Below are 57671 nucleotides of genomic sequence, written 5' to 3'. Positions count from 1 at the left end.
ATGAACCCTTACAGACTTGAGACGCTCGTAGCAGATATTTTTAAAGCTAACCATAGTCATGCAGAAGTAATTCATGTAGGGAAGCCTCATGATGGTGGAGTTGATGTTTTCTTTGTTGATGCTGACCAAAAACAGTGGCTCATTCAAGTCAAAAGGAGAGAAAAAGCTAACAGTACAGAGCCAGTAGAAACTATTCGCAATCTTCTCGGCACAATGCTACTTGAAGGAGCTTGTCACGGAATTGTAGTGTCTACTGCCGATCGTTTTAGCTATCAAGCTTATCAAGCAGTTAATCGGGCGGAGGAGGTTGGAATGACTGTGAAACTGATTGACAGAGGCATTTTAAATCGAATGTTAGAGGCTGTTTTACCTAATGTATTCCCTTGGTTAATGAGTCTGGTAAATTCCTATGCTGAATTCCCAGCAGATTCTTTTAGAAAAATACCAGATCCGAATTATCAGCAACTTACACTATGGTAATTCCTTGACAGAGTGAGTATCGATAGAAGTTCTAATCGCCGAAGGTTCGGAGCTACGCATAATCGGCGGGTCGTCGCAAAATTTTAAACGGATTCGCAGACTTCATCTCATAACCCGCATAATTCCCTTCCGCCGCTGCTACTGCCGCTTCCCACTCGGGATGCTCGTCAGTCCACAACGGATGCCGCACGATTAAAACCCGTTGCAGATTTCGACTGCGGCGAATATACCCCCGCAAACTGCCAAATTGCTCGGAGGCACGATACCCCAAATTTGTCAAGATAGTATGTACGGCAGTTTCATCGCCTTCTAAAAGATTAGCCCAAGGATTATTCGTGCCATTCCAAGACGAATGCAAATCTACCGTAGCTGCCGACGAGAGCGCTATTCTCGCCATATCTAACGCCAAGCGCCAATCGAGCAAACCGTGATAGGGCAAGTTACTGAAGTCCCGCAGGCACAAGTTACAGGAAGTATCGCATTTGCTGCCGTGAGGTTGCGAATCTTGGGGATCGAGCTTGGAGTGCATCCATTCCCAGGCGATGCTATTTTGATTGGTGGGTTCTGCCAAGCTCATTAATTCAGCAAATTCTTGGGGCTGGGCGAGCAATCGACAGTATCCGGCTCCATTTTCTAGGCGATCGCACAAAAAAGCTTGACCCAGTACCCGATTATCCTCGCCCCCAAGGGAACGAAACCCCGCCTGGAGTTCCAACGCATCGACATCTAAACGATAACCCGCCGCAATCTGCAACCAAAAGGCAAAGGAGTACCAAGCCGCTCGCCCTTCAACTGTGGTGGGATCGGCAAAAACTCCGGCAGGCCAGCGATCGATGTTGACGAGCAAAATATCGGTCTTCCGCCGCGAAACGAGGGCAATGCGATGAGAGTTTCCCGATGTCGTGACGGCTCCACCCGTTTCTTCAGGCGCTACTGCGTAGGCTCCGGCTTTCGGCTGGCCATAAACTTTGACTTCGGCGTAAAAGTCAAATCCACCTTTACCCCCATCATCGTTGACTGAGAGGATGCGATCGCTCAAATTCACAACCGTACAATTCCCCACCTGCAACGCATCCGCCTCTTCAGTTGAAATGCTCAAAGAGGGACGAGTCGATCGCGGTTGCCATTCAAATCGCCCATCAAAATCCTCGGGTTCCAAATCGGTAAAAAATCCCTTCGGTTCGCGTACATCCAAGCATTTGAGGGAAGGTTCAGAATAACGGCAAACCGGACAAGTTTGCTTCTCTGGCTCTCTGCCGCCCGGTAACGGCTCCGATAGAGAGGGCAGCGGGACGACGGCTTGACAGTGTTCGCACAATCCAATCGGGTTGGGATTGCCCCCACAGAGGGGTGGATAGAGTCCGGGTTCGGAGCGCGCCCCGGGTTTGAGCGAAACAACTCCCACGGCGGTGTGAACGGCTTTATCCTTGACGGTTTGAGAGCCGGGGGCAAACTGACTCAGGGCGATGTCTAAGTTGCGATCGATAACTCCGTCGGCAGGCGGCCACGGAGACGAACGTGAGGGAAAGCGAGTATACAAGGCTCGGACGCGAGTGGGGAAGCCAAACATGGGCAATAAGCCTGCGTTCGCCAAGCGCTCGCTCGAGGCAGTCTGGATATAGGATTCGTCATCGATAATTTGCCGAATTTCCGGAATCAGGCGATCGCGCAAATACCCCAGCATTTCATCCTCAAACGCTTCATTCCCCGCCCAAGGAGTTTCCAAACTCAGAGCTTGCATAATCGAGCGAATCTCGGGTTCGTTGGTCGGATTATTCAACCATTCGGCAAGATCGGCTTCGTAATCCTGCCACTGGTCAATCGTGCCAAATTCCCCGTGGACATTATCGCCCTTGCTTTCTTCGGCCAAACTCGTCGCCCCGGCAAAAGCTTGGCGCAGCACTTCCTTAATCAAAACCCGCTTAAAAATGGCTTCTCGGCGCAAATCCACGTAAGGCGGTGGCGGCGAATCTCCCGTCATGCTTTCCGGGCGCTGGTAATAAAAATCGTCGTGACTCCTGCCCCGACAGAAGGTAATCGCGAGGGAAACCCCACTCGCTCGTCTCCCCGCTCGTCCGACTCGCTGCTGATAGTTAAACCGTCGCGGCGGCATATTCGCCATCATCACGGCATTGAGCGCGCCAATATCAACCCCCGCCTCCATTGTAGTGGTAACGCTCAAGAGGTCAACACCGTAGACTTTTCGCTTGGGTAATTCGTCGGAAATAAACACTTCTTGGAACCAACGCTGCCGCTTCGGACGCTCTTCGCTATTCGTTTGACCTGTTAATTCTTCACAGTTCATCCGGAAACAGGCGGCATCAGCGCGGTCTGTTAGTTCCGTATAGTAGTCAAAATCGGTCGTAATTCGATCTGGAACGACAGTAATAGCCCGCTCGCCTTCCTTGTACTTGCTGTTACACTCCGGACAGTTGCGAACATCGTGCAGAAAGAAAGCATTGCACTGCGGACAACGGTAGCCTCTTAATCCCTCACCCTCATTAATTTGAGGTGGAGGTACAAGAGTTAACTGGTCAGGAGCTAAAACGATTCCATTGGCAGATGCTATTCCTGCACCTGATTGCAAGAGTTGTCGTTGTACATCAAGGTCTGTTACTCCAAGGTTCCTGACGCTTTTAATATAGTTGAGGATGTAACGACGCAAGCTATCATCGTCTCCTGCGGTAAACTTTCTACGTGGAGGTTGTTTACGGGAAGTCTGCTTACTTTTACGAGGTACGTGGCGGTTATGCAAACCTCTAACACCGAGTTGGCGAATCACAGCTTCAGTAATGCCGATCAGAATAGGTGAAGGATTGTTATAAGGTCGATAGCTCGCCCAACCTTGTCCAAGAGCTTCAAAAGTCCTAGCCATATGGGGAAACAGTGCATAGATCGACTCTTCTACAAGAAGGTTGTTCATGCGGGTGATGTGGTTCAGTTGGTCTTGGCTAGCGTTAATTAGTGGGACTGGTACAGGATTCTCCCAGTCATAGCAGTTAAACCAAAAATCCCAATCCCCTTCAGAGGATCTATATCTCTTAGCCGTGAACTCAGAACCACCTGGAGCAATTCCCGTTTCCAAGAGCTTATCCCTAATGGTGCCTTGCAAATTGGCTAAAGGAACCCGTTCTGGATACATAGCCAACAACTCTTCCCAAGCTCGTCGCGCCTGTCGATCATTGTGTGGCATTCCCATGCACCATGCCATTGCTTCACTATTAAGTTGAGCATTAGTTGCTGCAAATCTCATTCGAGCCAACACATCCTCTGGCTGAAGAGGTTTTGTAACTTCAGTATATAAGCGCTGATTCAGCCGTTGTAATGTTGACAAGTTAGGGCTAGAGGGATTGAAGAGAAACATTTGCCGTAGATATCCCTCTAGATCGCTCCAATACTGCCGAAAAGCTTGAATCATCGCCAGACGAGTCATATCGCGGTAATGATCTCGCTCCATTCCAGCGGCGAGTTTCGCTGCATCCTGGCGACTGTCGGCGAAAATGACCAGTTTTCGAGATGAAGCCCCCGCACCGCTGCCACCCATTTCTCGCAACGTCGCACTGGCTAAAACCTGGCAGGCTTTTTGGAATCCCGTCCGATGGCTTCTTAGGGGCGTTTTGAAGGTTTTGCGGCGGCCGTAGTCGGCATCGCAGCGAGGACATTTGCTCGGCATGGGGGATTGGTACGCTGCTTTTGCCCCCAAAACTTGGTAAAGCCAACCGGGGATTTCATTGGCTTTTCGAGGGGTTTTATCGAACTTCAGCAAACCCGTAGCGCGATCGAGTTTGGCTTTAACCCATTTGCGTTTTATTTTGTCTGCCGTCCACTCTAGGTCTTGGGGGGCTAAAGTTTCATCGTGAGGCAGGGGCCAGAATAGGGCGTATTCTTCGTATCGCTGTCCGAGGTTGGCGCGATCTGGCATACTTTCGAGATCGGGTTGGTCTGCTGTGAGAATTAACAATGTTTCCCCCTTCGGCGTTTCAACTTGCCGCTTGTAACCTCCTAAGAAGGCATCGCCGCAGACTTCACAGACAATTAAATCGAGAACGCGAGAACCGCAGCTACAGGAGATTCGATGGGTATCGTGGATGGCTCCAACGGTGGGTTTTTGGGCGAGCGGCGCATCGCGACGAGCTTGAAGCGCCTCATCGGTTAAATGGGTGCATTCGGGATTGCAGCAGGCCCAAAGATTTTGTAAGTTGTGGAAGAATAAGTGTCCTCGCACGGGTTGAGGAGAACGCCCCGTTGTCCGTTGAGACATTCCCAAAGCTAGCAGCAAGCCTCTCATCGCGTTGGAAGCGATCGCCTGTTCCAGGGAGCCAGCCCCCGGAAATAACTGCCCGTCTAATTGCTGAATTTGGGTCGGTCGAACTGTCTCATTGACTGCTCTACAAGCATCGCGTAACGCATCCGGTGCTTGAATGCTGGCTAGGGCTTCTCCCAATCGTTGCTTGGGACTCATTCCTCCCTGCTGAGGTTGCCCTAACTGAGTTGCTAGCTGGCTCATCTGAGCGTCACAATTCTCTATATCGGGCGAACCCGCTAGCGGCTCGGGTTGGACGCTTTGGGCAAATTCTTCAAAGGCGCGGCGATAGGGTAAAAGAAATGTCCGCGCACCGGCTACAGGCTCTATTTGTTGCCCGCTAATAAATTCAAATCGATCTCTGCCAAAAAACTCTCGCAGGAATCTTCTCCCTTCTGGGTTATCTTCTAAACTGGCTGTCGTCGTCAGGATTTGTAGCTTGGGCGAGTCGGGGGTTAAACCGAGGCGATGGAGGAGCAAGCGCAGAATATAAGCGACTTCAGTTCCCGGCGTACCGCGATAGGCATGAAGTTCGTCAATAATCAGGAAAAATTCTCGTTCTGGATGTCCCGGTTCTGCCAACCACGCTTTGGTTTGTTCAAAAATATTGTCTTCAATGCTCCGCATCATCATGATGTTTAGCATGGAGTAGTTGGTAATCAGGATATCCGGGGGCGTTTCTTGCATATCCCAGCGCGATCGCATTTCGCCGCCATCTAGCCTGGGGAAGTAGTATTGCAGTTCGCGATCGCGCTCTGGATCGTTTTGCAGTATGCTCAGCACATCTTGGCGCTGTTCCTGCATCTGTTGCAGAATTTTACGCAACCGTTCCCGACTCGAATCGGTTTCAATTCCCGAAACCGGAGTCAGCCCCGTATAGCGTCCAAAGGTAATCCGGTTTCCGCCTCGGTTTCGATCCAGCCATTGATGAACTGAATCGTCGTCAAGGACGGTTCTCAGTCTTCGCAGTTGATCTTCAACAAGGGCGTTGAGTGGATAAAGAATAACGGCTCTAAGGGCGTGAGGGCGGCGCGTATGCGAGCATTGGGGAATGCGGCGATCGGGTTGCTCGCAATCCCACCAATTCCCCGTTGAGTCCGAGCTTCCGACTGCCTCCCAGGTTGCCGATTCTCTCACCAGTTGCGCCAAAAGCGGCAGCAGAAAGCATTCCGTTTTTCCAGAACCCGTCCCCGTTGTCACAACAATATCTTGATGCTCGAGGATAGCTCGCTCGAGGCTCTGCCACTGATGCTGATAAAGTTCGATGTTCGGAGGAAAAAGATTTCTCGCTAACTCTGCTAAGTCTCCATATTCAGCAACTTCTGAAGACAAGCGCCGTGCGGCAGCAGCGAGATTCAGCCCCGAGGAAGGGTAAATCGGAACGGTTTCAACCAACGGGGGCTGGCTCAGTACGCCCCGACGATTCAGAATGTTATCGCGCTCTTGACTGAGGACGCGCGATCGCAAAGGAAACGCACTCTTGATATACAACCGATAAAGGCGATCGAGTCGTTGATAAGCCCCCATTAGATCGTGCATTCTGTCGTTCCCCCTTCGCAGGTTACATAAAGTTTTTGGGTCAGTTGATGGGCTAAATTTTGCCCGACATTCTCATAAATCAGCCACAAATTTTGCTCTGTTTTTTGATAGCTGGGAAGGAGTCCGGATGCCAGCACCAATGCTCGCTCGTAGAGTTCTGGCCATCGTTGAGAGTAGGGAACTGCCAAACGCGCGTTAGTAGCATCATAACGGGCAATGCAGGGGCAATTATTGTAATGTAACGCCAGAAATCGGAGACCGTACCAATCTCCTTGTCGCCAAGTATCGGTTTCTGAATCGTAGAAAAGTATTTGGACGGGGCGTGCGTCTTTTTTAAAGTCCCACATCTCATACATCCCTGTTTGCTGAGGGAAACTAGATTCAACAAACTCGCGACCCTCAAAGCGCTTCCATTCGTAAAGACTCGGTACAATTCCAGGTAAGCATCTGAGTCCTTGTTTCCAAGCGATGAGATCGGGCAAGATTTCAGCGAGTTTTAAGGAAGACTCGCCCGCATCAATGATAGGGATATTTAATTGATTCTTAATCGAAGTAATTAGAGGAGGAAATTCTTCTAAGCTATCTAGCTGAAGGCGAACGCAAAGCGGGGCATCTCCTTGAGCTTGGTTAAGGTAAACAACTTTGCTTTCGTGTTCTAATTTGTGCAACAATTCCTGACTGCGTTGACCGCAAAGCAAAAAATCAAGAGTATCTGGCGCTGAATTCACTCGAACTAAAGCTGCTGGCGTACTCGACCAGCGCGAACCATTGCTAGATGATTCGATATGCCCCAATAACTTTAGCCGACGAAGAATGCGCCTTGGCTCGCTCAGTTCTAGGGTCTGACAAGCTTTCTTAAAGGACTCCAAAGTTCCGCTTCCAGAAGCTGATAACCAGTATAAAAGGCGATCGTAGTTCTCGGAAAGAGCAGCTAGCTCTGAATTATATTTCTCAGTAAGAAGCGCCGCCGTACAGTCAAAGGGGTTATCGTTGGATAGTATTTCTTCGGGATGATATGGGATTTTATAAGTGAAATCATAAATATCAACACCAAGTTTTGCCATTGATTTTATTTGTTCGTATTTAAAAGCTCTTCGTTCCTCTTTATCAACAAAACTTGTATGTTTTTTAAATGGCTCTAATAAATTCGATTGAACGGAGAGCGGAATTTGACCCATATCGTCACTTTCTATAGCAATGAAAAGGTAAAATTCTTTTGTCCCCCTACTTGTCTTTTTTCTCTGCAACTTTTCCGCTCGTATGACTGGCACAAATTCGGTGAGGTCGTGCTGATGAACTTTGTCTGCAATGAATTTGACAATTTTCTGCGGATTGCCTTTGCATCGGAAACCCTTATACCAGGATGACATAATAATTGCTCCCTGAATCAATGAGGTGCAGAAATTTTAATTATACTGCCGCAAATGCGAAACGAATCGAACACTGAATATTCTCGCTCTTGAGGAGGGTTTAAAGAAAGTTGATTACAATTAATTATTTTAGCTAGTAGTTCTGTGGATTCGCCAGAGCAAGATGCTTCAATTAAGTAATCTCCCGTTTCGATAAATTCAATCGTAAGAGAAACATTAGTGTTTATAGATTTGCTGACTAAAGGATGTCCGTCAGATAATCGAGTCACTTTTAATTTCGCATTGGGATAGAATCCAAAAACCGTTACTTTTGGCCCGTATTCCGCCAACCATGCTCCTCGATTGGGTTCGCGTAAACCTCCTGAAAGACTAATCGATAAGGATGCAGCCGGTTTCAGAGCTTCATAAAGTTCCTGATTCTGAATAAAAACTCCCGACCAAGCTTTTGAAATAACCATGCACTGATTAATTTCAATCCAATCTGAATTGCCGAATGGATTGTCCGGCTCGCCATTCCACTGAAGCAATCCTTCCGTTCGCAATAGTTCGAGTTGGGGCAAAAGTTCGGCTTTGCACAAGAGAATAAAGCGATCGCCTAAAGTGGGTCTTCCCCAAGAAGCATAAATTCCCGAATCGGGGTTTTCGGGGTCGGGAGTTAAAACCCAAAAGTCTCGCTGGGGTAGGATTAGGAAGCTAAAAAGATCGGGGGAGGGAATGGGATATGTAACACCACTTTCTAATTCAGCTTCACCCACTGCTATTTCAGGTAGATACCATCCTGGTCGTTCTTCTCGCAAGGTTAAAAGATTATCTTTTGCCCAAACTTCCACTTGTTCTAATCGCAATCCTCGCGGCTGTTTTGGGTAAAGGTAATATTCCACCTCTCCTAAAAATGGCTCTTCGGCACGATATAAACCGGCAAAGAGGTTGCGAGTTGAAATAGATGAAGCTTTCTTTCCTTCAGCGAATCCATTATCTCGCCACTGTTCGTACAGTTCGTGAATGGATTCCGCGATCGCTTCGTAACGTTGTGCGGAGCGCGCGCCCGCTAGTAAGTCTTTTAAGTGCCTGGTTAATCGAGACGCTTCCTGACGAATACGAGTTATAAGGATTTGAGCATCCAGAGGAATATGCCACTGCTTTTCTTTAAAAAGTTGGCACAGTCGTTCCTTATCGCTGCGACGCAAAAGCGACTGAGAAATTGGGTAACTAATATATTTTGTTGGGCCTTCACCCTGTTGGGCTGAGGTTAGGAAACCTTGCTCCATCAACCAACGCTTCCATTCCTGCCACAGAGGTTCTTCGTCTCCAGGTTTCATTCCTCGCGGGCGGCATGACTGTACCGGCGAGATAAATAAGACTTCTTGCAATCTACGGAAATAATTGTTTTGGTCGATTTTTTCCTCTTCCGCCATTCGATAAGCTGCGAGAACTGTAGCACCTAAAAAAGCAATTCCTTGAGGCAAACCTTGAGGTGTATGCCCTTGTACGCTTTTTAAGTTAACTTGACCTTCAAAAATTACTTTATCCCTAACGGCACGGCGAAAATCATGGCTCCATTTTCCGTCTATTGGAGAATTATCAAAATTGTTCCCAATACGCTCTAGGACATCCTCGTCAACGCTTAGATAGACATAAGTCCCACGCGCCACGCCCCTGACAAAGTAATCTGCTAATGCCTGGTTCCAATCCGTGTAACTCACCATTGAGATTTTTCCTGTTTAGTTCTGTACTCTCTGAGGTTTACAGCAGAATCATTGACGCTCTGCTTCCATTAATTTGTTAGGGATAACTAGCACAGAGCTATTTAGTGGTTTGAGTCAATAGCCTTGCTAGCTCGGTATCGCCAACTTAGTGTTCCCCCTGTTGTTCCCATAACGCACAAATGTATAAATATTGCTTTCCCTAGGATGTGACGAGCAATGCAACAATTTCGTCCGAATCTGCATAAAACCTAGGCGTATAAGCACTTTCAGGAAATCTAAGGGCTAGGAAGCCCTCAAGCCGCAGAATTTACTCAGTTGCCTCTGGTGACACGAACCCTATATTTAGTCCCTTTACCCTCTTTTGGAGCTATATTGCACTTCTTACACCGAGTTCGACTCATCTTTATGTCTTGACATAAAGATGTCTTGACGCAAAGATATATAAAAGTCTTGTTGCCAACAAGTGCTATGCGAACCATGACTATTGCTTCCCTGTCCGGCGGTCAGGGAAAAACCACCACTGCATTTTTTTTGAGCCGTCTACTCTCCGCTTCGAGTAAAGTGCTAGTTGTCGATGCCGACCCTCAAGCTAACCTCACTTTCTTCTTAGGTCACGAGGTAGAAGCGAACGCTCCCACGCTTCTGGAGATGATTACCGGAACGGTCGAACCTCTCGATAGTATTTACAAGCTCTCTGTCTCGAATCTCTTCTTGGTTCCTGCTGATGACGGTCTGACGAAAGCTCAGGATTACTTAGCCGCCAGCGGAATGGGGGCTGTCGTTCTCCGCAATCGACTCCAGCAGGTGGCACAGCACTTTGACTACTGCATTATCGACGCGCCGCCGACGCGCTCTCAAATTGTGATGTCCGCTGTCGGTGCAGCAGATTGGCTCCTCATTCCCGCTGAGGCTTTGACCAAAGGAGTCAATTCTCTGGTGCGAACCTTGGAACTGGCGAGTCATTTAGACGCTCTTGGAGCCTTTGCGGGTCGAGTGCTTGGGATCGTTCCGTTTCGAGATCGCTGGTTCGGTAACTCTCAATCGACTAAGAGTGCTGCTGCTATCAAGGCTATTAAGGAAATCGCTGCTGAAAGCCAGACGGAGGTGTTTCCCTCAATTTTGGAGAGCGAGCGATACAAGCAAGCTCTCGATGAAGGAATTTTGTTGAGCGATTTTGGTTATCCCAATTTAGAACTTCCCTTTAAACGGGTAATCGAGCGACTTTGACATCCTTACCGAGTTATCAACTCCGAATTGAAGCAAAGCGACTTGGCATTCTCACCGTCCTTTCTGGATGGTGCATTCACTTAACATACCCGATGATGACTGACAAACCTAACGCCCTCGACCGAATCATGAACAAGCGATCGCGCCCTGCGGTTCCCCCACGAGCCGATATTGTCAATGAGTCAGTAAGTCAAGACGTAAAGACATCTTTGAGTCAAGACATCAAGACAAATAGGCAACAAGACATAAACGTAGATAGACCCCAAGACGTAAATACAAACAGACTGCAAGATATAAATATAGAAATACCCAAAGTCGTCCGCTCAACTACTCGCATTGAGGAATCTATCGATACCGCGATGCGCCACCTCTGCGCCGACGAAAAGCTGACTAAAGAGGTGTGGTTTGAAGCCGCCTACCTTTATCTGGTCGAACATCCAGAAGCGATGGGAGAAGTCAACGCGATCGCGCGAGAGCGGTTAAAGCAGCGCAAAGAAGCCGCCGATCTGCGCCGCGCTCAGACAATGAAGGAAAAGTTAGAAACCCGATTCTCGTTGTAGCTCGCAAAAGAAAAATCAGTCTCGCTGTCCCGATAATATCCAAACGCTTCATAATATCCAAACGCTTCGCCTCTCCCCAACTCCGAGGCAAGTTTGAACAAATCGAGACGATTGAGAAGGGATGCAGTAATCGGTCGCTTGGCATCCCAAAAAATGAAAGCTCCGAAAAACTGCTGGGCAGTCTGTGAATTGAGCAAAAAGCTGAGAAAACGGGCTTCCCCTTCGCTGTTACAGGGAATAAAATAGCACGTATCGTCCAGCATCACGGGCTTTCCCTCTCTAGGCGCGATCGCGCGGAACAACAATTGTTTGTAGAGACCCGAAATGGCAACTTTCCAAGGAGCAAAAGCATAATCTCCTACACCAAAGATTGAAAAGCAAGGCTTTCCCTTGTAAATCGAGCTTTTCCGCTTCTCAAACAGCGTCTGGTGTTGCATCAGGTAAGCCCAGGTTTTCGGAGCTTCCTCCCGAATCGGTTGCGTGTCCTTCCCAACTCGGCTTTGGGTCACAATGACAGAACGAGGGCGAAATTGGCGACGGGCGTTCGCTAGATCGGAACTTTTGAGGAGGGGGAAAACGTGAAGACTTTCAATTTCAACGGTTTCTCCCAAGCCATTGGTGAGATGTGGAAATTGACCGTGCAGTTCCATCACCTTGGAACAATCGTGTTTGATACCCGATCGCCATTGATAATGCTTTCCTCCTTCGAGATGCTGCCACCGCTTGAAAAGGTCTAGATTCGCGATCGATTGCCCTTCTCGAGTGCCGAAGGTCGAGAGACAGACCGAGTTATCAAGCCCTTCGTAGACCGAGCAATCGTAGTTCCTTTGACCTTCCCCCAACTCGCACACCAACAGCCCCGCATCCACCGAAGCCTCAAAATACTCCCGAGCATCAATCGGGTATAGACGCGATCGCACGACGGGCAAACTCTTTTGGCAAGCATACTGAAGAACCTTGCGCGCTACCGCCGTTTTGCACAACAGAGCAACACAACCCGACGCGATCGCAAACCAATCTAGGATTCGGAGCGCCATCCATTCCGAAATATCGAAGTTGCTTTTTCCCGTCAGCGCATCAAGACCGTTAAGCTTCTGAAAATTGGTCTTTTGGGGAAGATTCTGACTGCCCAAAATGCCAAGGGTTGAATTTGTGACCCAAGGCGGATTGCCGATAACGAGTATTGGTTCAGGTAGCTCGCAAGTAATGCTCTTCCAATCGAGCTTAAAAAAATCCCCATGAATGACGTTGATGCGGTCTGCATAGGGTTTGCCGTAGAGTTTGTCGTTCGTTCGCTCGATGTATTCAGCATTGAGTTCCAAACCAATCCCCCTTTCAACATGGGGAAAACACTCCATCGCCGAAAGTAGGAAATTGCCTTCCCCGCAGGTTGGCTCGATGATAGAGCGAGGCTCAATTCCGCTCTGACGAAGAAGCCTACAGATTTTATCAGTCAGGTCGGTCGGTGTTTGGAAATCGCCATATTCAATTTTCTTTTTCCGCTCCTGACGCATTTTAAAGCACCCGAATGATTCCCGATACGTTACCCGCTTCAGCAATGATGCGGCGATACTGAAGTCTCCACTGCAAGGCATTGGAAATTGTTAAATAGCCGCTCTCTGGTGGATTGACCAAAATTTCTTCGGCAAGTTGTTCGGCTTGAATATCATCAAGAAAAAGCATCCGCTCTTCAAAAAATGCCAGCAGGTCATCTATGTTAGCATCGTTCTCCAAGAGTCGCCGGATTCCTTGCGTTGTCTGATAGTCTGCCGTTCGTTCTGCGGTTACGAAGATGACGCGCAGAATGTCGAGTTTGCTCGTATTCGTTAGGGAATCGTCGGTTTTGTCGTAGACAAAGATTAATAAGGAGTATCCCAGACCGTAAACTTTCTGTCGTGCCGATTTAAAGGGAGAAGACGATTGAGGCTGCCGGTTGCTTGTCACTTTCAAATCGACATTCAACCCTGGAAAATCAATGCCCTTCGCAGAATTCCCGCTCTCAAAAGTGTAGCGGGTTCGCAAATACGCTTGAAACTTATGCTCGACGTAGGTTCCCACGGCTTTCCCGTCAGTAATGCCATAAAGGAACGGTTCGCGATGGCTGGACTCGACTCGAGCGAAAAGTTGAGCTTCTTGACAGAGAAGATCGACGGTTAATAAAGGCATCATTCCCGATTATGTTTTGAGTTCGCTTGCCATTTGTAGACTGTATAACGATTTTCCCACTCGCGCCTATGACGGTTTTCCTCTACACCTGCCGCCTCTACACCTTGACTTTTTTAAGGGTTCATATGTCTTTGAGTCAAGACGTAATTGAGTCAAGACATTAAGACGCTAAAGAAAGTGGGCGACAGGACGTATAAATGTAACACCTGACGAAGAGAGCCAAGCAGCAACTTTCTCTTGAGAAAAGATTTGTCATGAACAGCTAAGTTGCGTCTGGTGACACGAACCCTATATTCATGCAGACTTGCTGGCCTCAGAAGAACAAATCCCACTCTTGCGGGGTGAGATCGGGGGAGGTTTGCAGCCACTGCCGGACTTGGGCAACCAGGGCCGATTCGCCGGATTCCCAGTAAAGGAACATTTTGGCAAGCTTCTGCTGGTGCTGGCGCTCTTGGGACGTAGCGTTCTTGCCGGGATAAAAGTCGCCGCCACAAGCAATTTGGCGCTGCACCTGGTTGGCGAGTTTGAGTGTGAGTTTGAGCAGCCGCCATTCTTCGCAATTGATGTCGAAGCAGCCGGAGGAATCGGGAGTTTCAGAAGTTTTGGAGAACCGCCCCCGGGACGTTGCTGGCGAGGGAGCTTCTTTTTCCGGATTAAAACTCATCGCGCCCCCCGCCTTTTGAGGGGCGGGAGCGCCTGATGGAAACATAAAACCTTCATAGGGAGTTGGGTCTGAACTTTCTGGTTCTGGTGCGGCTTCTGGCGTTTCGGCTGGGGTTTCGGGGCTGGGAGGCGATTGGGTGGAAGTGGCGCAGTTCTGGGGTTGTTCGGGCTTGCTCGGCTGGGGGGGCTGGTGGTCTGGATGCCACAGGGGGAGGTTTTCTTTTTTGTAGAGGGTTTGTTTGCTGATGCCGATCTCGAACTGGGTTTTTGCGGTTTGCTGGAGGGCTAAGGCGCGTTCGCTTGCGGTCTGGGGGAGGGCGTTTTGCTTTTCGAGTTGGCGCAGGGCTTCCATGATGCGATCGCGTGCTTCCTGCTGGCGGCGCTGGTTGCTGTTGGGCTGGGGGTTGTCCAGGGTTTGTTTGTATGTGCCGCCTCGCGCGGGATGGGAGCAGTAGGGGCTGTAATAGCCGAAGATGCTGTTGGCCCAGTCGCGGGCCCGGTTGGGCAGGTCTTTAATATGGTGACAGTGTTGTTTGAAGCCGGGGAGTTTTTGGGCTTGTTTTTGAATGTATTGGCCGAGGTCTTGGAGGCGGGTTATGCCTTGGAAGACGCGCCCGAAGATGCCGATGGTTTTGAGCAGTTGGTTGGTCTGGCCGCTATCGGTCCAGCCTTGGTTCATTTGTTCTTCCAGGTCTTTGCACCATTGTTGGGCGCGGTTGGATTGCTCTGGGTGGTATTTACTTTTTTTGTGTGCTTCGAGGGCGGCGGTCATGACCTGCTGGAGGCGCTCGATGTCTTGGCAGGTGCTTTGGGTGTCGGCGAGATGGAGCAGGGTTTTGATGTCGCCTGGGAGGGGGCCTAAGTCGTCGTCGAGGAGAACCGAGCCGCTTTGCAGGGGCAGCCGGTGGGCTTTGTAGTTGCTGGGCTGACCTGGGGTGTAGCTTTTGACGTTGGGAAAGATTTCTAAGCGGCCGTCTTCGACCCAGTAGCCTTCGTCGGAAAGTCTTTGCTGGAGGGCGCAGGCGAGGGCGAAGCTGGGGACTGCTTCGGGGAGGAAGAAGTAGACGTGCAGGCCTCCGGAGGGGCTGGATTGGACGGTGAGGGTGCGGACGATGCCGATGTCTTCGAGGATGTGCAGGATTTTTTGGTAGTTTCCGGGACAGCGTTTGGGATGGTTGGGGCTGCCTTGGTCGATGTCGAGGAGGCCGTAGCGGGTGGTGGGGCCGAAGCGCAGTCCGACGAGGCGTTCGGGGTCGTTGTATTGCTGCCAGAGGTTGCGCGGTTGGAGGGGGTAGCGGGTTTCGGTGAGCCAGCAGGGTTTACCGTGCTGGGGAACGGGGGCGTAGATGAAGTTCCAGGGGTGCGGGAAGTATTGGCAGAATTTCGCGCCGATGGGGTCTGCGGGGAGAAGGGGGGATTTTTTCGGTTTGGACGACATGGATGATACCTCTCGTGCTGGTTGTAGGGAATAAGCAGCGGAACGAGAGAGACACCAGATCTTGTGAAAATGTGGATGTTCGAGATAGAATAGTAAAACTTGTCTCAACCCCGAGGGTCTATCGAGGTGTCTCTCAATGAGTCTCTTGATGTCTCTTGACAAGTCTCTTGATGTCTCTCGATGTCTCTCTCAATGAGCCTATCGATGTGTCTTTCAAGGCTGTTGAGATAATTTGGACATCCATAGTCCGATGTTTTGGTCTCATGGCGTAACAACAAGTTTCCTAGGCTCGGTACGTCATGAGGGGTGGTAATCCTACCCGTTCCTTTTATTTAGTTGTAAAAACTAGCGATGTTAAAAATCGCCAGAAGGCAGCTTAGAAGTTCTCAGTTCTAAGCTGTTTTTTGGTTGCACCTCCTGTTGGGCATTGGACAAACCTCGCGAGCGATATATGCAATTGTACACCTATGAGGGATACAAGGCTCTTCTTTTTAACAGACAGCGAAAAGCTGTTCCAAATGCTGTCTAACTCATTTATTATCTATCTGGTGTAAGCGTTGCGGACTTATTGGCAGCTTTCACGTTCTAGCACAAGTAGCCGCGACCGAAACGTCTACTCCCTGAAGCTAGTACAAAAAAATTAAAGAATGAGCGAGATATTTAGAAGGTGGCGAGATGGAATCTTCAGCGAAAGAGAACTTATTTCCAAAACTCATTAAAGAGATCCGAGACGAGATAGGGATAACCCAAAAGGAACTCGGTGAGTTGCTGGAGCCACCGATTCGCGCTCAATCAGTCGGACAGTGGGAGCGGGGAGAGAATGAACCCGATCGCAAGTATTGGCAACAGCTAGCTGCGCTACTTCAGATGGATGTGGAAGAGTTTTATATATACATTGGAACTGGAGTGCGGCACAAATCTTCACCAACCGAGAAGCTCATCGAGAAAATTCATAGCTTGCCCCTCTGGCAATTCAAGGAAGTGGCTCGCTTCATCAACGAGCGATTGATGAAGGTTGATGAAGACAAGTCGGCAATCAACTCCAAACACCTAGCTTTACTAAAGAAAGGAACGAAGGCTTGGAATCGGTGGCGGGAGAATAACCCCGATGTTCGCCCGGAACTATATGGCGTAGACATTAGCAGTCTTGGCAATATAGACCTTGAAGGAGTAGACCTCAGTAGTGCCGATCTCAGAGAGGCGAAACTTGAATGTGCGAATTTGATAGGTGCTGACCTGATCGGATGCAATCTGGAGAATGCCCAGCTTGAAAGTGCGAACCTCAGCCGTGCCGATTTGAGGAGTGCCAAACTCAAGAATGCCAACCTGAGTAACGCCTACTTAGTGTCTGCCGACCTTCAGGGAGCCAACCTTCAGGGGGCCAACCTCGAGTGGACTAGCCTTCAGAGGGCCAATCTCAAAAAAACCAACTCGAGCCAAGCCAACCTGAACGGGGCAGATCTCAGATGGGCAATACTCGATAATACCAACCTAGAAGGCGCGATTCTCAAACGATGCTCTGTTTATGGGGCTTCTGTTTGGGAAGTCAAACTCGATGGTGCCAAGCAGGAGCGGTTGAACACTTCCGATGAAGGAGATCGGGTTCGCTCTCAGAATACCATCTGCGTGGATAATCTCAAGCTCGCATCCATCCTTCATGCAATCAATCACGAACCGCTGCTGTATCAACTCTTGAAGCAACATATTGAAGTTGATGTAGTTGATGTAGCTGCCGAAGTTATTAAGGCGTTAGTTCGAGGAAAACAACCCTCTTCAGAAGAGATTGCCGAACTCGCTCGTTCTCTCGAGCTATCGGAAGAAGAGTTGCTGGAAATGTGCGATCGCCTATTTTCCGAAAAAACGTCGTAGAAAAGTGCATCCCTCTCGCTCTTTTTGTATTAATAATAATATCTCCCGAACAGACCAAAATTTAGCTTGATAGACCAGTAGGTTACACTCATTCTTTGAGGCGATTTTCAATTCTTTGGCGCGTCCGCTCTAATTCATCTGCCAACAACTTTTCATCGGGCAACGCCATCTGGTATTCGGCAGCCATCACCTTATTGGGCAAGCCTTCGAGAGCGTAGTGGGCTACAGCCTCGTCTTTTCTGTTGCACAGAATCAGCCCGACGGGGGGATTTTCGTCGGGATACGTCCAGTGTTCTCGCGCGTAGTTCAGATACAGGTGCATTTGACCGACATCGGCATGGGTAAACTCTCCCAGCTTCAAGTCGATAATAACTAGACAGCGCAGGCGGCGGTGAAAAAACAACAAATCGACGCGAAACCATTGGTCGCCAATCCGCAAGCGACGCTGACGACCGAGAAAGGCAAAGTCTCGTCCCAATTCCAGAAGAAAGCTCTCGATGTGCCGAATCAGTGCCTCTTCCAGGTCGTTTTCCGAATACTCGTCTTTAAGATCGAGAAATTCTAAAACGAACGGCTCTTTGATTTCTTCTTCGGGGGAAACGACTTCCGTAGGAAGAGACTGACTTCCTTGCTGCAACATCGCCGCCTTATTGCGAGACAGCAAAGTTCGTTCGTAGAATTGAGTCGAGATTTGCCGCCGCAGTTGTCGAACCGACCATCCCCCTTGCAAGGCTTCGGTGGCGTAGAAGGAGCGAGCTTCGTTGGATTTGACCGATAGTAACTGGACGTAGTGCGACCAAGGCAAAGGGAATTTTGGCTCGATGTCAGTTCGTCCAGATTCCGCAGACAGTGTTTGCGGAATTGACCAAAGTTGGTAAAAACGCCTCATCTGTTCGAGATTGCGCTGAGAGAAACCTCGCCCGAACCGCGCTGTGAGGTCATTAGCCAGTCGCTCGATTAGCTTTTTGCCGTATTCAGCCCGATTTTCCCCTTTCTGCTCGGATTCGACAATGCGCCTCCCGATTTCCCAATAGGTGATTGTCATGATGGAGTTGAGGTCGCGGGCTGCCTTGCGACGCGATGCTTCCATTAACTCCGTAACTTGGTCAAGCATGGCTCGGTAGGCTTCTTCAGGTTCGGTTCTTTCGGGAAGGTTCTCTGGGGACTCTTGAGTCACGCGCTGCTCCAAATGTTGGTACTTCATTGCGCCGTACTATAGCGCAGCGGGGAGATGGAGGTTTGACGATTCTTCTGCCCCCAGAAGGTTATTAGAGCGATCGCGTTGCGAGTTGTACGCTCAAAGTTAGAAAAGTTGCGCGATCGCGTCGCGGCTCAATGGCCAGGGCGCGATCGCAGCAAATCGTAAAAAAATGTCTCTCTCGCCGCTACGCGCCAGATTGCTAGACCTCTTAGGCTTCACGGTTCCCAGGGTCGAGTCCGTAGACTTCGATAGGGTTTACCCTTAGCTGCTCCTGATCCAGCGGGCGACGGATTGTCTGTTGACGGGGAGTGGGAGAGGGGGTGAGTGGGTGAGGGGGGGAGGGGGAGGGCGATTTCTGATGGGAGTAAGAAGTCAGTAATCAGCAAAATGCTTGCTCTTTCTAGCTTTTAGCTTTGGGCAGCATCCTAACTTTGATGCGTAGTGCCATAATTTAGGTCAAGGCTTCTCCCCTTCCCCTCGTCTCCCCCTCTCCCACTCCCCCAAGTCCTCCCCTCACTTCCTCTCCCTCAAAGGGAAGCTACTTGAGAAACTCCTCAACAGCTTTGCGCGTTTCGGGGTCAAGTCCTTGCAATCCCGAAGCTCCCTTCGCCGTGCTGGTGTTCGTCGAAGTCGAACCAGCAGCGGTCATCACCAAACGCTCGTTGCCGACGCTAACAGTCGGGGGTTGTGCTGGGGGTCGCGCGACGCGGGACTGGACGTAAGCACTGGCAAGGGCGGGTTTTGCGGTTTCCCAAGTGGTATGGGTTAGCCGCCCTACTGCATTCCCCGCACGGTTTTGCCAGGGTTCGTCCGCTGCAATCCGCACGGGGAAGAAATGGGCGCTCAACGCCGAAAAGAGGAAGCCTAGGGCGAGGATGGGGGTTGCGATTAAGCCCACTAGAAAAATCGTTCCTTTGCCTTTATTACGCGACCAGGACTTGCGGGTGATGGTCAGCCCGTCGATTACGCCTTCGGGAGAGCCGGAAAGGATTTCGGTCGCCTGATGGACGGCTTCGCGATGAAAGCGGTGCATCATCTCCCAATTGACCAGGGCATTGGGATTATAGGGTTGCGCCCCAGGATCGCGGGGGGGCTGTTCTTGGGGCGAGGCATATCGGTTAGCCATAAGTCAGTTGCTCCTGATTGAAGTTACGTTTGGCATCGGTAAGGGGACGGATTGCCGCCGCAACGGAGGGTGTTAGCGGCGCTCTGTTTTGGGGTTGCCCCCAGGACATCGGATCGGTGCTGCCCCGATCGCATACCGCTTGGAACGGGTACGATGCCGGATGAATGGTGCGGACGATGGCAAAACCAGGGATTGAGCGCGAGAACGGATCGGGCTGTCCGAGACGAATCCGCCTTCGCTGTCCCAGGTGCGTCCGAACGTTGAAGTCCAAAACGAGCGGACAAGGGTTTGAGCCGTCCAAAACCGCAAAAATCTTCATTCTTCTCGCCCCGGGACAAACAACAAACTGCTTCCTTCTTCCTGGCAATGCCCTTTGCCCAAAGCCGCCAGTTCTTGAAAAGCACTTTGGATGACATCGGCTTTTAAAGACCGCAGGAGGCGGATGGTTTCGGCATCTAAATCCGGGTGGGCTGTCGCCGAAGCGCGTTGAATGTCCCGCGCTTTGACGGGTTCGCCTTGCACCAGAGCGAATTTGAGAATGGCTGCCAGATGCGGGGCAATGGTTTCGGAATCCATTAGGTTGTCGAGGTGTTGGGCGAGATTGGCATAGCTGGGGGTAGCAGAGGAAGCGGCGCTTGGGGAGGGGAAGGGGCGATCCCGAAGGGAGCCGCTTTGCGGGGCGCGTTCTGGAAGCGTTGAGAGGGCGGGATTATTGATTTCAGGGAAGTATTGGTACAAAGCGGCAGCCCTCAGCCAGGAAGGAAGCGCGATCGCGATTTGCTCGGGTTTGCCGTTGGCATCCTTAGTCAGTCCTTTCAGGAACCCGCGACCCGAAGGCATCGCCCGTCCGGTGGCGTTCCGCTGGGCCAGCAGGTGAATTTGAATAAATCCGTTCTCGAACATCTCGTCGGTTCCCGTCGTGCCGCCTTTAGCTGTCTGAGTGCGTCCGTGGGAGATAGCGATGGGGAATTCGTCCTTTTTCTGGCTTTCGGCAATGATGGACTTGATAAAGTCGAATTCTTTGGTCTTTTGACAGGTACAGTTTTCGGCGTATTGGGTGAACTCGTCCCAAATCGTGGTGATGGGCTGTTTGGCGTGGGGACTGGATTTGAGGCGCTCCCGGTAGGCGACCAGGCGAGCGTCGATCGCGTCGTAGTCAAATTCGCTCCCAAACACCGGAAAGCAAGGCAACCATTCATTGATATGCCCGTGGGGGTCGGCCACTTCGACCGCATGGAAGAGGAAAACCATTCTCAGCAGGGCAATAATTTGCGCCAGTTCGGTTTTGCCCGACTGCTGTTCGCCCCAAATCAGAACGGGTGTGGCTTCCAACAATTGCAGAATCCAAGCCTGCGGGGAATTGGCGAGGGATTGAAACAGGTGCGCTCGGCGCTGCTCGAAGTCCCCGTATTTAGTGGGAGTGGGGGTGATGGGGTGATGGGGTGAGGGGGAGACGGGGGGAGTGGGAGACGAGGAGAGGGGATAGGGGAGCGAGGGTGCGGAATTGCTAGCAGCGGGAGGGAGGAGGAAGGGCGGTGTGGGTTGGTGCTGTTCCGCTTTGCCAAAAAGAGTCCAGACTGTGCCGCCCGTCCCAAGCAGGGCAAACCCTACGGAAGCTCGCACCAGAAATCCAGCTAGGGGATATCGGGCGGGGGAGGCAGCGATCGCGATTTCGGCGGGCGCGTTCGGGTCATTGAGAGCGCGGTCTACAGAATCTAGGGTTTGAGAAATGGTTTCTTCGGTCTGCGCTTTATAGCTGGGAAAAGCCAGGAGGCAGCAGAGGAGCGCCAGTCCGTAGCCGCCGCCGATGCTGAGTTTTTTGAGGAGTGTGGTGTTCATCTTCGTCCTGGAGGTGGGGGGATGGGTTGGGGAGTGGGAGAGGGTGACTGGGAGAGGGGGCGAGGAGGGGACGGGGGGACTGGAAGAGGGGGTGAGGGGGAGATGGCGCTTCGACTGCGCTCAGTGACCGGGGGGGTAGGGGGTGAGGGTTTCGGTGTAGGCAGGTCGCTGTTGTATTCGTAGAATTCGCCCAGGTTGTCTAGGGCAGTGTTACTGGTGGGGTCAGTCCCTAAGTAGAGTGCGATGTCGCTTTCGGCTTTCTCAAAAATTCGCAGGATAATGCCTCGGCTGGGTGCGGGGGCGGTTTTCGGGGAACCGAGGCGCGCGTCAACTAGGGCTTGGTACTGGCTAATCGCGCCGATGATGGCGGCGTTGCGATCGCTCTCGGGCAAGGTATAAGCCTTTTCCAAGTCGCGGTTAATATTTCGAGCAAAACTCCCCAGGCACACCAGTTGCGGCTTTTGGAAGCAGGCTCGAGCCGTTCCGAGGCTCATGAATTGGGACGCTTTGGCGCGATATCGCAAGGCTTCTTCGCCAGCGACAATTTCTCGGGCGTAGTCGAGCCAGAGGCGAATTTGAGTCAGGCAATCTTGCATCGTGCGGCCGCTTTCCGGGGCGCAGTAATTGAGGTCGGCGAGCCAGGTGAGGTCGCGTTCTGGGGTTTTCGGGCGGGAGATGGGAACCGTAACGCGATCGGTTGTCGGAGCGCGGGTGACAATTAGCGTGGCAACAATAGTTCCGCCGAGGGTTACTGCACCCAAACTAATGCTGGCAGCGAGTTTCCACGTCCAGGGATGAGTGCAGCAATAGTCCCAGGCTTGTAATTGCCAAGAACGTCGCGCCTTAGCGGATTCTGATACAGGAGTCATAGGGAGAGGGGGAGATGGGGAGAGGGGGAGAGGGGGAGAGGGGGGGATGGCTTACTCTTGAGGGAAGAGAGCTAAGTTGAGTCGTTGAGGGATGGTGGAGAAGAAGAGGGTCAGAACTCACGAAGATTTGGAGGTTTATCAGAGAGCTTTCGAGGCGGCTATGGCAATTTTTGAGTTGTCAAAGCGGTTTCCCCTCGAAGAGCGATATTCCTTAACAGACCAAATTCGCCGTTGTTCCCGTTCTGTCTGCGCCAATCTCGCCGAAGCTTGGCGAAAGCGCCGATATAAAGCAGCATTCGTCGCTAAATTGAGCGATTCTGAGGCTGAAGCCGCAGAGGTTCAGGTGTGGCTGAAGTTTGCGGTTAAATGCGGGTATTTAGAACTCAATACCGGCAGGGAGCTTTATGGAACCTACAATCACATCCTGGGAAGCTTGGTCAAAATGATTAACCAACCCGAGCAATGGCTGCTTTGATTTTTGGGAGACTTGGGAGACTTGGGGAGGGGGAGACTTGGGAGACGGGGAGAGGGGGAGACTTGGGGACTGGGAGAGTGGGAGACGGGGAGACTGGGAGACGGGGAGACTGGGAGACGGGGAGACTGAGAAAAAATCGCCCCCTCACCCTCTCACCCTCTCGCCCCCTCACCCTCTCGCCCCCTCACCCTCTCACCCTCTCACCCCCTCGCCCCCTCGCCCCCTCGCCCTCTCACCCCCTCGCCGCTCGTTTTGTGGCATAGTTAGCGAAGAAGTTTTTTTAAGTTGGAGCAGTGCTAAGCGGCAAACTTAGTCTGCTTTTTTTGTTAGGCGACTCGCACCAACAGCGTTACCACTTCGGGGTCGAATTCAGATTCGAGGCTCGGTGCGGCACTGTTTCGGAAGGCATTCAAGGCGGCTCTCGCGAGTTGTCGGAGCAGGTGCATCATCAAGAATCTCTTCAGTAAAGGGCTGCTGTCTCGCTTTCCGGCAAAGAGGAACAGGCAGAAGGCAATTCCAAAGGGTCGGGTTCTTCACCGGCCTCCAAGGTCAGCAGTCCGTCTTCAAAGGCGCTCTGGAAGCCTTCGAGCATGAGGTCGAGTTCGTCGAGGGTTTTTTGCATGAATGTGCCGTCAACGTAGTCTTGAACGATGAAGGCGGCGGTTTGTTTGGCGTTGAGTTGGGTGATTTTGTCGGCGACTTGGCGGTTGCGTTGGGCGAGTTGTCCGATTTGGGCTTCTCCGGCGCTTTGTCCGCGAGCTTTGGTGGATTTGTTGCTCGCGCGTTCCCTTGCGCCGTGCGATGGCGCGGGGTCGCTCGTCTTCTTTTTGGGTTTGCTGCCGTTGGGGGCGGGGGGTTCGTTGAGGATTTCGTTGAGTCTGTCGCTATTGGTAGTAGTCATGTTGGAGTCTCCGAAATTCGGTGTCTAGGTCGATTTTGAATCGGGTTAGGGCGGCTTCCATCAGTCCTTCGCGGAAGATGCAGGAGAACTGATGGATGGAATGCACGCCGTATCTGGCTCGCAGAAACAGTTGCAGGGCGAGCAGGTTTTTGATGTCGCCCCAGGACAGTTGCGGGTTGCTGTCGGGGTTGAGGCCGATGGCGCGCAGGTGAGTGCGCCAAGTGCCGCGATGATGCACTTTCAGGATTTTTTGGGCGACGTGCCGGGGGAATAGCTGCCCGTGTTGGCTGTCGATGAGGATGTCCATCGGTCTTCAGGGGTTGAAGAGTCGAACGTTGGAGGGATGGCGCGGTGGGCGCGTACTCCCGAACGGTTGGGGGTTTAGAAAAATCCCGCCTTTCGGGGGGATTGTTTCGGGCTGTAACGCAGCAGTTTCGGATGGTTCGGGCTTCTTTTGCCGATGGTTGCATCCAGAAAAGTTACTTGCAGTAACTAATATAGCACGGGCAGAGCAATTAAGTTACTCGGAGTTACTTTTACACCCTTGACCGCTATAAACCTGTAGGATTGAGTTGATACCCCGTGTACGCAGGTAATGTGAGCAAGAGAGTAAACCTGACTTTGGCCGATTCAGTCTATAAGGACTTAGAAGCCTGGGCAGACAGCCAGGGAAGACCAGTGGCTAACCTAGCCAATCACGTTATTGAAAAAGCCATCGAAACAGCGAAAGCGGCTGGGGAAATTCCTAAAACTCAAAACGACAATTCAACTGCGGCTGAATTCCTTAAGGCGTTAGTTCGAGGAAAGATACCCTCCATTAAAGACATGGCCGCCCTTGCTCGTTCTCTTGACCTGTCGGAAAAAGAGTTGTTGGAAATGTGCGATCGCCTGTTCTCCGAGAAAACGTAACTCAATGCGATCAAGCGGAGAGTTTAGCGCGAACTCCCGAACAGTTATGGAGATAAACTGGGTATGAACGCTGATGTTCAAGGGCAGGAAATGCCGACCAAATTAGAAGTTGTCACCACTTACATCGAATCTGAGGTTAAACAAAAGCTTGAGGAATGGGCCAAAGGAGAAGATCGCTCTGTTTCCTATATCGTGGCGCGGTTGATTAAAAAAGCGATTACGGAGCGGGAGCAGCCATCTACAAATAATGAAGTAACAATCTCTAAAGAAGACCGTGGTAGCTAAACGCGACGATCCCCAGTACGCCCAAGTTAGTGGATATGTGCCAAAGAAGTTGGCACTCAAATTCAAGGCGAGTTGCACAATGCAGGAAACTGATCGAAGTCAAGCCTTAGAACGAGCCATTGCCTTGTGGCTGGAGAAGATCGACCAAGAGCGGGACAGCAAAACCCCTTCTACTAGCAGCAGCTAACCATAGGAAGATGACGGCAACGAGCAAGCCTGACCGCGTTCTCTCGCTCTGTCGGAAAATGAGTTGTTGGAAATGTGCGATCGCACGTGCGATTACAAGTTAGACGAGAGAGAGGTGACATTTTTATGAGAGAAAATTTACAAAACTTTACGGAATTTGTCTGGCTAAATGTGTAAATTGATAACTGCGACAAACTAACTAGGATTCCGCCTCACAACTTACAGAAAAAGGCTCTGTGAGGCGCTCCAGACATAAAGAAGCTGTCCATACTGTGATTGTGGACAGCTTCTTACTATGTGCTTGAACACTAGAAAAGCCATTACTTTATTTTTCTTAACATTAAAGTTCAAAAAAAATAACGTTATTTCAAATGCCTCGTCAAAATAATGAACCAATAATATTGGGTATGGATTATAATTTCCTAGACCTGGAACCAAAAGGCTTTAACGAGATACGGCGGAATCCTAGTTAGTTTGTCGCAGAACTCCTAGGTAACTGCTACTCGTATTCCTTCGTTCCAAGTCATCAAAAACGAGTAATAGGAGTCAAAACCCATGATTTCTCAGCCCAATTCGGTCGCCCCTAGTGGCGATCCAGAGTCGTTTACCCTCTTATCTGAAGCAGGAAAACCTCCTCAAAACTTCAGCGGTCAAGACTTAAGCAACCGCGACTTTAACCACCGTGACCTCGCAGGAATGTTGTTCAACGGGAGCGACTTGAACCACGCCCAACTTAAAGGTGCAAACTTGCAAGACGTTCAACTCTGCGGGGCAAACTTAACCGAGGCTAAGTTGTGCGGCGCTCAACTGCCTGGTGCCAAGTTAAATGGAGCCGATCTCGGTCGAGCCAACCTCACAGGTGCAGACCTCACAGGTGCAGATTTGCGTCGTGCCGACTTCAACCGTGCCGAACTCCGCGATGCCAACTTCAGCAACGCCAACGTCCAAGGCGCAAACTTCAACGGCAGCAGCGGACTCAGCGACGAGGCCAAACTCGACCTGAAAAATCGTGGTGCGACTTTTAACCATTCTGTCCATTCCCCAGACGTGAAATGGTGGGTGCAGTTTGTCGTCGTGCCAATTGCCGTGGCGGTTCTGGGTAGCAGCGGTTTGTTCGCCGTCTTTGTCGCGCGACAGCCTAACAGTTCTGCGCCGCTGTTACCCGCTCAAATCAGTCCCTCGGCTGCGTCTGCTCCGGTCGAAAAACCATAGCAACCTGCCTTCTCCTGTCAGATCGTTAGCCCCGCCGAGCCGGGGCATCTACCAATTTAAGGGCTGCTTTTTGCTTACCTCGTTAAAACAAGTTGAATGCCCACAAAGTTAAAGGCTAAGACTTCGCGATCTGGAAAACTCATGACATACCGATTCTCTTGTTCTTGAAAAGGTTCGTCAAAGGTAAACAGGGCAATGGGATAGACGGGCAGGCGGTATTTTTCGTGCAGCCGCGCAAAATAGTGAAACATCCGCCAGCGAAAGTCTTCTTCGCTGTAGGCGCTCGATTAGGATTCGAGGTGGACTAAAAAACAGGCTTGGCGATCGCGGAACGACAGACGAGCGACGACATCGGCGATTTTCTTTTTTCCGGGCGCGATCGGACTGAAGACCTCTCGCACCGTCTCGGTTGGCTCGAAGCTCAACTCCCTCGGTTCGGCATATTCCAGCACGCTTGGCACAAACAGTTCGAGAAAATCCAGGAAAAAGGTTGAGAGTAGCTCCTTAAAAATCGCGTCATGGTCGATGGGATCGGTCACGCTCAACACTCCGATGATGCTTCAAAACTCGAATCCGAACGGTTTGAACGATACATCGCAACTCAACTCGGCTCGTCCCATTACTCTACTGCATCGGGTGGCGAAGCGCGAAGACCATCGAAGTGTATGAAATAATGAGGTAAGAATCGATAACAAAGACTGTGGTATCTAAACGCAACGATCCCAACACTGAAAACGTTTTTCCAGTTTCGATACTGATTTACGCATTGTGGTAGCCTATTGCCAATATCAGCCGATTGAGGCGCAATGGCAGGAGTTACAGCGCGGGAAGCCGGTTGAAGAGTTGTTGTCAGCGGAGGGTGCTGCTTTTTGAAGAGAGAGAATATTGCGGTTGGATTGTTGAAGAGAACGAGCGCCGTTGGGAAAAGTATCAAAAGACCGGCAACGAGATCGCGGGCGATCTCGTTGTTGAATGGCTTGACAGTATCGGTACACAACGCGAGCTTCCATGCACCAAATCAAGGCGATCGCGCAATGACAGACGAGCGACGACATCGGTGATTTTCTTTTTTCCGGGCGCGATCGGACTGAATACCTTGCGCGTCTCAAAATTCGAGATCGCGCTTTTAGGAACCTCCGGTACCTCCGGCTGCATCAAGAACGAACCTACCTTACCGCTACTCGGCAGTGCGTAAAACACCTTCGTTCCCGAACCGCCAAAATCGACCGCGATCGCTAAATCCGGCTTCTTCTTCTTGGGCATCAATCCTTCTCCAATTTTTCAACAACGTTTACCCTACTCTTCCTCCACCGGATTTACCGGCCAGTTCTCCAGCCCCAAACCCTTATAACTCCACCTTTCTAAACTCCCCGAATCCTTTTTAGTCTCTGAATCGGGCGGGTTTGTCGTCAGCGGAGCATTATATGATGCCTCCCCATTCGGCGACGGCGGAACAACCTGAGAAACTGCCCCCCCCGGCATTGCACCCCAATAAGTCGGCATCGGCGCGGGACTTCCCCCCAATAACCCAGCAAACTGGCTTGAATCTATTCCCAGCGTCAAGCAAATCTCCTTCGCCTGCCGAATTAGATCGATTACAGCATTGTTTCCTGCAACCACCAACTCCGTCTCTGTTACTCCCGCCTGCTTAAGAGCCAGCGGCATCCAATAAGAACGGGCCGACTGCATTATCGCGTCCTTAATCAACAGATCGTCCAGAGCGCTAAGGTAATTCACCAACGTCTCCAAATCGCTACCTTTCTTAAATCGATAATCAAATCGCATCTTGCCTACTGCCGGTTCCACCACTTTAATACATCCTCATTTAATGGGTTCGTTAAATCCCTATCTCTTATAACGTTGTTCCTCCACATTTCACCCACTCATTCTCTACATTCCTTACCTCTACTCATAACCGACTACTATCCGCTCAAGCAATTCCTATTCGCATTTTTTCAGCAATTACTCAGCAATTACTCAGCTATTACTCAGCTATTACTCAGCTATTACTCAGCTAATGCTCAGCTAATGCTCAGCTATTACTCAGCATTTTGGCAGACCCACTCTAAAAACACAACCCCCAACCCCCAACATCACACAATTACTCAGCAATTGCTCAGCAATGACTCAGCAATGACTCAACAATGACTCAGCAATTGCTCAGCAATGACTCAACAAAATGCTGACCAACGCACCCGCAACGATGGCAGCCGAAGAACCCCGGATTTACGCCGTTACACGGCCGGAGTCCAGTGGTGATATAATCCCACAAAAATTGCGATTTTTATGAGTTGAAAAAGCCTGAAAACCATCTTATCATCCCGGTTAAAGCAACCTTAGCAGTTTATACAGAACAAGAGGGAAAATTTAAAAATGCGATCGCGCGCTAACTCGACCCAAACCCCGAAAAGAAAAACCCGCAAAACCCCCAAACCCAGAGAAAATATAACCGAATACCTCACCATCCGCTACCGTAAAAGCGAGATAGAAGTCATTACCGCCGCCGCCAGCGTCAGAGGACTGACTCTCTCCGCCTACGTCAGACAACGAAGCTTAGGCAAACACCTACCCAAACCCATATCGCCTATAACGGCGACAGTCTGCGAACTCCTAGCGAACCTGAAAGAACTCCTAACGCTAGCAAACGACGATCTAGATTCAGACCCAGCCCAACAGGAAAGTGCGGCCCGTAAACTCTTAGAGGCGCTTCATCTCATCGATCGAACCCAAGAAAAAGTTGACTTGGCAATCGCCCCCAAATCTAAAACCAAAGCCGATGATTTGCAAGATTAACAGCAGCAGCAGCTTTAAAAAAACCTTTGATTACCTGCTCAAATCCACCAAACAACCTCGCGTAATCGGAGGGAACGTCACCGAAAAAACAGCATCAGAACTGAGTGCCAAGTTCAACGCCTTCGCCCAAAGACGAACCCAAGTCAAGAAACCCGTCAAACATATAGCCGTCGCCTTCGCCCCCGAGGACGGCGAAATAGACGATCGAACCAAACGAGCGATCGCTCACGACATCGTGAAAGGAATGGGCTACACCAGCAACCAGTACGTCATCATCGACCATCACCGGGACGACCCCGGACACGATTGGGTACACGACCACGACCACATCCACATCGTCGTTAACAGCATTACCTTCCACGGACAACGAACCTCAGATAGCTATGAAACCTACCGCGTTCAGGAAATCGCCCGGAAGCTAGAAGCCCAATACAATCTCGTTCAATTGCAATCGAGTTGGGAAGTTTCAATGCGCCGTCCCACCCACGGACAAGTGCAGCGGTATAAGAAAGAGACGCGGGAATACGAAGAAGGGCTGCGAGACGAACCCCCTAAAGTTATCGCCAGCCAATACATTCAAGAAGCGATCGCCACCGCCAGCGCCGATAAACCCACCTTTAGCGACTTCATCCACCGACTCCAGGAACAAGGCGTTGAAGTTTACCCGAAACTGGTGAAAGGGCGAACCCTGCCCCTCGGTTTCAGCTACACCTACGAGGGCGTAAAAATTCCCGGTTACAAGCTCAAAGGCAGCAGCTTCCGCAAACTCCTCTCCGAACGCGGGGTAAGATTTTCCCCTCTACGCGCGCCCGAAGGGATCCGCTTCGCGGATCGCCCCGTTCTCGAAGAAGCACTTCAACGCAGTATCGCTGCAATCGCTGAATACGAAAAAGCCGCTGCAACCTCCGAAACGACGACAACACCCGAAACTGATGCAACCCCGACGGCAGCGGCAAAATCTACAAAGTCTACAACCTCCGAAACCGCTGCAAACCCTGCAACAACAACAACCGCAGCAGCAGCAGCGGCAACAGACGAACCAGCGCACCGCTCTTCGGAGCCTTACCCGAGCGCAGCCGATAACCCGTCGCTGGCGAGCAAGTCTAAGATGCCGAAACCCAAGCCCGAAGAGAATCGCAGACCTACAACCTCTAAGATTACGGGCGGACAACCCGAAAAGGAACAACCCGAAATTGCAGCAGAAATTACTGCTGCACCCGTGCCACCCGGCACGCGTACCTCCGACACCCAGAAATACCCACTACCCCCCAATACCCCAGAATACGAGGCATACATTGCCAAAACCCCTCCACCCCCGCAACAGCCAAAGCCGCCGAAACGGAAAAAGAAGAAACAGATGGAACTGGAATAGCCGCGCGACCCATTGAAACGGTTTTGGATGACCCTATAAGTAGCTCCAAACTGACGGCATAATCTAATAATTCACCACTAATCCTCTCAGTGCGATCGCCAAAATTATGCGATACATTAACTTGAATCGATGCTCTTTAAAGTCCCGCCATGTCACGTTACACCGACGATTGGGAAGAAATCGCTTTGAGCCTCAAACATCTTGCCAACTGGAAATGCCAAAAATGCGGGATGCAATGTCTTCGACCGGGGGAAGACACCTCCACCCTCTCCAAATCGGAACGGTTTCAACGCACTCTCAACGTTCACCATTACAATCGCATACCCGAAGACAATCGCCCCGATAATCTAGTCGCTTTGTGTACGGGCTGTCATTTGAGCTACCACAATCGCGGGCAATCCAATATTTCCATCGGACAACTTCAACTGCCATTCTAAAATCCTTCATCAATGCCCAAAATTCGCGCCCGAGAAATCGCGCGCCGAGAGCGGCGTTGCGATATTTTCCCCCGTACAAACCCAGAGTAATACGCGTTCCTCAATTCTGACGGCGTACATTGGTGCTACCCTCCAAGACTCCAAATAAGCTCAAAATCCTACAGAATAAGAGTTATAGAAGCAAGAGTCCGATCGCCATTCAACAGATTATGCCACGTTATTCAATGGAAGAGGATCGCGCCCCTACACCATCTGACGTTTTCGCGCGTAGAAATAATTGAGGATTTTACAAGTTGTGCAGAGATCGTTCGGTTCGCGGATCGCAACGGCTTAAAGAGGATATGGAGCCTCGGAAACGATCTTTTACCAAAATTGCCTCTTCACGCCACGGGAAATAGGAGGGGCAAGCTCGGGCATGAACTCAGCTACGAAATCAGGTTCTTTTTTTCAACTCAAGTACGGACTCAAATACCTCCTTGCAAAGATTGAAATCACAACACAGCATTTGGAGGCAATTTGTAGAAAGAGACACGGGATGGGGCGAGCATTAACCGCTAAAACTTAAACCCTAAAACCCACAATCCATAACCCTAAATAACTGATGCGATTTACTGTTGCCGACCTCAAGTACGCTTGGGAACTGGTACGTCGGGGAAGTCGCAGTGCGGGAATTGACGGTATTACAGTTGACTTGTTTTCTGGAGTTAAAGAAGAACAACTCTTAATTCTCCAGTCCCAGCTAGAGCGCGAAAGCTACAAACCCAGTCCGGCGCGGGGATTTTACTTGCAAAAACATAACGGTGGCAAGCGCTTGTTGGGAATTCCAACAGTGCGCGATCGCGTCGTCCAACGGTATCTCCTCGAAGAGCTTTACCTGCCCCTCGAAGAAGAATTTGCTGACTGTAGCTATGCTTATCGCCCCGGTCGCGGGATTCAAACGGCTGTCAAACACCTGCACTTCTACTACCAGTACCAACCGACTTGGATTATCAAATCGGACATCGAAAACTTCTTCGACAATCTCTGCTGGGCGCTACTGCTGGCCGCAGTAGAACGCCTGCACCTCGATTCAGTTGTCGTCCAACTGGTCAAACAACAACTTGAATCGGGGATTGTCGTCAAAGGTCGTCGCCTTAATCCCAAACAAGGCGTGCTGCAAGGAGCCGTTCTCTCCGGCGCGCTTGCCAATCTGTACCTAAACGAATTCGATCGCGCCTGTTTGCGGCACGACATCAACCTCGTTCGTTACGGCGATGACTTTGCCATTGCCTGTAACAGTCTCGCGGCTGCCGAACGCACCCTCGACCAAATCGAAACTTGGTTGGCGAATATTTATCTCAAGCTCCAACCCCAGAAAACGCAAATTGTATCACCGGAGCGCGAGTTCAGTTTTCTCGGCTACCAATTCCAACAAGGACAGGTTTTTGCACCGCCGCCGGTTCTTCCTAACGCCGGAAATCTGCCCCTCACTCCTTCGGGGACACCCGCCCGCCCGCGAGCGATTTGCATCCATTCCTTTCTCTCCCAACCCCCCAAAACCTGCACGCTTTCAACCGTCTCCAAAACAACCCCTGCGGTTGCATCCAACCCCCATCATTTCTTCATCGAATCCATGACTACCCTTTACATCACCGAACAAGGTTCCTATCTCAAAGCGCAGAACTCCCAATTTCGCGTCTTTCAAGGGGGCGAACTGCGCTGTCAAATCCCCGTTAACCGCGTCAGTCACGTCGTTCTATTTGGCTGCTGCAATGTCTCCCACGGTGCGGTACGCCTCGCCCTCTCCCGCCGCATTCCCGTGATGTATCTCTCCCAACGGGGACGCTATTTCGGGCGCTTGGAAACGGAAGGGCAAGCTAAAGTTAACTACTTAGCTCAACAAGTCCGACGTGCTGAAGAGCCAGAGTTTTGCCGAGCGCAAGCTGAAGCGATCGTGCGGGCAAAGCTGCATAACTCGCGCGTCTTATTGATGCGTTTGAATCGCCGCCGCCGCAGCGAAAAAGCCAAGCAAGCCATAGAGAATATTGCCCAGTTAATGAACGACCTCCCCCTAGCTGAATCGATGGATGCGTTGCGCGGTTACGAGGGGAAAGCTGCAACCGTTTACTTCCAAGGGCTGGGATCTTTTTTTGAGGAAACGTTTAGCTTCGAGCGCCGCACGAAGCGTCCTCCCACCGACCCGATTAACAGCCTACTGAGCCTAGGCTACACCCTCTTAAGCCAAAATGTTCATTCGTTCGTCGAAGCGATCGGCTTGCATACTCACTTTGGGAACCTGCACGTTCCCCGAGACAATCATCCTGCCTTAGTGTCGGACTTGGTGGAAGAATTTCGCGCTCGAGCGGTTGATTCTTTGGTTGCTTATCTGGTTAACCGAAAAATCTTTACGCCAGAGGACTTTACACCGGCTGACGAGCGCGGTGGCGTATATCTGCACGTTGATGCTCTCAAGAAATTTCTCAAGCATTGGGAAGAAAAATTACTCGAGGAAATGACCCATCCCTATACCGGCTACAAAGTTAGCTTGCGTCGCTGCTTGGAGTTACAGGTGCGCGAGTATGTTTCCTGCGTGATGGGGGATACCGACGGCTATCGACCCATGTTTTGGGAAGCGTAGCGAAAAGACGCGGGGAGGAAGGAGAAATTTATCGAGTTGGGTTCCATCTTTCCTCCACCCTACGACCTCCGGTTTGTCACTTTATTCCCGCGTCACATTATGACCCTCTATCTCATTTGTTACGACATTACAAATGACAGCCGTCGCACGAAGGTGGCGAAGTTACTCGAAGCTTATGGACTGCGGATACAAAAATCGGTGTTTGAGGTCATCGCAGACGAGCAGCAATACTCGAAGTTAGCCCAAAAACTGTCCAAATTGCTCGATCTCAAGCAAGACCAACTCCGCTTCTATCCGCTTTCAGAACGCTGTCGGCGCGATGTCAAAATTCTGGGCGTTCTACCGGAGTTTGCGATCGCGGATGCAGCCTTCATTGTCTGAATTCCCTTGGACTCTATCTCTTGAGAAAATTGAAATTTTCGTCCCCAATGCGAAGTTTCAAATTGTTCTCGCCTCTCAAGTCAACATAATTCGTAATTAATAATTCGTAGTTCGTAATTATTACCCCATGACGGTCGTTGAGGAATTGAATATTGTTACTGGGAATTATCGACTTTTTTCTAATTATAATTAGAGAATTGTAACTTAGAATTACGAATTACGAATTACGAATTACGAATTATTTGGTTATTGTTACCATCGCTCTAAGTTCGCATTGAATGACATTAAATGGTGCGTTGACAACCATAGATTTCGCTCGATTCGATCGCTCATCATTCAATAGCACTGACTTAAGGCTGGTGGGCGTTGCCCACCCTACGAAACTCTTAATTCGAGGGGCAAAGAGATTGCTGAAATCAAGACGTAGCAGAGATTCTACGAATTTCGCTACCCACTGTTTTAAGCTTGCCGGTCTACTACGAAACTCGATCTTTTCGCAATTTATTCTTTCTTAAGTCAGTGCCATTCACTCATAACTCATCACTCATAACTCATCATTCATAACTCATAACTCCAAATGTTTGACTACCAGCGAAAAATTCTCCAAACCGAACCGCCGGGATATCTCAAAGCGCTTGAAGATTTTGGCGCGATCGCCTTGATGCAAAAGTTAGCTCGGACGACAGCAAAGGAATGCGATTTTCAACAGCTATTCAGCTTAACGGCTTTGCTGATTAAGCATTTTGCCGCCAATCTAAACTGCGATTGGCTGACTGCGTATTTGTATGCCGTCCAAATGGGTCGCGCCGAAGAACTATCCGGTATCCTCGCAATGAGTAATGCCGTTCCTTTGCCTGCTGACTCCCCTGCTTTCTTTCTCGAAGCGCAACCCTCGCGTTATCGATTCGGCGAAGTCCTGCGTTGGATTCCTTTAGAGGATGAAGAGACAGGCTTAAACGACTGGGGAATCGTTATCGGACGATTTTACGGCTATGCCCCCGAACGTTGTCGCTGGATGTGGTGCTACCTGCTTCTGCTCGACCCAGATTCGCCGTCTGCACGGTGGTGCGTTGTCGATACGGCTTGGGAGAACGATTTGGAGCGTTATGACGATGAGTAATCCTCGTTCTCTGGACGATCGCGAACTCCGTTTAATTGCCCTCTACAGTCAGTGCGAGTTGGGTATGACTCCTCAAAAGTTTTATCGCAAATGGGGAGTGACCTACGAACAAATGGCAGAAATTTGCTCGCGCTCGCTTTCAACTACGCGCGGTTGGTTTCGTCGAGGACGTTACTACCGCCGCCCCACCAGCAACGACCTACGCCATTTAGCGTTAATGGACTTTTTGCTCGAACATTTTGAAGAAATTCCCGAATCGCTTTGGCAGATTCCCTGTTTCGACGTTCCTAAGCCAGAACTGAGTTCGGAATGATGAGTTGCCGAAGTGCCGCGTTCTCGTACAAGGTCAATCTGACCTTTTTTGCTGGCTTCCTTTGCCCTACTGTAACAGTTAACAACGGTATTACGGCAGCAAGGAAAACCTAGTAATTGGAGAAGAACAATGAGCTATATCGAGCGGTTGCATCCCTGGTGTATCGTGCGTTTTTTGCCCAATTTACGGCACATCATTGTCGCAAGGTTTCGCCGTCGGAATGATGCGATCGCTCATTTAGACGTTCTTCAACGATTAATTCCTAATGCAACGTTAACTGTTGTTTTTGAACCTCCATCTGCTTCGCGTTCGCTCTCTCTCGATGGCAACGGCAAAGCGGATCTGTAACTTCTTTCCGCTGGTCGGAAAGTGAATTGAATGGAAACATCTTAATTTCAGAATTCGCGGGTTCAACGAATTCCGATTAACCGGCTGAATGCCCGTTCGGGATGGTTTAGCTTTTTGGCTGCTAACAAGTGATTTGTTGGCAGCATTTTTTGGGGTTATGAATGATGAGTTATGGGTTATGAGTTACGTCTGATGTGCATTATCCAAAAGTCTTGATTTCCCTCACCCGCAGCCCCTCTCCCGATCCCCCCTAACCCCCCTTACTAAAGCTACGGTGTACACATAAGCGATCAAATCTAGCATGACGGTTGAAGATCCCCCCTAGCCCCCCTTAAAAAAGGGGGGAACCGGATTCAAAGTCCCCCTTATTAAGGGGGATTTAGGGGGATCGCACCGCTGTACTACTCAACTAATGAGTTGTGTGTACACCGTAGCTTACTAAAGGGGAAAATGCGAGGGGAGAAAGAACAGTAATAGCGATCTTTCTGGCTTCTAATTCACTTTAGGCGTGAGTTAGGAGTTAGGCACTTTAAGACTCGCACTTTCCTCTTCATCCCATCCCCGTGTCAGCGCGTCTCCCTACATCGTCAAAAAAGCCAAAAGCCTGAATTCGCTTAAATTTAATGCTCCAGATTTATAAATCGTTTTTAATCTTGTTTTACTCTTTATTTCTTCCATTTACTCAATTTGCTGAGGCAAGTTCGAGATCGCTGAAACCCGCATTCTTTCGTGGTTTGCCTCGGATACCGCTCTGGGTCTGGGTTTGGAGGGGGTCACTTTGCTGCTTATTGAGAATCTGTGGCGATTATTTACCCCTTTTTTGCCGAGCCTCAGATCGAGGGGTGTATAATGCAGTCAGGACAAGCCCTCTAGAAGGGTAGCCTTTTCCCTTCGGGGAAAATGAATCGAATGGAAACCACTACTGTATACCTCCCCTCTAAGACTAGGGGACTCTTTTCCCTTCGGGGAAAATGAATCGAATGGAAACCCGTAGACGGCTTTATGGTCTGAGATGGCCCGCAAACATTGCTTTTCCCTTCGGGGAAAATGAATCGAATGGAAACCGGTTTGTGCCATACATGGTTGCATCCATGTCCAATCTTTTCCCTTCGGGGAAAATGAATCGAATGGAAACGCGACTGTTGCTTCAATCCCTTTTCAAACCCCTCTTTTCCCTTCGGGGAAAATGAATCGAATGGAAACTGTTAACCATTGTTATACCAACTTTTCTTTGGTTTACAGTGCATACTTTTCCCTTCGGGGAAAATGAATCGAATGGAAACTGGTTGCTGAGGGCAGCAACCTCTTCAGCTGTTAATTCTTTTCCCTTCGGGGAAAATGAATCGAATGGAAACAACCAACTGCGATAGCCACTAGAGCGAAAATAGCTTTTCCCTTCGGGGAAAATGAATCGAATGGAAACCAGGGTTTTTGAGAGCTTCTTCAAGCTCTTTTTTGTTGAATTTCTAAACAGCGATCGCGCCCTAAAAAGATAGCGCTATCGATTTTTTTGCTTCACCCCAAAATGAAAGTGCAGAGGGAATGCTCCAGACACAGAGATACGGCAAAGATAGAACGGCGAATAACGATCGCAATTTCATCCAACTTATAACTCAAAACTCATAACCCACGAATCCTTAAGCGCCTGACATTCCTCAAGGAGCGCAATTCCTAATTCTGTAGAGAGCGATAAAGCGCGATCGCAGTATTCGAGTGCTTCGGATAACTCTCCTTGTTCGTAATAAAGAATTGCCAGAGTTTTGAGCGCAAAGGCTTCAGTCGAGCGAACGCCAATTTGTTGGCAAAGCGAGATCGCGCGCTGCAAAAATGTCAGAGCTTCCGAATATCGTCCCAGCTTAATTAACGTATCGGCTAAGTTATCTAAAGTTTGTGCTTCCATTAATAAGTCGCCGATGTCGCGGGCAATCTCCAAACACTGTTGGTAATGAACAATCGCTTGTTCGTATTCTCCTAAAACATCGCAGGCATTACCCAAACTCCCCAAAGCTGTTCCTTCTTCTGCACGATCTCCGATCTCTCGGGCGAGGACTAATTCTTGCTGGTAGTAATCGATCGCTACATCCACCTCCTCTAAAGAATACCAAGCGTCACCCAGTCCGCCCAGCGCTGCCCCTTCGCTGAAGCGATCGCCAAGAGAGCGTGCAATGGTCAATTGCTGTTGCCGGTACGAGATTGCTTGCTGGTACTGTCCTTGATATTGATAAATTTGAGCGATGTTACCCAAAGCTCTGTTTTCTAGAGAAGGACTCTTAATTTGGCGTGCAATCGCCAAACAAGTTTGCTGAGCTTCCATTGCCTCTGCGTACTGTCCTCGAACGGTGTAAATCACCCCCATATTGCCCTGGATTCGAGCTTGGAGAGCGGGATCGCCTTTGTCGGAGATGAGGCGCGAACCTTCCTGGTAGCACGCCATCGCGCGCTCGTTTGCCCCGATGCAGTGATAGCTGCCACCCAAACCAATGAGTGCCAAACCTTGACCGGCGAGATCGCCGATTTCCCGGGCTAGCTCCAGGTGCGCCTGATGGTATTCAATCGATTGAGGATACTGACCCAAACAATGGCAAGCATTGCCCAAACCGTTCAGCGCCATCCCTTCCCCAGCGCGGTCTTGAATTTGGCGGGAGAGTTCTAATTGGGCGCGGTGGTTCTCCAAAGCGCGATCGTAATCGCCTCGAACGTAATAAAGACTGCCGAGATTGTTCGCCGATCTAGCTCGACCGCGACGATCGCCTAAAATGCGAGAAATCTCCTCATCTCGATGGTAACAATCGAGGGCTTCGGCATATTGTCCCAGAGCGAGATAGGCGTTGCCCAGGTTAGCGAATGCTTGGCTTTCACCTTGCTTATTGCCTAATGTTCGTGCGATGTCTAAATGTTTTTGGTGGTAATCGAGGGCTTGAGGGTAGTCCCCTAACGCAGCGCAGACATTGCCCAAACTCCCCAAGGCATTCGCTTCTGATTGTCGGTCGCCCGTTTCGCGGGCGATGGTGCGATACTGCTCGAAGTAATCGAGGGCTTGAGGGTAGTTTCCCAAGGCATACCCAGCACTGCCCAAACCCGCTAAGGCTTTTCCTTCTCCTCGTCTGTCCTCAATCTCGCGAGCGAGAGCGAGATGCTGTTGGTGGTAGGAGAGAGCGCGTTGGAAATCTCCTAAAGAATGGTAAATACTGCCTAAATTCCCGAAAATTTTGCTTTCATATTCGATTTCTCCTAGGGTTGTGGCAATCTCTAAATGGTGCTGGTGGCATTCTAGGGCGCGATCGTACTCTCCCAACGCTTCGTAGAGGTTGCCCAGTTCGCTTTCGATAAAGCCTTCTAAAGAGAGAAAACCTTGACTCCGGGCTGCTTGCAAACATTGTTGATACAATTGCAGCGATCGCGAATAGTTCCCCAGTTCGTGTTGAATCGAACCCAGTCCAGCCAGTACCGAAATTTCTGTCATCGAATTGCCCGTTTGCCGAGCAATCTCAGCCGCGCGATCGAAATAATCCGTAGCTTGTTGATAATTTCCTAAAGAATAGTGAGCGCAACCTAAGCCGCTCAAGCACAAAGCATTGGCTTCTGCACTTAACTTATCTAAAAGCTTTTCGTATAACTCAATTTGTTGATGGTAGTAACCCCAAAGACTGAGTTGATAATGAAGTGCGTCTTGAGTTGAAGTATCGAGGCGAGCCAAAAGAACTTGGGAGACTTTTTTCCATTCTTCTACCTCGCACAGATGGTAAAATGTCTCTAGATATCGCCGTCCCCGTTCCAGCTTCTCTGCATCGCGCGGGGGTTCGTCTTCGAGGACTAGATAATATTGAACTGCCGTATAATGAGAGAGATATTCGAGAGGAACATTGTCGAGATCGATCTCTAGCTCTGCAAACAGCCGCTGGCTTGAAGAACCATCGTTCGTGCGCGCTCCCATGTTAAATTTTGGAGAATTTATATCATCGTAATTGTAAGAGAGACTCGTGGGAGGGAGCAAGTCACTTTTGTCGCCCTCTCCCTAAATCTCTCACCGAAGCGAAAATCGTAGCAGACCCAATCGCCAGCAGCGAAGTTAGAAAAGCCAAAAGCCTAAATTCGCTTAAATTTAATGCTCCAGATTTATAAATCGTCGTTAATCTTGTTTTCCTCTTTATTTCTTTCATTTCCTCAATTTGCTGAGGCAAGTTCGAGATCGCTGAAACCCGCATTCTTTCGTGGTTTGCCTCGGATACCGCTCTGGGTCTGGGTTTGGAGGGGGTCACTCTGCTGCTTATTGAGAATCTGTGGCGATTATTTCCCCCCTTTTTGCCGAGCCTCAGATCGAGGGGTGTATAATGCAGTCAGGGCAAGCCTTCTAGAAGGGTAGCCTTTTCCCTTCGGGGAAAATGAATCGAATGGAAACCCGCGTTCATCTGGTGTACAGCTAAAACTGAAATTGCCACTTTTCCCTTCGGGGAAAATGAATCGAATGGAAACGGATTTCCGCACTCCCATCGCTGTTTTGCTTCATCTTTTCCCTTCGGGGAAAATGAATCGAATGGAAACTGGTCTTTGTCTGCTTGTTCACACTGCATTTGGCTGCTTTTCCCTTCGGGGAAAATGAATCGAATGAAAACCCTCACGAGCAGAAGCCAAAGTGAGGGTTATTTTTACCAGAGCAATTGCTGAGCTAAAATACAGCTATCCCTAACCCGGCTCTCAAAAACTGCTTATGCCGCGTTCCGTCCGACTTCATCCAGAGCGCAAACCTGAAGTTCTTCGTGCCTTAGAACGCAATGGTTTTCTTACTCAGGGTCAATTCGCTTCTCATATCGAGATATCTCTCTCCACAGTCAATAATTTCATCAATAGTCGTCGCGTTTACGTCTCTAAATTTGAGGAAATTTGTCATGTTTTAGGCTTAGAGCAACAGGAGATGGTTAAACCGCTCTCCGACTCCATAAAAATCATTTCTAAGACTCAAAACGATTTGCCTCCTGTCCCCCTTTATGCTTGCGACGATAACTGGGTAGGACGAGAAAAACTGGTCGCAGAACTAACAGAAAAACTGACAGATTCTTTTCGATTATTGCTAATTCTGGGACTGACAGGAGTCGGAAAAACCGCTCTCGCCGAACGCATCGCACTCGAACGACCCGATTGGTTCGGAGGCAATTGGCAGCAAGGTTTTATCCGGGCCAGCTTTGACAATCCCAGTCAAGCCACAGACTTTTTGAGTACCGCAACTCAATGGCTGCAAGCTTGGGGCATAAAGATTCCTTTTTCAGAAAGCCAACCCGCTACCTTGTTAGAGCGAGTCCTAGATTACCTGAAACACCAACAAGTATTAGTTCTGATTGACTCGCTGGAAAATTTGCTATCAGGCAATGAAGAAGAAGGCTGGGGAAATTTCCTCGATCCTTGGTGGGAACGCTTTTTTCTCGGGGTGTTATCGGCTCAATCTTTTGTCAGTCGCATCATTATCACCTCTCAAGAACTCCCTCTCCAAATCGTACAGCAGCGCTACGCTCATTTTTGGCACCGTCATATATTGATGGGACTCAACGAAGCCGAACAAGAAGCCTTATTTGAAATAACTGGATTCGATATTGAGGCGGCTTCTTCCGACAAGCCGCTTTTAATGCGATTGGGAAAAGCTTATCAAGGACATCCCCTCGTATTGCGGGTGGTTATTGGCGAAATTTGGGAATCCTTTGAGGGTGATGTTGCTGCTTACTGGGAGGAGGTAAAATCGAAAATTGAGGACGTGGAGAGGGCGCTGGCAGAGGCAGAAGCAGATATTAAAAAAGCAATAGGAATTGATGATAATTGGAAGCTACACAAACTAACCTTTAAGGTGCGTCTGGAAGTCAACCGGCAGCGGTTGCGTGCTGCATTCGATCGCTTATCGAGTCAAGTCCCGGATGCGTATTGGTTACTTTGTGCTGCTTCAGTTTATCGCACGCCCGTGCAAGTCCAAGGGTGGCTGCTGCAATTAGCTAATTTAGTCAAACGCCTTGAAGGGAAAACGTGCAGCGAAGAACGTCAGGAGCGCGCGCTGTTGGAATTGAGTTATCGTTTTTTAGTCGAAGAAGCGCTCGATCGCAATCGCAAACGAGTTTTGGGGCAACACAACTTAGTCCGCAGTTTGGCATTAGAGCGCTATCAGCAGCTTGTAGAAAGTTGGAAAGAGTAGTTATGAATTATGAGTGATGAGTTATAAATTATGAATTATGAGTTGTGAGTGATGAATTATGAGTTATGTATGAGTGATGAGTGATGAATTATAAATTATGAATTATGAATTATGAGTTAAGAACTACGAACTAAGAACTACGAGTGATGAGTTAAGAACTACGAATTACGAATTACGAATTACGAACTACGAATTACGAATTACGAACTACGAACTACGAACTACGAACTACGAATTACGAATTACGAATTACGAATTACGAATTACGAATTACAAACGATGATTTCGTCCTTCGCATCACATCCATTGACAGCAGACGGCTAGGGGTTTATCGTTAAAGAGTAACAACGGTCGAGAGAAGACAGGCAAACGAACTCCAACGAAGCAATGTGTTTGGTACTAAACGCTTGGAGCCAGCACCATGCCGCAGACTCAACCCGTTTCCACCGCTTCCCCCAACGTCCAACTCCTCCAAAAACGCCAGCACCGCCAAGAACTCCTGCGAACCGTCGCGATTAAGGTGGCAGTCCTTGCGCTCGTGGCTGGGGTAACGGGTTACTGCGATAACCTTGCCTTCAACGTTGCCATCCAGTCATTGGCTTCCATCGTCATGGAAACCTGCAACGAACGCGCAGCACAGCGCTTGAACGACAAACTCGCCCGATTGGAGCGATCGCAAGCCAACTAACAAATAACATAAGATACTGGCAGAAGTCAGTGTCTTATGTTATATTACTTTGATAGGACGCGCGAAAGTAGAGAACTTAGAAAGCAGGCAAGACTTGAGTCCCGAACGGCATAAGGCAATAGTCCAGCGAGAACGAATGTGTTTAGTCAACTCGCTTGGAGACGACAGCCACCGTGACCGAAAATAATGGGATACAGAGCTACGCCCTTCTAGGGCGGCTTTTGATGGTAGGATAAAGGCATCCGCCACACAGTCAGAGACTCGCGCCAAGAGCGAAGGAACCTGTCTCGCAATGGGCGTAATTTCCTGGGAAAGTTTTGGCTCCAAGGGAGCAGAAAGAATTTTCTCATCAGAAAAATGGGTTTGAAACCCCGTGCTTCACTTCGACAAGCGTTCGACTGAGCGCTCACGCCGAAGTCTCAGTGACCACTAGCACGGCTTTACATTAATTTTTGGTAGAATCGTGTTGGTCAATGACCCACCCGCGACGATGGAGACATAAACCCTAACACCAAAGCTTGCGAAACTTCGCAACGGGGAAGAAAAATCGGTAGACCGGGAAAAGAGGACGGGGCAATGGGTAGAGCTATCCCTCGAATCAACCAAAAACCTAGAAATTCTTTTCGGAATTTCGACACATGAGAACCGCTGGGCTAGCGGGGATAGTCTGTGGAGCGAACGTAAGACCATAAAACTCCTTGCGGGTGGAGGCAGTTGCAATGAAGCAGAAACCTGAATCGTAGCGTCCTCGTTTTTGAGGAGAACTCAAAAACATGGATGGGCGCGTGAGGTTTAGGAATCACCGCACTTTTAGGGCGGTGAGGATGTCAATTTCCAGGTTCTGCACCACCCAATTGCCAATCTCTGAATAGATATAGTAAACTTCGTTCTGCGGCTCGAAGTAGCCGGGATTTTCGCGCAGGAGCGATCGCTGTTCGGGGGTTCCGATAAGTTCTAGGGTCAAACGACTAATCTCCGTCATGACATCGAGCAGCTTATCGTGTTCGCTCGCATCGCCAACCGAATTTTTAATATCGTAATCGATCCAAGTTCCTTTCGGTTGTTCTTTCGCATAAAACTCACGATCTTCTTGAAGAACTTCTTTCATTCGTTGCTTAGAAATGCCTCTAGCGCCATGAACGAGCTTATTCCGCTTGAGACACCAGTAGTCAAGGGATTTAAACCCGTAGAGAAGCGATTTTGCTGTTGTATCGCACTGCTTTCTTGATAATGAAGGGGACGTTTCCAGAAGCGCGATCGCAAAATTGCGTTTGGTAATGCGACCGGGAAGCTTAAACTGTTTTGACAATGGTTTCTTCCATCGATCGCCTATAATGCAATTCCCTTTATTCAATTGTGACACTAAAGCTAACTCTTTTCCCTTTTCTTTTCCCATCACTTTCTCAATTTGGTAAAACTTTTGAGCCAAAGCGAAATTTTTATTTAATAAATCATTGGTATTCAATACCCAATCGCCGCGAGGGCGCGGTCTGTCAAAATACAGATCGCCCCCAAGAGCATAAATTAGCTCGTGCAACGTTTCTTCATAAAACAAGCCGATGCGCGTCAGGAAGTCGGCAATGCGATCGCTATGCCAAAAAAGACAGCATTGCGTATAAAGATTAAGCAATTTGGGATAATGTTTATTTTTCTCTCCCGGTTTTAGGGGGTAATTATCAACGATAGGTTTAAAAGCTTTCAGACGCTCGGAATCGCTCTTATATTCAGATTTTGCAAAGGTAGAATCAAAGTTTAAATAACCAATTGCCATATTCAGCGCTTTAACACAAGCTGAAATTGTTTCTTGACTGGCGGGTAAATCCGGCGCATTGCTCGACTCCAAATCTTTGGCAATATTTTGCAAAGTAACTTGCCATTCTTGAAGCAGGGTTCGCGCTCCATCAAAGTCCCATTGCTTCAACAGTTGCTTAACAGATTGGTATTTTTGAAGGCGTTGATAGCGCCAATAAGAAATTGTCTGACAAGCTGAAGGCTGCCCTGCTAATAATTCTGCAATCGAGAGGCGCGGTTCGAGATAAATTTGCTGGGTGAGATTGGAAGAAATGGCTTGTACTCGCAGCGCTGTTTGCATCTGCGGCGTTCCTCCTTTAACGCTAATTAGAGTCAGTTCTTGAGGCTCTCGCTGCAAGAAAAATTTATAGTATTCATTGAACAGTCCATCAATATCGATCGCGCTAATTTCTGGGGGAATTACAACAAATTGTAAGGCGAGTCGATGGGAAAAATGTCGCTCGAACCAAAGCTTGAGAATTTCGTAGAGATGAATGCTGTCCGTACCATACCCCGGATTGGGTTTGCTTTGAACAATCTCCGGTTGATTGGTTACAAAGATATAAATTTGATTGACTTTAAATCGCTCATGTGCTGTTTGAACCACACTAAAAATCCGTGCCGGACGAAGACGCTCGTGCCAAGTTTCTGGGTCTTTTTGGTAAGCCGAGAGCAAGCTTTGGGTAAGTTGGCGAAAAGTAGGGCGCTCGACGGTTAATCCTAATAATTTAGCCAGTTTAGAAGAAATCAAGGAGCGGTTTTTCCAGGCTGTCTCCTCTTCAGTATTAAGTTGTGCTTCAGCTTCCTCGATATTGGGTTCGTTGCGATCGAAGCCAATAGGAACGTAATAGTTGTCAATCTTAACGGCAAGGTCAGAAGTACCAATGTTAGCGATGAGAAGAGTCATTTGAGTTATGGGTTATGGGTTATGGGTTGTGAGTTATGAGTTATGAGTTTAGTTAATTGTTTCGAGCGAGTTTGCGACGCTTGGGTTGTTCCAGACGATTTGATAGTTTGTCGCATTTTGTTGTAGGTTGTTGAGGAACAATTGACGTTTTTCACGATCGCTATCGAAAACGGTAACAACCTGATACTGACCCAAATTGGCAATCCAAATGGGAGAGGGGTTACTGTTGGCATCGCCGCAGAGGTCGGGATCGTATCGACCGTTTCCTAAATGAGCTTGTTGGTGCAATATTCCTAAAGCAAAGGGTTTATCGGCGATCGCATCCCCAGTACAGACGACAATGCGAGAAAACTGCGCGATCGCCTCTCCACGAACGGGTAAGGGCAAACACCCTTCAAAAGCGCCTGCTAATTCCCCCAAGGCACAGTAGAATTCCCGGACTCTTTGTTGAAACTGCTCGGCGAAGCGTTCGAGGGTTTCTGGTCGTTCCCAGGCAATTTCTGAGGGTTCGATACGGGTTGCTCTCAAGTCGCAACCCCGATACCAAGGCGGTTTGGGATCGGTTCGATTTTGGCGAGAATAAAGAGGTCGCCTCGCTCCCTGTCCGACACCGCCGAGATGGAACATCAGCCAGGTTAGATTGACAAACAGGCGCGCGATCGCGTCATACCGGAATTCGGGCGCTTGAGGGGAGTAACTCAGTTTGAGAATCCCTTGTTGCTGCAAGCAGTTTCCTTCTTTCCCCTGCAATTGGGTGCGAGGGCGAAGATGTGACGTTTCCTCAACGCGACAAGTTAACCAACCCCAAATTTGAGGCTGAATCGAGCCAAATAACTGCGGTTCGAGGCGATCGCGGATTACCTCAGCGGGTAAGACTCCGCGCGCCCAAGTCCGAAACCAGTAGCGCAGCATTGACTTAAACGCGATCGCTCTCACCTCTGCTTCCGATTGAACGGTTTGAAACTTATTTTTTTGGGCATTCCATTCCGTTTTTTGATAGCTGTGAATGAGTTGACCCGTGAGGCTAAAGTTAACCTGAAAGAAGGGCTGTTGCAGCGATTGAGTTGGGGCGATTTCCATTGCGCCGCAACCAGAATTGACCTGAGAGCCAATTCCCAATTGCAAGCCTTCGATTAACCAATTGCGAACTCTCTCAAAAGTCGCGCGATCGCAAAACTTCCCCGGACGCAACCCAACAATCAATTTAACGTTTCTCAACGATAAGAATAAATTAGGATTGGGTTTATAGCTCGGATTATCTCCCTCCCAACTCCAAATCGAATTTGCCATATCGATCGCCAATCCTTTTTCGCTATTCCCCCAAGTTTTGCCGCAAGGATAGGCATCCAAAAAGATAACTTTCCCAGCACGATCTGCCTCAGTTGCGTCCAAATCTCCAAAATAACGGGCAATCTCTCGCTCGGCTTGTTCTCGGGCTGCATCCCAATCCAAAGGCGTTATTTCTTGACCGCTTTCTTCAAGACGTGCAATTCTCTCTCTAGCGATCGCGCGTACCCCTTGACTGCGAGCGACACCCCGCAACGAACTCGAAGGAATATAAGGCATTCCTCGCGCGTCGAAAGCGGGGAGAAGTATCGATTCCGGTCCCCGGATTCCCCCAACGCGCGATCGCCCAACGCCTTGCGCGCTGAAAGTATTTTCTTCGCCCGCAATTAACGCGGTTTGACGATTTTTTTGCTTAAAATATTCAGCGTAGTGGCTTGCTTTTTCGACCGCCTTATGCAGGACTTGTTCTTTAGTAAAGTTGTTCTGAGCTTGACTCTCTTTGGAGATTTGTATTTGAACGCGCTCGCTGCTGTCGATCTCTCGCTCCGGCTGTCTCATCCAGCGTAAATATTCAACAAAACTAGCCGTATTATTCGGTTTGAATTGGCGGTCTTCCCTCAACCAAAGGGGGTAGGGATGACCGGGATAATTAGGATTCATTCGCTCTCGCCTCCTTTGATATCGGGATAAATAGCATCCGCCCAAAAGCTAAACTCTTTAGCAACAGCTAGGGCAATTCCAGTTAAGCCAATGTAGTCTTCTGACTTTAACTGGTTCAACGTCTCAATGCCTTTCTCGCTCGCCAAATTATTCACTTTAGCAACTTTCTCCAAGCATTCAAAAAAGCAAGAAATTGCTTCGCGCTTGCCTTCCTGATTTTTCTTCGCTCTTTGAAAAAGTGGAATTTCCGCAGGCGGCTTTTCCCAATCATTTCGCGACATTTCCTCGGCTCGCAAGCGCATTAAACCCCAGGTAGCTAAAAAAGTATAAAGTTCTTGCGTTTGACTCTTTTGCTCTCGCAGCCGTTTTTGATAGTCTTCTGCCTTAATCTGCCCCTTATCTCTGGCGACGTTATAAGCAGAACGCAAACCATTTAAAGCTTCGTAAACGGGCTGAGTAATCGCGCGAGGATCGCCTAAGTCTAAACTCATTTTTTTACCTCCTCCTTTTCAGAATTGATTTAAGCATTAGTCGGTTTGCGTCCATTGTCGAACAAAACCTCTCCCCAAACTTTCCTGTCCGCCAAATTGAATAATTTGATGTTCTGCGAGTAAAGTTTTGAAGTTCTCCAGAGGTTGAAAACCGTTGTTTTGGGGTTTGCTGAGTTCGCCCCAAGGAAAATACATCAGCGTATCGGGAGGAATTGCTTCTTCGTAGCGAAAACTTCCATCGGTGACAACTTTATATTCGTTGAGCTTAACTTTAACTTGTCGCCACAAGCTCATCTCAATTAAGGTTTCGCAGTAGCGATTGGGAACAACTAAAACGGAGTTGATGCTCATTTCGGTAGAATTAGGAACAAAATCGTTCCAGGTTTTGCCGTCGGGAAAAGGGACTAATTTGTTACCCGGAATCGTTGCATCTTTGAGATAAAGAGTGCCTTTATTCGGTAGATTGCTGCTATACTCTTCTACATTAATTTGTTTTCCGTATCGCTGCCGCGTCCATCGCTGTAAGAGTAAGGGGCAGCTAATCCAAATTACACCATGACTAATAGAAGGAACGGGGAGCCACAAAATAGAAGCGTCGCCAATCCAAATACTTCCCTGCTCGAGTTGGGCGAGTTTGCGGTCGGTTTCCATTTCGTAATATTCAAGAAAACCTGAATCTTGAAGGTCTTTGAGGTCGGGACCGAAAAGTTGAATTCTACGGATTCGCGCTTTAATCTCTGCGTCTGGGTCTTGAGGATCGAAATCGACTTCTGCGCGCAATTTTCCGCGAGTGCTGCTCGAAGGCAGATAGGGAAAATTAGTATGCGCTTCGCGAGCGATTCCGACAACATTTCCTTCTTGGGCAGTCCCGCCCGTATGCAAGGGTGAGAGGAGATAGAGGTAAGTTAAAAAGTTTTTACTCATTTTCGTTGACCCCATAGTAATTTTCCATAATTGAGACGGTAGAAAGTTTGCAGCCAGTTATGGCGCTCATCTCGCGGCGGTAGCAAGACACGGGGTTCGGGAGGCAGCGACTCGAACAGATACACGGTTCCCGGCGGTACGAAGGCGCGTTGGGGCAACAAGGCAAATTCTTTTTTTTCTTGGCCTGTCGCTGTATCGGTGCTGCGTGCCAGAGTAACGCCGCCCCATAGCAAAGCGCGATCGCTAGCACATCCCCGCAGGTACGCTTGCCAAGCGCTGGGATACGCGCCATAGATATCTTCGTCTCCCACCCTCGCTAGTCCGGGGGTTAGCAGGTAAGCGAAGGTTTTCTTGTCAGTCGTTTTCTCCTCAGTCGTTTTCTCCTCAGTCGTTTGGGGAAGGGGGCGTTCGCACAGCGCCTTCAAGTCCGTTAAAAGGGCGGGTTCCTCTATCCTCGTCACCATTGCTCGGTGTCCTTCTCCCCCCAAGCGCGCCACGAAGGGCGTGGAAGGGGTGAAGTTTCCCTCCATTCCAGCCACCAGTTGCCATCCCGGTTTCAGGCGCGTGGCAACTTCGGTAAAGTAACCGTCTTCTTCGCGCACCTGACGCTGCCCCGATTCCATCTGGATGTGAGGCAATATCTGCACGTCCCAAGGGTCTTCGCAGAAGTCCTCTTGCTTAAACACGGTTCCACCATTGAAGTAGTTCAGCAGAGCAGAAATCTTCATCCACGGCGAAGGCGAACCGCAGATATACTCGTCCTTCTTGAGTTCGGGCGGAACCATCGGCGAGAGGGAATCGGAAGGATAGCAAACGTATTGCCAGGAGGGAATATTGGTATCGGTACAACTGACGAGGCGCTCGAGGCGCTTCCAGCCGCTCGCTTCCTCGCTCTCGTCGTTCTCGTCATCATTCTCCCGCCCTTGTTTGACTCCGACTAAATCCTTGGGAGTCGGCAGCCATAGGGTTAGAGTTTCGTCGAGGAGAAAGGGGCCGATAAATTCTAAGTCTCGATGTTGCGGGTTGGGGGCGTTCTCATCGGTTTGCCGTCCGGAGCGCAGGGCTTGGAAGACGGGGGTGGGAAAGGGAGGAAACTGACTTTCGGCTCGGGAACCTTCGCCGGGACTAAAGGGTTTGGCTTCTCGAAATAGGAGGACATCAAGAGGCGCGATCGCGTACCATTCCATTTGTGTTATGAGGGATGGGTTATGGGTTATGAGTTATGGGTTATAGGTTATGGGTTATAAGTTATGGGCTGTGGGCGGTCGAAAACCAGAGATTGTACTTATAACTCATTCAATCTATCACTTCAAATCAGGAAGCGCCCGGTTTTGATGCGAAGGACAAAATGTCTCGCTCGGTGATGAGTTATTAGTTTGGAAACTACTTGACGTTGAGGAACTTCCACCCGCACCTAACTCAATATTTCAAGTAGACTGTGTTTTTAAAGGGAAAACGGAATTTCCAAAGCCACCCCACGAAACTGCTGCCGATTGGGAGGATTAATAGAATGCGAAAATACATTATTTTTCAAGCACAAGGCGAGGATCCGCAGTGGCGAGAGCGGAAATTGCAGCCCAGCGGTTCGCTGACTTGGACGATTGCGGAACATTGGGATTCTTCTGACGAACCACTACCCGAACCGGGTTATCGCCCTCCTGAATTTCTCAAACTCGATGATTCTGATTCTTTGGGGGGAAAAACGCACTACCGTCAGAGCGATTGGGAAGTTGTGCGCGTTGAAGTCTACACACCCGAAATCCCCACGAGTGAGTTAGATGCGATCGCGATTTGTTATTGTGAATATGCCCCGATTGATGCTCCTCTCGAACCCATGCCCGAGCGTCAAGTTTCTCTCGATTCCTTCGGCGGGAATCAAAATGCTTATCGGGAGTGGTTAGAAAGCCTGGAAACAGCGGAAGTTTGAAGACCTAGGACGAGTTAAGGGCAGGAAGGAAACGCGATTTTGACGATATTTTATGCTCTGCTTCAATATTTCGCTATCAATCTTTTCTATCTCCCGCTTTCTTCCATTTCCTCAATTTGCTGAGGCAAGTTCGAGATCGCTGAAACCCGCATTCTTTCGTGGTTTGCCTCGGATACCGCTCTGGGTGTGGGTTTGGAGGGGGTCACTCCGCTGCTTATTGAGAATCTGTAGCGATTATTTACCCCTTTTTTGCCGAGCCTCAGATCGAGGGGTGTATAATGCAGTCAGGACAAGCCCTCTAGAAGGGTAGCCTTTTCCCTTCGGGGAAAATGAATCGAATGGAAACGTCATCTGTATTTGAGAAAACTTCGCCGTCAGTGAAACTTTTCCCTTCGGGGAAAATGAATCGAATGGAAACGAGGAAAATGTAGCAGAAGAAAAGGCGATACAGTCGCTTTTCCCTTCGGGGAAAATGAATCGAATGGAAACTTTTTTCCTCTGGAGAGAGGTTTGTTCTTTCAAATCTTTTCCCTTCGGGGAAAATGAATCGAATGGAAACTACTATTACCGTCTAACTGCATTGTTGTCTGAGGCTTTTCCCTTCGGGGAAAATGAATCGAATGGAAACTCTGTTTTTTGTTCATCAGAGTAGTAAAAACCCATTCTTTTCCCTTCGGGGAAAATGAATCGAATGGAAACCATGCACAAATTTCCCAGTGCGGAAATCTTTGATCTGAACCCTTTTCCCTTCGGGGAAAATGAATCGAATGGAAACTCGATAAACAATCACTGCTTTCCCAGTTACTGGGTCAGCTTTTCCCTTCGGGGAAAATGAATCGAATGGAAACTTCGCCACGTGAATCTGGCTTTGTCAGCCGGATTATACCTTTTCCCTTCGGGGAAAATGAATCGAATGGAAACTTTTTCAATCTTTGTTTGGCGCATTCTCGATCGAAAGTCTTTTCCCTTCGGGGAAAATGAATCGAATGGAAACTGTTCCGCACTTAGTGCAGACATATGTGGGCTTACTAACATCTTTTCCCTTCGGGGAAAATGAATCGAATGGAAACCCGTCATGTCTCTTTTACAGATTGAACAATACCCTTTTCCCTTCGGGGAAAATGAATCGAATGGAAACATAACTATATGATCCGCTATTGCTTGGCGGCATTGCTTTTCCCTTCGGGGAAAATGAATCGAATGGACAATTGAAAAGGCTAACCTTATGGTTAGCCTAAAGGGAATCATGATTTAGTAAGTTATGAAATATGCAAGGGTTGAGAAGCTGTAATCAGCAATCATAGGAAATCCGGATAAACAGCCGCACCACCCTAATTGACTTCCCTGCGGACTGGAGCGAGAAACAGACTATGGTCATTCAACCGGATGTCAAATCATCACCTATTTTGTCTAGCCAGAAAGCCGAAAAACGCAGCAGGTTAGCGAGTTCGGGCAAGGTTGCGCCCAGAGGTTTAGTTGCTCGGATTTTTGCGCGATCGCTCGCACCGTTCGCCCAATTTTCCCATCGCTCTAACCATTGACAAAGTAGCTCAACTGTGTATTCGATATTTTTATATTCTTCCCGCCGTAGAGCGATCGCGCGGGCTGCTTTAGCGATGAGGAAATGCTCGGAAGTAATAACAGCATGGCGGGGCAAATCTTCGGCGAGGCGATAGAGCAGAGAACTAAGTTCCTGGCGATATTCGGGGCTGGGATGTCCGAGCCACTGCCACCAATCCGCCAATAACTCTCCTTTGAGCAGCGCTTCAAGTTGATTGCCGGAACCGTAGAGGACTCGGAAGCACAACCCATTTTTGCTGGGAATGTCCGCAGCAGAACCGAGCATTTTTTTAGCGCGATCGCTTTCTGCCTCCCATAAGGCATTGAGAACGACGGGTAAAGGAACGCTTTTATGAGCGATAACGATGCCGAAACTCATCGTTGCCCCTTCTCCCATCGTAAACAGAGCGCGATTGGGCAAGCCGCACAAATTGTCCGGTTCGGCTTGCGGCTGCCAGTACCCGCCTTCGGAAACGAATTTTACGTCCCCGTCCGTGGGATAGATATCCTCTCCGCCGCACCAAGCGGCTTGCAGCGAGAGCAAATATTCGGGCAAATCTTCGACGGGCAATACTGCCATAACATCATCGCCACCGCTGTAGATAACCCGCCCGCAAAACCGCTGCTGAGTCAGGTAGGGAACGAGGCGATTGGAGAAATCTAACAGAGCGCGGTTCAAACCGATGTGGGTTGCTGGTCCCATACGCTTGTGAGTTTTTAGCAGCGTTGTCTCATCGCTGCTGTCATCGCTGCTGTTACCGGAGCCAAACTGGGCGAGAAAATCTTCTCGTTTGCGCGCCCAATCCGCAGGGCGATAGCGGTTTTCGGTTAAAAACTGAGTTGCATCGGTTTCAACCAAATAACGCTCGTAGCGATGGAGTTTTTTCCCGGACACATAATCTCCCATACCATCGCCATCGCCTAAAACAATCGCCCACCAATCCGCCGGGGAAGTTTCACCAAAGCCCACGCTGGGATGTCGGTGCGCTGCATCGACTAAACCGCGCAGGCGAGCGCGCTCCTGGCGATCTAATCCTAAGTCTTCGGCGAGCCACTTGCTCGAAAACATGACACCGTTATAGTCCTGTCCGGCTTGCCTTTGGGAATTAATCGCTGCATCGGTTTTAGGAATTTGGAAGGGGCGGCGGGTGCGGGCAGCAAAGCGCTCTCGCCGCAGCTTGGGTTTCCCTTGGTTCCCTTCTTTTTGTTGGCGAGCTAATCTTTCCTTCTCTTCTTTTTCTTGTTGGGCGATCGAGTCGTTCAAAATCTTCCAATAGGTTCGCAATTTGCCCGATTGTTGGGACGCATCTCGTTCGGCAAATCGAGCCGCCGCGATCGAACTGAGATTGGGAAAACGAATCAATTGGTTATAGTCGAGTTCGCCTGTCGCTCCCTCATCTAACTCGTCATTTAATTGTCTCAAATCGATCCCCAATGACTCGGCAACGCCGCCATAAACCCAAGCCATTCGTTTAGTCAGTTCTATGGCATTGAGTTGCTCTGAACCGTCGAACAGTCCGCGATAAACTTCTGCCATCAACCGCCAAAAGAGACGCATCGATTCGGCAGGCATACCGCGCCCCTCGCACCTTTGGTTGCTGTAACTGAAACCGGGATGCAGGGCGCTCGACTGTCCCGACACCGTAGAGCGATATCCCGGCGCTGCGGGGATTTGCCAGATGCGGGTGTTTTTCACCGCCCGTACCGCTTGTCCCAAACGGGCTTGAATCGATCCCCACCAGGTTCCAACGTTTAAGGTTCGGTAGATCGTCTTTTCCGCTTCTGTCGGCGGCGGGGACTTGGCACGAGTTTGAGCGACGGTTTCTTGACTCTTAAGCCACGCCTCATCGAAGCGATAATCTTCTTCGGCTTCCTCAATTTGAAGGGGTGTGCCGGGATCGCCAAGGGGGACTGCAACCCAGTAAGGCTGCCAGGTATGGTCGATCTGTGCGTTCCAGAGCGATCGCCACTTCCAACAACTCATGTTACACCACCTTTGCAAGTCGCGACGATTGGCTTCGCGATCGCCCCCAAATTCAGTTAAGAATTGTTCTAAGCTATTGTGCTGGTCTGAGTCATTCTGAGTTTGCAGTTGTTGCAAGTGTTGAATTGTCCTTTCACGAATCCCCAGGCGCAGTTGTTCCACTTGACTATCGGGGTTGCCTTCGCGTACTTTCTCGGCGATCTCCTGCCATTCTTCCTTTAACCAAGTTTCGAGATTGTTTCCTAACTTCTCCTTCTCGGAAGCGGGAATTAAAACAACAATCGTATTGGGGAAGCCCGCTGTCGATAAAGAAACACTGGTTTTATCCTGGAAGCGAGTTTGAGGATTTTTGCGATCGCTGCTAATGCTCTCAAAAGTCGTCCGAAAATCTGGATATTGTTTCAACAGCAAAGCATCAATAATCTCTTGACTCCATAACGACGGCGTAACAATCGCGTCGGGGCCGTAACAGTTAGCAATGCGCCAGCAAAGTTTAGCACTCAGGTAATGGAGTAAGTAAGACCCCGCCCAAAAATCTAGGAATTTGCGGGAAGCTTTAATAAATTCTTGGATGGGCGAGAAGGTAAATAATAGTAAATAGGGATATTCAGGCGCTTCACCCAATTCCCAATCCTCAAGAATTCCGGCTAAAGCGGACACCGTGGCGCGGTAGCTAGGGATGGGGCAGTCGGGCAAAATTTGATGTTGCGGTTCGAGGAGGCTATCGGGCTGGGCTATAGCTTTAAGGGCTGGATAAAATCGCCAAAACCACCAGAAAACTGTTTGGGGATCGGTCTCGTTTTGGAGGGTTGAGAGGTCGATTTCGACAGGGTGGCTGCGTTGAATCTCTCTATCTTGCCCGCTGATGGGATGCTTGAGGGGAATAGTATCCAAACTACGCTCGAACTCTAGGTTGGCGCGATCTGAAGAACTGGCAATCTCTTCGACGAGGGGCTTGTTCCGCTGCCACCATTGTGCGATCTCCTCTTGCCGATCGCCCCAACAATTCAACTGCTTGCAGAGGTCGGCATTATCGAGCAGGGCGTAGAGTTTGCGGCGATAAAACTGTTGCATGGGTTACGAGTTACGAGTTACAAGGGATAGGTTACGAACGGTTGAAAAGGGAACAAGTCAAAACTCATCATTCATCCATAACCCATCACTCATTTTTTCAAATCTATCACTTCAAATCGGCAAGCGCTCGGTTTTGATGCGAAGGACAAAATGTCGGAGTGATGGGTTCTAACGCTTGCCATCTCTGCTTTTCCCTTCGGGGAAGGAGAAGAAACGTTCCAGATGCAATAGATGCGGTGAATTTAGACCTCAGAACTCAGAGCCTATAAATTTTTGAGTGCGTGACATTCCTCAAGTCGCGTAATTCCTCATTCTGTAGAGAGCGATAAAGCGCGATCGCAATATTCGAGCGCTTTGGATAACTCTTTCTTTTCCGTCCGCCCTCCTACGGGAAAATTATTTGTTGAAGGGCTTCAGCGTGGCGCTCGCGTCAAGGCGGTTGTCGAGCGAGTCAATCCTCTTTCTACACCCCTCCAGTTTCGGTTGTTATGCAAGTTGAGTTTCGAGGAAGAGGAGAATTTTCGTCTTTACCAGCGCGATCGCTTTCAACCTCTAATACCCGTTCTCTCAATTCCTTGAAGTCCGGTGTCGCCACTTATGAACGAGATCGCCAGTTAGTCGCTCGTGCCTTTAAGGTTTTGACCGTTTACTTCTTCTGAGCGAATCAAAACCCCAAATCCTCTACCGCCCTCCGTTTTGCCTCCTCGCCTCTTCTGTCGTACTTCGCCGTCGTCACCGGAGAAGCATGACCCGCCAACTTCTGCACGGTAACAATATCCACCCCTGCATCCAATAAATCGCTGCAAAACGTCCGCCGAAAATCGTGGGGACTGAACGATTCCAACCCGACCTGCGCCGCCCGCCCGCGCAAAATCCGCCACACCGCATCCGAGTTCAGGGAATGCTCGAGTTGCAACCCTCCCCCCTTCCAAATCCGACACAGTAGCGGCCCCGGTTCGTCCCCCCGCAACGCCAACCAACGCTCCAAATACTCCACCGCCGCCGCGTTCAAATAAACCCGCCGCCCTTTGCCCCGTTTCCCCCGGCGCACCTCCAAAGCGTTGGTCGCCGGATGCCAATCGTGAATAGCCAACTTCACCACCTCGCTTCGCCGCAGCCCAGAAGCGCGCAAAATGGCAATCAGTGCCGCATCGCGCTGGTCGCGCGCGCTACTGCCCTTACAACCGGCCAGCAGCGCCGCAATTTCTTCCCCCGACAGCGCCCGCCCTCGCGGTTGGGATTCCCCTTCAATGTTGGGCAGATCGATGGCTTTAGTGTAACTATCTGCGTCTATTAAATCCAACTTGTAAGCCTCCTTAAGAACGCGCCGCAAGGCACAGAGCATCTTATTGGCCGTCACCGGAGCCAAAGAAGAGTTCATCAAGGCCACCCGCACCGCCGCCGCGTGATGGTAGCGCAGCTTCCCCCAATCGAGGGTCAGAGCGTCGCACTCCCCGGCAGTGAGTAAAGACGCGATCGCGTTAAGGGTCGAGCGAATCGTGCGCTGGGAACCTTCGCTCAATCCAGCTAAATAGACGGCAGCCGGATGGCGGGTGAGGGGAACGGGTGAGGTTAACTTGAGGGACTCTGGGGGAAGAGAGGGAAGGTCGAGGGTAAGGACCATTAGACGTTTAATCTAGCATTCTCGCGTCTAATTTTTGCACGTTTTTACGGAGGTATGGGGGCGATTTCGCGTCTTTGTCCAGGTTTGAGGAGGTAACTACGCATCCGACGAAGCGCACAGCGGTGCAGAATTTGGGGTTTTAGGGGGGCGGGGCGATCGCTTTGCGTTATGTGTGGTGAGGACTCCTAGATAATGGACAAACGAAACCCAAAAGGAATTATTGCGCTAGATTTACTAAGGTGGTTGCCATGATTAAAAACGAAATACAATATGAATACACCCAAGAATTACTTAAGGATGCTGAAGAAGCGTTAGCTCGCTCTGACTGGCAAACTCAGGAAGCCAACACCAACGCTCCTGAGAACGCAGTAGGACGCTCAGCACTCCAGAGCCATCGAGATGCTTTTCAAGCCGAAATTGATGAGTATGACAGATGGGTCAGTTGGGAACGAACCCAGAAGTTAGAGATTCATATCAATTCAATTCTAGAACTGCCCAAGGTGTTAATTGGGGCAAGGATTGCTGCCAAAATGACGCAGAAAGAATTGGCGCAAAGGTTGGGTTTGAGCGAACAGAGAATCCAACAATATGAGGATTCGGACTATCAATGCGCGAGTTGGCTAGAAATCATTGATGTCACTGAAGCTTTAGCCATTGACTTAAAATCTGCAAATTTTGTTGTCGATTTTAATGAAATTGAGAAGCGAACCCAATTGCTGGTTGAGTTAGGTGAGCGGCAACCGAAAAAAATCAAGAGTTGAAGGTCAAATAGTTATCGGGACTTTAGCGAATCTTAAGCCCAAATATAGCCCAAGCTCGCTTTATAAGCCGCAAATACGTTTTGGTTCTGGTCGAGCCACCGCACAAAACGGTAAGA

49 protein-coding genes and 3 CRISPR repeat arrays are annotated in these 57671 nt (G+C 49.6%); of the genes, 24 read left to right on the top strand and 25 right to left on the bottom strand.

The genetic code is table 11. The features are described 5' to 3' along the window. Complete coding sequence (locus tag H6G50_RS21110) at positions 1-480, top strand: restriction endonuclease (protein ID WP_190720954.1); 480 nt, start codon at positions 1-3, stop codon at positions 478-480. 52 nt (positions 481-532) lie between these two features. On the opposite strand, the gene H6G50_RS21105 is transcribed toward H6G50_RS21110, so the two are convergent. The 3 genes from H6G50_RS21105 to H6G50_RS21095 all read right to left on the bottom strand — a co-directional run bounded on the left by H6G50_RS21105 (position 533) and on the right by H6G50_RS21095 (position 9398). Further along, positions 533-6322, bottom strand: coding sequence for a DEAD/DEAH box helicase (locus tag H6G50_RS21105; protein ID WP_190720951.1), 5790 nt, complete (start codon positions 6320-6322; stop codon positions 533-535). Continuing rightward, complete coding sequence (locus H6G50_RS21100; protein WP_190720948.1) at positions 6310-7386, bottom strand: hypothetical protein; 1077 nt, start codon at positions 7384-7386, stop codon at positions 6310-6312. The genes H6G50_RS21105 and H6G50_RS21100 overlap by 13 nt, the downstream gene beginning before the upstream one ends. Positions 7387-7709: 323 nt before the next feature. Next, entirely contained in the window at positions 7710-9398 is a 1689-nt protein-coding gene (locus tag H6G50_RS21095) for a hypothetical protein (protein ID WP_190720945.1), read from the bottom strand. Positions 9399-9875: 477 nt separating this feature from the next. On the opposite strand from H6G50_RS21095, the gene H6G50_RS21090 reads away from it, so the two are divergent. Together H6G50_RS21090 and H6G50_RS21085 are read left to right on the top strand one after the other, a co-directional pair. Beyond that, positions 9876-10625 (top strand): AAA family ATPase, encoded by a 750-nt coding sequence (locus H6G50_RS21090; RefSeq protein ID WP_242032931.1) that lies wholly within the window; start codon positions 9876-9878, stop codon positions 10623-10625. Between the two features lie 92 nt (positions 10626-10717). Beyond that, on the top strand, positions 10718-11185 hold the full coding sequence (locus H6G50_RS21085) for a hypothetical protein (protein WP_206756588.1): 468 nt from the start codon (positions 10718-10720) through the stop codon (positions 11183-11185). Here H6G50_RS21085 and H6G50_RS21080 read toward each other — a convergent pair. From H6G50_RS21080 to H6G50_RS21070, 3 genes are all read right to left on the bottom strand, one after another. Next, complete coding sequence (locus H6G50_RS21080; RefSeq protein WP_190720937.1) at positions 11143-12543, bottom strand: SAM-dependent DNA methyltransferase; 1401 nt, start codon at positions 12541-12543, stop codon at positions 11143-11145. The genes H6G50_RS21085 and H6G50_RS21080 overlap by 43 nt on opposite strands. A 157-nt stretch (positions 12544-12700) precedes the next feature. Further along, positions 12701-13354, bottom strand: a complete 654-nt coding sequence (locus H6G50_RS21075; protein ID WP_347239977.1) for a restriction endonuclease — start codon at positions 13352-13354, stop codon at positions 12701-12703. Positions 13355-13664: 310 nt separating this feature from the next. After that, positions 13665-15452, bottom strand: coding sequence for a hypothetical protein (locus H6G50_RS21070; protein WP_190720934.1), 1788 nt, complete (start codon positions 15450-15452; stop codon positions 13665-13667). A gap of 675 nt (positions 15453-16127) precedes the next feature. Between H6G50_RS21070 and H6G50_RS21065 the strand changes: the two genes are divergently transcribed. Then, entirely contained in the window at positions 16128-17321 is a 1194-nt protein-coding gene (locus H6G50_RS21065; protein WP_190720931.1) for a pentapeptide repeat-containing protein, read from the top strand. An 88-nt stretch (positions 17322-17409) separates the two neighbouring features. On the opposite strand, the gene H6G50_RS21060 is transcribed toward H6G50_RS21065, so the two are convergent. The 5 genes from H6G50_RS21060 to H6G50_RS21040 all read right to left on the bottom strand — a co-directional run bounded on the left by H6G50_RS21060 (position 17410) and on the right by H6G50_RS21040 (position 22356). Continuing rightward, on the bottom strand, positions 17410-18525 hold the full coding sequence (locus H6G50_RS21060; RefSeq protein ID WP_199303308.1) for a PDDEXK nuclease domain-containing protein: 1116 nt from the start codon (positions 18523-18525) through the stop codon (positions 17410-17412). A gap of 535 nt (positions 18526-19060) precedes the next feature. After that, a complete protein-coding gene (locus H6G50_RS21055) occupies positions 19061-19648 on the bottom strand; it encodes a hypothetical protein (RefSeq protein WP_190720928.1) in 588 nt (195 codons plus the stop codon). Beyond that, positions 19641-19967, bottom strand: coding sequence for a hypothetical protein (locus H6G50_RS21050; protein WP_190720925.1), 327 nt, complete (start codon positions 19965-19967; stop codon positions 19641-19643). The genes H6G50_RS21055 and H6G50_RS21050 overlap by 8 nt, the downstream gene beginning before the upstream one ends. Then, entirely contained in the window at positions 19964-21487 is a 1524-nt protein-coding gene (locus tag H6G50_RS21045) for a hypothetical protein (protein WP_190720921.1), read from the bottom strand. The genes H6G50_RS21050 and H6G50_RS21045 overlap by 4 nt, the downstream gene beginning before the upstream one ends. Beyond that, complete coding sequence (locus H6G50_RS21040; protein ID WP_190720918.1) at positions 21484-22356, bottom strand: hypothetical protein; 873 nt, start codon at positions 22354-22356, stop codon at positions 21484-21486. Before H6G50_RS21040 ends, H6G50_RS21045 begins: the two co-directional genes overlap by 4 nt. Before the next feature lie 91 nt (positions 22357-22447). On the opposite strand from H6G50_RS21040, the gene H6G50_RS21035 reads away from it, so the two are divergent. Both H6G50_RS21035 and H6G50_RS21030 read left to right on the top strand, forming a co-directional pair. Next, entirely contained in the window at positions 22448-22831 is a 384-nt protein-coding gene (locus H6G50_RS21035) for a four helix bundle protein (RefSeq protein WP_190720917.1), read from the top strand. Further along, positions 22819-23094: a hypothetical protein gene (locus tag H6G50_RS21030; RefSeq protein ID WP_190720915.1), complete on the top strand. Its 276-nt coding sequence runs from the start codon at positions 22819-22821 to the stop codon at positions 23092-23094. Before H6G50_RS21035 ends, H6G50_RS21030 begins: the two co-directional genes overlap by 13 nt. A gap of 63 nt (positions 23095-23157) precedes the next feature. Here the strand turns inward: H6G50_RS21030 and H6G50_RS24515 are convergent, their stop codons facing one another. The 3 genes from H6G50_RS24515 to H6G50_RS21020 are packed head-to-tail and all read right to left on the bottom strand — an operon-like array spanning position 23158 to position 24039. Continuing rightward, the gene (locus tag H6G50_RS24515; protein WP_277882716.1) at positions 23158-23280 is read right to left on the bottom strand and encodes a hypothetical protein; all 123 of its coding nucleotides are present in this window, start codon (positions 23278-23280) and stop codon (positions 23158-23160) included. A gap of 11 nt (positions 23281-23291) precedes the next feature. Then, positions 23292-23732, bottom strand: a complete 441-nt coding sequence (locus tag H6G50_RS21025; RefSeq protein ID WP_190720914.1) for a hypothetical protein — start codon at positions 23730-23732, stop codon at positions 23292-23294. Then, the gene (locus H6G50_RS21020) at positions 23716-24039 is read right to left on the bottom strand and encodes a hypothetical protein (RefSeq protein ID WP_190720912.1); all 324 of its coding nucleotides are present in this window, start codon (positions 24037-24039) and stop codon (positions 23716-23718) included. The genes H6G50_RS21025 and H6G50_RS21020 overlap by 17 nt, the downstream gene beginning before the upstream one ends. Positions 24040-24083: 44 nt before the next feature. Between H6G50_RS21020 and H6G50_RS21015 the strand changes: the two genes are divergently transcribed. The 4 genes from H6G50_RS21015 to H6G50_RS20995 all read left to right on the top strand — a co-directional run bounded on the left by H6G50_RS21015 (position 24084) and on the right by H6G50_RS20995 (position 26324). After that, complete coding sequence (locus H6G50_RS21015; protein WP_190720910.1) at positions 24084-24224, top strand: hypothetical protein; 141 nt, start codon at positions 24084-24086, stop codon at positions 24222-24224. 90 nt (positions 24225-24314) lie between these two features. Further along, a complete protein-coding gene (locus H6G50_RS21010) occupies positions 24315-24641 on the top strand; it encodes a hypothetical protein (protein ID WP_347239976.1) in 327 nt (108 codons plus the stop codon). Positions 24642-24704: 63 nt separating this feature from the next. Then, positions 24705-24926 (top strand): hypothetical protein, encoded by a 222-nt coding sequence (locus H6G50_RS21005; protein ID WP_242032928.1) that lies wholly within the window; start codon positions 24705-24707, stop codon positions 24924-24926. A gap of 741 nt (positions 24927-25667) precedes the next feature. After that, positions 25668-26324, top strand: coding sequence for a pentapeptide repeat-containing protein (locus H6G50_RS20995; protein ID WP_190720903.1), 657 nt, complete (start codon positions 25668-25670; stop codon positions 26322-26324). A gap of 74 nt (positions 26325-26398) precedes the next feature. Here H6G50_RS20995 and H6G50_RS20990 read toward each other — a convergent pair whose 3' ends face one another. Both H6G50_RS20990 and H6G50_RS20985 read right to left on the bottom strand, forming a co-directional pair. Beyond that, positions 26399-26575, bottom strand: coding sequence for a hypothetical protein (locus H6G50_RS20990; RefSeq protein WP_190720901.1), 177 nt, complete (start codon positions 26573-26575; stop codon positions 26399-26401). 36 nt (positions 26576-26611) lie between these two features. Continuing rightward, positions 26612-26863 carry a hypothetical protein gene (locus tag H6G50_RS20985; RefSeq protein ID WP_190720899.1) on the bottom strand — a complete coding sequence of 84 codons (252 nt, stop codon included), beginning with the start codon at positions 26861-26863 and terminating at the stop codon, positions 26612-26614. A 320-nt stretch (positions 26864-27183) separates the two neighbouring features. Between H6G50_RS20985 and H6G50_RS20980 the strand changes: the two genes are divergently transcribed. Beyond that, on the top strand, positions 27184-27519 hold the full coding sequence (locus H6G50_RS20980; RefSeq protein WP_190720897.1) for a hypothetical protein: 336 nt from the start codon (positions 27184-27186) through the stop codon (positions 27517-27519). Positions 27520-27620: 101 nt separating this feature from the next. Here the strand turns inward: H6G50_RS20980 and H6G50_RS20975 are convergent, their stop codons facing one another. Then, positions 27621-28109 (bottom strand): hypothetical protein, encoded by a 489-nt coding sequence (locus H6G50_RS20975; protein ID WP_206756587.1) that lies wholly within the window; start codon positions 28107-28109, stop codon positions 27621-27623. 588 nt (positions 28110-28697) lie between these two features. Here H6G50_RS20975 and H6G50_RS20970 point away from each other — a divergent pair. The 8 genes from H6G50_RS20970 (at position 28698) to H6G50_RS20935 (ending at position 35705) form a co-directional block, all read left to right on the top strand. Continuing rightward, the gene (locus H6G50_RS20970) at positions 28698-29117 is read left to right on the top strand and encodes a hypothetical protein (protein WP_190720894.1); all 420 of its coding nucleotides are present in this window, start codon (positions 28698-28700) and stop codon (positions 29115-29117) included. Then, on the top strand, positions 29101-30489 hold the full coding sequence (locus H6G50_RS20965; protein ID WP_190720892.1) for a relaxase/mobilization nuclease domain-containing protein: 1389 nt from the start codon (positions 29101-29103) through the stop codon (positions 30487-30489). Before H6G50_RS20970 ends, H6G50_RS20965 begins: the two co-directional genes overlap by 17 nt. 149 nt (positions 30490-30638) lie before the next feature. After that, complete coding sequence (locus tag H6G50_RS20960; RefSeq protein WP_190720890.1) at positions 30639-30926, top strand: HNH endonuclease; 288 nt, start codon at positions 30639-30641, stop codon at positions 30924-30926. 601 nt (positions 30927-31527) lie between these two features. Continuing rightward, a complete protein-coding gene (gene cas1, locus H6G50_RS20955; RefSeq protein ID WP_190720887.1) occupies positions 31528-33543 on the top strand; it encodes a CRISPR-associated endonuclease Cas1 in 2016 nt (671 codons plus the stop codon). Between the two features lie 99 nt (positions 33544-33642). Then, a complete protein-coding gene (cas2, locus tag H6G50_RS20950) occupies positions 33643-33924 on the top strand; it encodes a CRISPR-associated endonuclease Cas2 (RefSeq protein ID WP_190720884.1) in 282 nt (93 codons plus the stop codon). A 577-nt stretch (positions 33925-34501) separates the two neighbouring features. Then, positions 34502-35044, top strand: a complete 543-nt coding sequence (locus H6G50_RS20945) for a hypothetical protein (RefSeq protein WP_190720873.1) — start codon at positions 34502-34504, stop codon at positions 35042-35044. Beyond that, complete coding sequence (locus H6G50_RS20940) at positions 35037-35357, top strand: helix-turn-helix domain-containing protein (protein WP_190720870.1); 321 nt, start codon at positions 35037-35039, stop codon at positions 35355-35357. The genes H6G50_RS20945 and H6G50_RS20940 overlap by 8 nt, the downstream gene beginning before the upstream one ends. A gap of 129 nt (positions 35358-35486) precedes the next feature. After that, positions 35487-35705, top strand: coding sequence for a hypothetical protein (locus tag H6G50_RS20935; RefSeq protein WP_190720866.1), 219 nt, complete (start codon positions 35487-35489; stop codon positions 35703-35705). 882 nt (positions 35706-36587) lie between these two features. Next, positions 36588-37128: a CRISPR direct-repeat array (repeat unit 35 nt; unit sequence CTTTTCCCTTCGGGGAAAATGAATCGAATGGAAAC). Positions 37129-37311: 183 nt separating this feature from the next. Here H6G50_RS20935 and H6G50_RS20930 read toward each other — a convergent pair. Next, positions 37312-39639, bottom strand: coding sequence for a tetratricopeptide repeat protein (locus H6G50_RS20930; protein ID WP_190720864.1), 2328 nt, complete (start codon positions 39637-39639; stop codon positions 37312-37314). Between the two features lie 430 nt (positions 39640-40069). Continuing rightward, positions 40070-40318: direct repeats of the CRISPR family, unit length 35 nt; unit sequence CTTTTCCCTTCGGGGAAAATGAATCGAATGGAAAC. A 95-nt stretch (positions 40319-40413) separates the two neighbouring features. Here H6G50_RS20930 and H6G50_RS20925 point away from each other — a divergent pair. Beyond that, complete coding sequence (locus H6G50_RS20925) at positions 40414-41877, top strand: AAA family ATPase (protein WP_190720861.1); 1464 nt, start codon at positions 40414-40416, stop codon at positions 41875-41877. Between the two features lie 421 nt (positions 41878-42298). Then, on the top strand, positions 42299-42565 hold the full coding sequence (locus H6G50_RS20920; protein WP_190720858.1) for a hypothetical protein: 267 nt from the start codon (positions 42299-42301) through the stop codon (positions 42563-42565). A gap of 799 nt (positions 42566-43364) precedes the next feature. On the opposite strand, the gene H6G50_RS20915 is transcribed toward H6G50_RS20920, so the two are convergent. From H6G50_RS20915 to H6G50_RS20895, 5 genes are read right to left on the bottom strand one after another with little or no spacing between them, the layout of a single operon-like run. Continuing rightward, positions 43365-45263 carry a hypothetical protein gene (locus tag H6G50_RS20915; RefSeq protein WP_190720855.1) on the bottom strand — a complete coding sequence of 633 codons (1899 nt, stop codon included), beginning with the start codon at positions 45261-45263 and terminating at the stop codon, positions 43365-43367. 48 nt (positions 45264-45311) lie between these two features. After that, a complete protein-coding gene (locus H6G50_RS20910; protein ID WP_190720852.1) occupies positions 45312-47210 on the bottom strand; it encodes an RAMP superfamily CRISPR-associated protein in 1899 nt (632 codons plus the stop codon). Continuing rightward, positions 47207-47701 carry a hypothetical protein gene (locus H6G50_RS20905; protein WP_190720850.1) on the bottom strand — a complete coding sequence of 165 codons (495 nt, stop codon included), beginning with the start codon at positions 47699-47701 and terminating at the stop codon, positions 47207-47209. The genes H6G50_RS20910 and H6G50_RS20905 overlap by 4 nt, the downstream gene beginning before the upstream one ends. Positions 47702-47737: 36 nt before the next feature. Further along, positions 47738-48625: a type III-B CRISPR module RAMP protein Cmr4 gene (cmr4, locus tag H6G50_RS20900; RefSeq protein ID WP_190720846.1), complete on the bottom strand. Its 888-nt coding sequence runs from the start codon at positions 48623-48625 to the stop codon at positions 47738-47740. Continuing rightward, on the bottom strand, positions 48622-49812 hold the full coding sequence (locus H6G50_RS20895) for a type III-B CRISPR module-associated Cmr3 family protein (RefSeq protein ID WP_190720843.1): 1191 nt from the start codon (positions 49810-49812) through the stop codon (positions 48622-48624). Before H6G50_RS20895 ends, cmr4 begins: the two co-directional genes overlap by 4 nt. Positions 49813-50135: 323 nt before the next feature. Here H6G50_RS20895 and H6G50_RS20890 point away from each other — a divergent pair, with 323 nt between their 5' ends. Continuing rightward, the gene (locus H6G50_RS20890) at positions 50136-50552 is read left to right on the top strand and encodes a hypothetical protein (protein WP_190720840.1); all 417 of its coding nucleotides are present in this window, start codon (positions 50136-50138) and stop codon (positions 50550-50552) included. Positions 50553-50863: 311 nt separating this feature from the next. Then, positions 50864-51760: direct repeats of the CRISPR family, unit length 35 nt; unit sequence CTTTTCCCTTCGGGGAAAATGAATCGAATGGAAAC. Positions 51761-51930: 170 nt separating this feature from the next. On the opposite strand, the gene H6G50_RS20885 is transcribed toward H6G50_RS20890, so the two are convergent. Further along, positions 51931-55170, bottom strand: coding sequence for a type III-B CRISPR-associated protein Cas10/Cmr2 (locus H6G50_RS20885; protein WP_190720837.1), 3240 nt, complete (start codon positions 55168-55170; stop codon positions 51931-51933). Positions 55171-55524: 354 nt separating this feature from the next. Here H6G50_RS20885 and H6G50_RS20880 point away from each other — a divergent pair, with 354 nt between their 5' ends. Continuing rightward, positions 55525-55749: a hypothetical protein gene (locus H6G50_RS20880; RefSeq protein WP_190720835.1), complete on the top strand. Its 225-nt coding sequence runs from the start codon at positions 55525-55527 to the stop codon at positions 55747-55749. 85 nt (positions 55750-55834) lie between these two features. Here H6G50_RS20880 and H6G50_RS20875 read toward each other — a convergent pair whose 3' ends face one another. Beyond that, a complete protein-coding gene (locus H6G50_RS20875; protein ID WP_190720833.1) occupies positions 55835-56794 on the bottom strand; it encodes a site-specific integrase in 960 nt (319 codons plus the stop codon). Positions 56795-57042: 248 nt separating this feature from the next. On the opposite strand from H6G50_RS20875, the gene H6G50_RS20870 reads away from it, so the two are divergent. Next, positions 57043-57555 (top strand): helix-turn-helix transcriptional regulator, encoded by a 513-nt coding sequence (locus tag H6G50_RS20870; protein ID WP_190720830.1) that lies wholly within the window; start codon positions 57043-57045, stop codon positions 57553-57555. Positions 57556-57671: the final 116 nt, after the last annotated feature.

Origin of the sequence: Oscillatoria sp. FACHB-1406 (assembly GCF_014698145.1) — a bacterium.
In the GTDB taxonomy this organism is placed as follows: Bacteria; Cyanobacteriota; Cyanobacteriia; order Cyanobacteriales; family Spirulinaceae; genus FACHB-1406.
The sequence above is the reverse complement of the archived record's forward strand: the minus strand, read 5'-3'. Positions and strand labels throughout refer to the sequence as shown.

Excerpts from the sequence above, each read along its gene's own strand:
- H6G50_RS21110 (WP_190720954.1), top strand. The coding sequence starts at position 1 with ATGAACCCTTACAGACTTGAGACGCTCGTAGCAGATATTTTTAAAGCT.
- H6G50_RS21105 (WP_190720951.1), bottom strand. The coding sequence starts at position 6,322 with ATGCACGATCTAATGGGGGCTTATCAACGACTCGATCGCCTTTATCGG.
- H6G50_RS21100 (WP_190720948.1), bottom strand. The coding sequence starts at position 7,386 with ATGGCAAAACTTGGTGTTGATATTTATGATTTCACTTATAAAATCCCA.
- H6G50_RS21095 (WP_190720945.1), bottom strand. The coding sequence starts at position 9,398 with ATGGTGAGTTACACGGATTGGAACCAGGCATTAGCAGATTACTTTGTC.
- H6G50_RS21090 (WP_242032931.1), top strand. The coding sequence starts at position 9,876 with ATGACTATTGCTTCCCTGTCCGGCGGTCAGGGAAAAACCACCACTGCA.
- H6G50_RS21085 (WP_206756588.1), top strand. The coding sequence starts at position 10,718 with ATGATGACTGACAAACCTAACGCCCTCGACCGAATCATGAACAAGCGA.
- H6G50_RS21080 (WP_190720937.1), bottom strand. The coding sequence starts at position 12,543 with ATGGAGTGTTTTCCCCATGTTGAAAGGGGGATTGGTTTGGAACTCAAT.
- H6G50_RS21075 (WP_347239977.1), bottom strand. The coding sequence starts at position 13,354 with ATGATGCCTTTATTAACCGTCGATCTTCTCTGTCAAGAAGCTCAACTT.
- H6G50_RS21070 (WP_190720934.1), bottom strand. The coding sequence starts at position 15,452 with ATGTCGTCCAAACCGAAAAAATCCCCCCTTCTCCCCGCAGACCCCATC.
- H6G50_RS21065 (WP_190720931.1), top strand. The coding sequence starts at position 16,128 with ATGGAATCTTCAGCGAAAGAGAACTTATTTCCAAAACTCATTAAAGAG.
- H6G50_RS21060 (WP_199303308.1), bottom strand. The coding sequence starts at position 18,525 with ATGAAGTACCAACATTTGGAGCAGCGCGTGACTCAAGAGTCCCCAGAG.
- H6G50_RS21055 (WP_190720928.1), bottom strand. The coding sequence starts at position 19,648 with ATGGCTAACCGATATGCCTCGCCCCAAGAACAGCCCCCCCGCGATCCT.
- H6G50_RS21050 (WP_190720925.1), bottom strand. The coding sequence starts at position 19,967 with ATGAAGATTTTTGCGGTTTTGGACGGCTCAAACCCTTGTCCGCTCGTT.
- H6G50_RS21045 (WP_190720921.1), bottom strand. The coding sequence starts at position 21,487 with ATGAACACCACACTCCTCAAAAAACTCAGCATCGGCGGCGGCTACGGA.
- H6G50_RS21040 (WP_190720918.1), bottom strand. The coding sequence starts at position 22,356 with ATGACTCCTGTATCAGAATCCGCTAAGGCGCGACGTTCTTGGCAATTA.
- H6G50_RS21035 (WP_190720917.1), top strand. The coding sequence starts at position 22,448 with ATGGTGGAGAAGAAGAGGGTCAGAACTCACGAAGATTTGGAGGTTTAT.
- H6G50_RS21030 (WP_190720915.1), top strand. The coding sequence starts at position 22,819 with ATGGCTGCTTTGATTTTTGGGAGACTTGGGAGACTTGGGGAGGGGGAG.
- H6G50_RS24515 (WP_277882716.1), bottom strand. The coding sequence starts at position 23,280 with ATGATGCACCTGCTCCGACAACTCGCGAGAGCCGCCTTGAATGCCTTC.
- H6G50_RS21025 (WP_190720914.1), bottom strand. The coding sequence starts at position 23,732 with ATGACTACTACCAATAGCGACAGACTCAACGAAATCCTCAACGAACCC.
- H6G50_RS21020 (WP_190720912.1), bottom strand. The coding sequence starts at position 24,039 with ATGGACATCCTCATCGACAGCCAACACGGGCAGCTATTCCCCCGGCAC.
- H6G50_RS21005 (WP_242032928.1), top strand. The coding sequence starts at position 24,705 with ATGAACGCTGATGTTCAAGGGCAGGAAATGCCGACCAAATTAGAAGTT.
- H6G50_RS20995 (WP_190720903.1), top strand. The coding sequence starts at position 25,668 with ATGATTTCTCAGCCCAATTCGGTCGCCCCTAGTGGCGATCCAGAGTCG.
- H6G50_RS20990 (WP_190720901.1), bottom strand. The coding sequence starts at position 26,575 with ATGTTTCACTATTTTGCGCGGCTGCACGAAAAATACCGCCTGCCCGTC.
- H6G50_RS20975 (WP_206756587.1), bottom strand. The coding sequence starts at position 28,109 with ATGCGATTTGATTATCGATTTAAGAAAGGTAGCGATTTGGAGACGTTG.
- H6G50_RS20970 (WP_190720894.1), top strand. The coding sequence starts at position 28,698 with ATGCGATCGCGCGCTAACTCGACCCAAACCCCGAAAAGAAAAACCCGC.
- H6G50_RS20965 (WP_190720892.1), top strand. The coding sequence starts at position 29,101 with ATGATTTGCAAGATTAACAGCAGCAGCAGCTTTAAAAAAACCTTTGAT.
- H6G50_RS20960 (WP_190720890.1), top strand. The coding sequence starts at position 30,639 with ATGTCACGTTACACCGACGATTGGGAAGAAATCGCTTTGAGCCTCAAA.
- cas1 (WP_190720887.1), top strand. The coding sequence starts at position 31,528 with ATGCGATTTACTGTTGCCGACCTCAAGTACGCTTGGGAACTGGTACGT.
- cas2 (WP_190720884.1), top strand. The coding sequence starts at position 33,643 with ATGACCCTCTATCTCATTTGTTACGACATTACAAATGACAGCCGTCGC.
- H6G50_RS20945 (WP_190720873.1), top strand. The coding sequence starts at position 34,502 with ATGTTTGACTACCAGCGAAAAATTCTCCAAACCGAACCGCCGGGATAT.
- H6G50_RS20940 (WP_190720870.1), top strand. The coding sequence starts at position 35,037 with ATGAGTAATCCTCGTTCTCTGGACGATCGCGAACTCCGTTTAATTGCC.
- H6G50_RS20935 (WP_190720866.1), top strand. The coding sequence starts at position 35,487 with ATGAGCTATATCGAGCGGTTGCATCCCTGGTGTATCGTGCGTTTTTTG.
- H6G50_RS20930 (WP_190720864.1), bottom strand. The coding sequence starts at position 39,639 with ATGGGAGCGCGCACGAACGATGGTTCTTCAAGCCAGCGGCTGTTTGCA.
- H6G50_RS20925 (WP_190720861.1), top strand. The coding sequence starts at position 40,414 with ATGCCGCGTTCCGTCCGACTTCATCCAGAGCGCAAACCTGAAGTTCTT.
- H6G50_RS20920 (WP_190720858.1), top strand. The coding sequence starts at position 42,299 with ATGCCGCAGACTCAACCCGTTTCCACCGCTTCCCCCAACGTCCAACTC.
- H6G50_RS20915 (WP_190720855.1), bottom strand. The coding sequence starts at position 45,263 with ATGACTCTTCTCATCGCTAACATTGGTACTTCTGACCTTGCCGTTAAG.
- H6G50_RS20910 (WP_190720852.1), bottom strand. The coding sequence starts at position 47,210 with ATGAATCCTAATTATCCCGGTCATCCCTACCCCCTTTGGTTGAGGGAA.
- H6G50_RS20905 (WP_190720850.1), bottom strand. The coding sequence starts at position 47,701 with ATGAGTTTAGACTTAGGCGATCCTCGCGCGATTACTCAGCCCGTTTAC.
- cmr4 (WP_190720846.1), bottom strand. The coding sequence starts at position 48,625 with ATGAGTAAAAACTTTTTAACTTACCTCTATCTCCTCTCACCCTTGCAT.
- H6G50_RS20895 (WP_190720843.1), bottom strand. The coding sequence starts at position 49,812 with ATGGAATGGTACGCGATCGCGCCTCTTGATGTCCTCCTATTTCGAGAA.
- H6G50_RS20890 (WP_190720840.1), top strand. The coding sequence starts at position 50,136 with ATGCGAAAATACATTATTTTTCAAGCACAAGGCGAGGATCCGCAGTGG.
- H6G50_RS20885 (WP_190720837.1), bottom strand. The coding sequence starts at position 55,170 with ATGCAACAGTTTTATCGCCGCAAACTCTACGCCCTGCTCGATAATGCC.
- H6G50_RS20875 (WP_190720833.1), bottom strand. The coding sequence starts at position 56,794 with ATGGTCCTTACCCTCGACCTTCCCTCTCTTCCCCCAGAGTCCCTCAAG.
- H6G50_RS20870 (WP_190720830.1), top strand. The coding sequence starts at position 57,043 with ATGATTAAAAACGAAATACAATATGAATACACCCAAGAATTACTTAAG.